At 66.5% G+C, this 56190-nt stretch carries 59 protein-coding genes (2 of these 59 running past the window's edge); 25 read left to right on the forward strand and 34 right to left on the reverse strand.

What is annotated here, in order from left to right; translation table 11 throughout:
* The 5 genes from ACFVUS_RS07100 to ACFVUS_RS07120 all read left to right on the forward strand — a co-directional run.
* A protein-coding gene (locus ACFVUS_RS07100; RefSeq protein ID WP_387762273.1) for a hypothetical protein crosses the window boundary here: on the forward strand, positions 1–194 show its final stretch. Its footprint begins 244 nt before the window's first position; the window shows 194 of its 438 coding nt (coding positions 245–438); its start codon lies off the left edge, out of view; it ends in the stop codon at positions 192–194.
* On the forward strand, positions 191–787 hold the full coding sequence (locus tag ACFVUS_RS07105; protein ID WP_387762274.1) for a DinB family protein: 597 nt from the start codon (positions 191–193) through the stop codon (positions 785–787). The genes ACFVUS_RS07100 and ACFVUS_RS07105 overlap by 4 nt, the downstream gene beginning before the upstream one ends.
* Before the next feature lie 220 nt (positions 788–1007).
* Entirely contained in the window at positions 1008–1412 is a 405-nt protein-coding gene (locus ACFVUS_RS07110) for a hypothetical protein (RefSeq protein WP_387762275.1), read from the forward strand.
* 176 nt (positions 1413–1588) lie between these two features.
* Positions 1589–2431 (forward strand): alpha/beta fold hydrolase, encoded by an 843-nt coding sequence (locus ACFVUS_RS07115; RefSeq protein WP_387762276.1) that lies wholly within the window; start codon positions 1589–1591, stop codon positions 2429–2431.
* A 156-nt stretch (positions 2432–2587) separates the two neighbouring features.
* On the forward strand, positions 2588–3298 hold the full coding sequence (locus ACFVUS_RS07120; RefSeq protein ID WP_387762277.1) for a hypothetical protein: 711 nt from the start codon (positions 2588–2590) through the stop codon (positions 3296–3298).
* 444 nt (positions 3299–3742) lie between these two features.
* Here the strand turns inward: ACFVUS_RS07120 and ACFVUS_RS07125 are convergent, their stop codons facing one another.
* Complete coding sequence (locus ACFVUS_RS07125; RefSeq protein WP_387762278.1) at positions 3743–4192, reverse strand: DUF4279 domain-containing protein; 450 nt, start codon at positions 4190–4192, stop codon at positions 3743–3745.
* Positions 4193–4433: 241 nt separating this feature from the next.
* Positions 4434–5021: a hypothetical protein gene (locus ACFVUS_RS07130; RefSeq protein WP_387762279.1), complete on the reverse strand. Its 588-nt coding sequence runs from the start codon at positions 5019–5021 to the stop codon at positions 4434–4436.
* 276 nt (positions 5022–5297) lie between these two features.
* Between ACFVUS_RS07130 and ACFVUS_RS07135 the strand changes: the two genes are divergently transcribed.
* Together ACFVUS_RS07135 and ACFVUS_RS07140 are read left to right on the forward strand one after the other, a co-directional pair.
* Positions 5298–5645, forward strand: coding sequence for a GntR family transcriptional regulator (locus ACFVUS_RS07135; protein WP_387762280.1), 348 nt, complete (start codon positions 5298–5300; stop codon positions 5643–5645).
* Positions 5645–6106 (forward strand): hypothetical protein, encoded by a 462-nt coding sequence (locus ACFVUS_RS07140; RefSeq protein ID WP_387762281.1) that lies wholly within the window; start codon positions 5645–5647, stop codon positions 6104–6106. The genes ACFVUS_RS07135 and ACFVUS_RS07140 overlap by 1 nt, the downstream gene beginning before the upstream one ends.
* Positions 6107–6221: 115 nt before the next feature.
* Here the strand turns inward: ACFVUS_RS07140 and ACFVUS_RS07145 are convergent, their stop codons facing one another.
* Both ACFVUS_RS07145 and ACFVUS_RS07150 read right to left on the reverse strand, forming a co-directional pair.
* Positions 6222–6389, reverse strand: coding sequence for a hypothetical protein (locus tag ACFVUS_RS07145; RefSeq protein ID WP_387762282.1), 168 nt, complete (start codon positions 6387–6389; stop codon positions 6222–6224).
* Between the two features lie 108 nt (positions 6390–6497).
* On the reverse strand, positions 6498–6854 hold the full coding sequence (locus ACFVUS_RS07150; protein ID WP_387762283.1) for a hypothetical protein: 357 nt from the start codon (positions 6852–6854) through the stop codon (positions 6498–6500).
* A gap of 103 nt (positions 6855–6957) precedes the next feature.
* On the opposite strand from ACFVUS_RS07150, the gene ACFVUS_RS07155 reads away from it, so the two are divergent.
* On the forward strand, positions 6958–7356 hold the full coding sequence (locus ACFVUS_RS07155; protein ID WP_387762284.1) for a hypothetical protein: 399 nt from the start codon (positions 6958–6960) through the stop codon (positions 7354–7356).
* 458 nt (positions 7357–7814) lie between these two features.
* On the opposite strand, the gene ACFVUS_RS07160 is transcribed toward ACFVUS_RS07155, so the two are convergent.
* The 7 genes from ACFVUS_RS07160 to ACFVUS_RS07190 form a co-directional block, all read right to left on the reverse strand.
* Entirely contained in the window at positions 7815–8648 is an 834-nt protein-coding gene (locus ACFVUS_RS07160) for an alpha/beta fold hydrolase (RefSeq protein WP_387762285.1), read from the reverse strand.
* Positions 8629–10119: an AMP-binding protein gene (locus ACFVUS_RS07165; protein ID WP_387762286.1), complete on the reverse strand. Its 1491-nt coding sequence runs from the start codon at positions 10117–10119 to the stop codon at positions 8629–8631. The genes ACFVUS_RS07160 and ACFVUS_RS07165 overlap by 20 nt, the downstream gene beginning before the upstream one ends.
* Entirely contained in the window at positions 10116–10793 is a 678-nt protein-coding gene (locus tag ACFVUS_RS07170; protein WP_387762287.1) for a TetR/AcrR family transcriptional regulator, read from the reverse strand. The genes ACFVUS_RS07165 and ACFVUS_RS07170 overlap by 4 nt, the downstream gene beginning before the upstream one ends.
* Complete coding sequence (locus tag ACFVUS_RS07175) at positions 10790–11827, reverse strand: alpha/beta hydrolase family esterase (RefSeq protein ID WP_387762288.1); 1038 nt, start codon at positions 11825–11827, stop codon at positions 10790–10792. Before ACFVUS_RS07175 ends, ACFVUS_RS07170 begins: the two co-directional genes overlap by 4 nt.
* On the reverse strand, positions 11824–13191 hold the full coding sequence (locus ACFVUS_RS07180) for a spinster family MFS transporter (protein ID WP_387762289.1): 1368 nt from the start codon (positions 13189–13191) through the stop codon (positions 11824–11826). Before ACFVUS_RS07180 ends, ACFVUS_RS07175 begins: the two co-directional genes overlap by 4 nt.
* Positions 13192–13316: 125 nt before the next feature.
* Entirely contained in the window at positions 13317–14219 is a 903-nt protein-coding gene (locus ACFVUS_RS07185) for an aldo/keto reductase (protein WP_387762290.1), read from the reverse strand.
* 64 nt (positions 14220–14283) lie between these two features.
* Positions 14284–15300 (reverse strand): GlxA family transcriptional regulator, encoded by a 1017-nt coding sequence (locus ACFVUS_RS07190; RefSeq protein WP_387762291.1) that lies wholly within the window; start codon positions 15298–15300, stop codon positions 14284–14286.
* Positions 15301–15486: 186 nt separating this feature from the next.
* Here ACFVUS_RS07190 and ACFVUS_RS07195 point away from each other — a divergent pair, with 186 nt between their 5' ends.
* Together ACFVUS_RS07195 and ACFVUS_RS07200 are read left to right on the forward strand one after the other, a co-directional pair.
* Positions 15487–16251 carry an SDR family oxidoreductase gene (locus tag ACFVUS_RS07195; protein WP_387762292.1) on the forward strand — a complete coding sequence of 255 codons (765 nt, stop codon included), beginning with the start codon at positions 15487–15489 and terminating at the stop codon, positions 16249–16251.
* Positions 16252–16412: 161 nt separating this feature from the next.
* Positions 16413–16634 carry a hypothetical protein gene (locus tag ACFVUS_RS07200; protein ID WP_387762293.1) on the forward strand — a complete coding sequence of 74 codons (222 nt, stop codon included), beginning with the start codon at positions 16413–16415 and terminating at the stop codon, positions 16632–16634.
* A gap of 1 nt (position 16635) precedes the next feature.
* Here the strand turns inward: ACFVUS_RS07200 and ACFVUS_RS07205 are convergent, their stop codons facing one another.
* On the reverse strand, positions 16636–17634 hold the full coding sequence (locus tag ACFVUS_RS07205) for a hypothetical protein (RefSeq protein ID WP_387762294.1): 999 nt from the start codon (positions 17632–17634) through the stop codon (positions 16636–16638).
* A gap of 93 nt (positions 17635–17727) precedes the next feature.
* Here ACFVUS_RS07205 and ACFVUS_RS07210 point away from each other — a divergent pair, with 93 nt between their 5' ends.
* Both ACFVUS_RS07210 and ACFVUS_RS07215 read left to right on the forward strand, forming a co-directional pair.
* Positions 17728–18828 carry a lycopene cyclase family protein gene (locus tag ACFVUS_RS07210; protein WP_387762295.1) on the forward strand — a complete coding sequence of 367 codons (1101 nt, stop codon included), beginning with the start codon at positions 17728–17730 and terminating at the stop codon, positions 18826–18828.
* A gap of 93 nt (positions 18829–18921) precedes the next feature.
* Positions 18922–19776: a glycosyltransferase gene (locus ACFVUS_RS07215; RefSeq protein WP_387762296.1), complete on the forward strand. Its 855-nt coding sequence runs from the start codon at positions 18922–18924 to the stop codon at positions 19774–19776.
* A 34-nt stretch (positions 19777–19810) separates the two neighbouring features.
* Here the strand turns inward: ACFVUS_RS07215 and alc are convergent, their stop codons facing one another.
* From alc to uraD, 16 genes are all read right to left on the reverse strand, one after another.
* Positions 19811–20833: an allantoicase gene (alc, locus tag ACFVUS_RS07220; RefSeq protein WP_387762297.1), complete on the reverse strand. Its 1023-nt coding sequence runs from the start codon at positions 20831–20833 to the stop codon at positions 19811–19813.
* A 38-nt stretch (positions 20834–20871) separates the two neighbouring features.
* Positions 20872–22047 (reverse strand): glycerate kinase, encoded by a 1176-nt coding sequence (locus ACFVUS_RS07225; RefSeq protein ID WP_387762298.1) that lies wholly within the window; start codon positions 22045–22047, stop codon positions 20872–20874.
* Complete coding sequence (gene gcl / locus ACFVUS_RS07230; RefSeq protein ID WP_387762299.1) at positions 22044–23846, reverse strand: glyoxylate carboligase; 1803 nt, start codon at positions 23844–23846, stop codon at positions 22044–22046. Before gcl ends, ACFVUS_RS07225 begins: the two co-directional genes overlap by 4 nt.
* A 1-nt stretch (position 23847) precedes the next feature.
* A complete protein-coding gene (locus tag ACFVUS_RS07235) occupies positions 23848–24048 on the reverse strand; it encodes a hypothetical protein (RefSeq protein WP_387762300.1) in 201 nt (66 codons plus the stop codon).
* Complete coding sequence (locus tag ACFVUS_RS07240) at positions 24045–24920, reverse strand: NAD(P)-dependent oxidoreductase (protein ID WP_387762301.1); 876 nt, start codon at positions 24918–24920, stop codon at positions 24045–24047. Before ACFVUS_RS07240 ends, ACFVUS_RS07235 begins: the two co-directional genes overlap by 4 nt.
* Positions 24917–25714, reverse strand: a complete 798-nt coding sequence (locus tag ACFVUS_RS07245; RefSeq protein ID WP_387762302.1) for a hydroxypyruvate isomerase family protein — start codon at positions 25712–25714, stop codon at positions 24917–24919. Before ACFVUS_RS07245 ends, ACFVUS_RS07240 begins: the two co-directional genes overlap by 4 nt.
* Positions 25711–26061, reverse strand: a complete 351-nt coding sequence (locus tag ACFVUS_RS07250; protein WP_376062385.1) for a gamma-glutamylcyclotransferase — start codon at positions 26059–26061, stop codon at positions 25711–25713. Before ACFVUS_RS07250 ends, ACFVUS_RS07245 begins: the two co-directional genes overlap by 4 nt.
* Positions 26009–27217 (reverse strand): XdhC family protein, encoded by a 1209-nt coding sequence (locus ACFVUS_RS07255; protein ID WP_387762303.1) that lies wholly within the window; start codon positions 27215–27217, stop codon positions 26009–26011. The genes ACFVUS_RS07250 and ACFVUS_RS07255 overlap by 53 nt, the downstream gene beginning before the upstream one ends.
* Before the next feature lies 1 nt (position 27218).
* Positions 27219–28664, reverse strand: coding sequence for an NCS2 family permease (locus ACFVUS_RS07260; protein ID WP_387762304.1), 1446 nt, complete (start codon positions 28662–28664; stop codon positions 27219–27221).
* Positions 28665–28783: 119 nt separating this feature from the next.
* The gene (locus ACFVUS_RS07265; RefSeq protein ID WP_387762305.1) at positions 28784–31117 is read right to left on the reverse strand and encodes a xanthine dehydrogenase family protein molybdopterin-binding subunit; all 2334 of its coding nucleotides are present in this window, start codon (positions 31115–31117) and stop codon (positions 28784–28786) included.
* Positions 31114–32496 (reverse strand): 8-oxoguanine deaminase, encoded by a 1383-nt coding sequence (locus ACFVUS_RS07270; RefSeq protein ID WP_387762306.1) that lies wholly within the window; start codon positions 32494–32496, stop codon positions 31114–31116. Before ACFVUS_RS07270 ends, ACFVUS_RS07265 begins: the two co-directional genes overlap by 4 nt.
* A complete protein-coding gene (locus ACFVUS_RS07275) occupies positions 32493–32966 on the reverse strand; it encodes a (2Fe-2S)-binding protein (RefSeq protein WP_387762307.1) in 474 nt (157 codons plus the stop codon). The genes ACFVUS_RS07270 and ACFVUS_RS07275 overlap by 4 nt, the downstream gene beginning before the upstream one ends.
* Complete coding sequence (locus ACFVUS_RS07280; protein WP_387762308.1) at positions 32966–33838, reverse strand: FAD binding domain-containing protein; 873 nt, start codon at positions 33836–33838, stop codon at positions 32966–32968. The genes ACFVUS_RS07275 and ACFVUS_RS07280 overlap by 1 nt, the downstream gene beginning before the upstream one ends.
* A 16-nt stretch (positions 33839–33854) precedes the next feature.
* Positions 33855–34727 (reverse strand): factor-independent urate hydroxylase, encoded by an 873-nt coding sequence (gene pucL, locus ACFVUS_RS07285; RefSeq protein ID WP_387762309.1) that lies wholly within the window; start codon positions 34725–34727, stop codon positions 33855–33857.
* 2 nt (positions 34728–34729) lie between these two features.
* The gene (gene uraH, locus ACFVUS_RS07290) at positions 34730–35029 is read right to left on the reverse strand and encodes a hydroxyisourate hydrolase (RefSeq protein WP_387762310.1); all 300 of its coding nucleotides are present in this window, start codon (positions 35027–35029) and stop codon (positions 34730–34732) included.
* The gene (gene uraD / locus ACFVUS_RS07295; protein ID WP_387762312.1) at positions 35026–35562 is read right to left on the reverse strand and encodes a 2-oxo-4-hydroxy-4-carboxy-5-ureidoimidazoline decarboxylase; all 537 of its coding nucleotides are present in this window, start codon (positions 35560–35562) and stop codon (positions 35026–35028) included. The genes uraH and uraD overlap by 4 nt, the downstream gene beginning before the upstream one ends.
* Positions 35563–35724: 162 nt before the next feature.
* On the opposite strand from uraD, the gene ACFVUS_RS07300 reads away from it, so the two are divergent.
* Entirely contained in the window at positions 35725–37233 is a 1509-nt protein-coding gene (locus ACFVUS_RS07300) for a PucR family transcriptional regulator (protein ID WP_387762313.1), read from the forward strand.
* A 66-nt stretch (positions 37234–37299) separates the two neighbouring features.
* Positions 37300–38979, forward strand: coding sequence for a bifunctional metallophosphatase/5'-nucleotidase (locus ACFVUS_RS07305; RefSeq protein ID WP_387762314.1), 1680 nt, complete (start codon positions 37300–37302; stop codon positions 38977–38979).
* A 3-nt stretch (positions 38980–38982) separates the two neighbouring features.
* Here ACFVUS_RS07305 and ACFVUS_RS07310 read toward each other — a convergent pair whose 3' ends face one another.
* Positions 38983–39525 carry a helix-turn-helix domain-containing protein gene (locus ACFVUS_RS07310; protein WP_387762315.1) on the reverse strand — a complete coding sequence of 181 codons (543 nt, stop codon included), beginning with the start codon at positions 39523–39525 and terminating at the stop codon, positions 38983–38985.
* A gap of 65 nt (positions 39526–39590) precedes the next feature.
* Here ACFVUS_RS07310 and ACFVUS_RS07315 point away from each other — a divergent pair, with 65 nt between their 5' ends.
* From ACFVUS_RS07315 to ACFVUS_RS07330, 4 genes are all read left to right on the forward strand, one after another.
* Entirely contained in the window at positions 39591–40889 is a 1299-nt protein-coding gene (locus tag ACFVUS_RS07315) for a serine aminopeptidase domain-containing protein (protein ID WP_387762316.1), read from the forward strand.
* 60 nt (positions 40890–40949) lie between these two features.
* Positions 40950–41987: a cupin domain-containing protein gene (locus ACFVUS_RS07320; protein WP_387762317.1), complete on the forward strand. Its 1038-nt coding sequence runs from the start codon at positions 40950–40952 to the stop codon at positions 41985–41987.
* Between the two features lie 56 nt (positions 41988–42043).
* Positions 42044–42712 carry a hypothetical protein gene (locus ACFVUS_RS07325; protein ID WP_387762318.1) on the forward strand — a complete coding sequence of 223 codons (669 nt, stop codon included), beginning with the start codon at positions 42044–42046 and terminating at the stop codon, positions 42710–42712.
* A 159-nt stretch (positions 42713–42871) separates the two neighbouring features.
* Positions 42872–43861 carry an EamA family transporter gene (locus ACFVUS_RS07330; protein WP_387762319.1) on the forward strand — a complete coding sequence of 330 codons (990 nt, stop codon included), beginning with the start codon at positions 42872–42874 and terminating at the stop codon, positions 43859–43861.
* On the opposite strand, the gene ACFVUS_RS07335 is transcribed toward ACFVUS_RS07330, so the two are convergent.
* On the reverse strand, positions 43770–45197 hold the full coding sequence (locus tag ACFVUS_RS07335) for an amino acid permease (protein ID WP_387762320.1): 1428 nt from the start codon (positions 45195–45197) through the stop codon (positions 43770–43772). The genes ACFVUS_RS07330 and ACFVUS_RS07335 overlap by 92 nt on opposite strands.
* 250 nt (positions 45198–45447) lie before the next feature.
* Here ACFVUS_RS07335 and ACFVUS_RS07340 point away from each other — a divergent pair, with 250 nt between their 5' ends.
* Genes ACFVUS_RS07340 through ACFVUS_RS07350 form a run of 3 tightly spaced genes read left to right on the forward strand, consistent with a single transcriptional unit; the run spans position 45448 to position 48010 of the window.
* The gene (locus tag ACFVUS_RS07340; RefSeq protein ID WP_387762321.1) at positions 45448–46785 is read left to right on the forward strand and encodes a PepSY-associated TM helix domain-containing protein; all 1338 of its coding nucleotides are present in this window, start codon (positions 45448–45450) and stop codon (positions 46783–46785) included.
* Between the two features lie 2 nt (positions 46786–46787).
* Positions 46788–47387: an MspA family porin gene (locus tag ACFVUS_RS07345; RefSeq protein WP_387762322.1), complete on the forward strand. Its 600-nt coding sequence runs from the start codon at positions 46788–46790 to the stop codon at positions 47385–47387.
* Positions 47388–47407: 20 nt separating this feature from the next.
* On the forward strand, positions 47408–48010 hold the full coding sequence (locus tag ACFVUS_RS07350) for an MspA family porin (RefSeq protein ID WP_387762323.1): 603 nt from the start codon (positions 47408–47410) through the stop codon (positions 48008–48010).
* Between the two features lie 41 nt (positions 48011–48051).
* Here ACFVUS_RS07350 and ACFVUS_RS07355 read toward each other — a convergent pair whose 3' ends face one another.
* Together ACFVUS_RS07355 and ACFVUS_RS07360 are read right to left on the reverse strand one after the other, a co-directional pair.
* A complete protein-coding gene (locus ACFVUS_RS07355; RefSeq protein ID WP_387762324.1) occupies positions 48052–50706 on the reverse strand; it encodes an AAA family ATPase in 2655 nt (884 codons plus the stop codon).
* Positions 50707–50715: 9 nt separating this feature from the next.
* Positions 50716–51333 (reverse strand): pentapeptide repeat-containing protein, encoded by a 618-nt coding sequence (locus tag ACFVUS_RS07360; RefSeq protein ID WP_387762325.1) that lies wholly within the window; start codon positions 51331–51333, stop codon positions 50716–50718.
* Between the two features lie 195 nt (positions 51334–51528).
* Between ACFVUS_RS07360 and ACFVUS_RS07365 the strand changes: the two genes are divergently transcribed.
* Complete coding sequence (locus ACFVUS_RS07365) at positions 51529–52488, forward strand: acyl-ACP desaturase (protein ID WP_387762326.1); 960 nt, start codon at positions 51529–51531, stop codon at positions 52486–52488.
* A 68-nt stretch (positions 52489–52556) separates the two neighbouring features.
* On the forward strand, positions 52557–52964 hold the full coding sequence (locus ACFVUS_RS07370) for a nitroreductase family deazaflavin-dependent oxidoreductase (protein ID WP_387762327.1): 408 nt from the start codon (positions 52557–52559) through the stop codon (positions 52962–52964).
* A 23-nt stretch (positions 52965–52987) separates the two neighbouring features.
* Here ACFVUS_RS07370 and ACFVUS_RS07375 read toward each other — a convergent pair whose 3' ends face one another.
* Complete coding sequence (locus ACFVUS_RS07375; RefSeq protein WP_387762328.1) at positions 52988–53635, reverse strand: TetR/AcrR family transcriptional regulator; 648 nt, start codon at positions 53633–53635, stop codon at positions 52988–52990.
* Positions 53636–53788: 153 nt separating this feature from the next.
* Between ACFVUS_RS07375 and ACFVUS_RS07380 the strand changes: the two genes are divergently transcribed.
* Together ACFVUS_RS07380 and ACFVUS_RS07385 are read left to right on the forward strand one after the other, a co-directional pair.
* Positions 53789–54427 (forward strand): SRPBCC family protein, encoded by a 639-nt coding sequence (locus ACFVUS_RS07380; protein ID WP_387762329.1) that lies wholly within the window; start codon positions 53789–53791, stop codon positions 54425–54427.
* 78 nt (positions 54428–54505) lie between these two features.
* Entirely contained in the window at positions 54506–55765 is a 1260-nt protein-coding gene (locus ACFVUS_RS07385; protein WP_387762331.1) for a hypothetical protein, read from the forward strand.
* Between the two features lie 6 nt (positions 55766–55771).
* Here the strand turns inward: ACFVUS_RS07385 and ACFVUS_RS07390 are convergent, their stop codons facing one another.
* A protein-coding gene (locus ACFVUS_RS07390; RefSeq protein ID WP_387762332.1) for a lipase family protein crosses the window boundary here: on the reverse strand, positions 55772–56190 show its end. Its footprint extends 739 nt past the window's final position; only the last 419 of its 1158 coding nucleotides appear in the window; its start codon lies off the right edge, out of view; the stop codon is at positions 55772–55774.

Raw genomic sequence — 56190 nt, forward strand, 5'->3', positions numbered from 1 at the left:
CCGCCGTGGCGCGCGTAGGTCGGATGTCCAAACCGGTGGGCTGTCAGCATTTCCAGAAGCACTCTTCTGCCGATGCGCGCGGAGTCGCTGCCCGCGCCGGGCTGGACAGCCAACTGTTCATGTCGAAGGAATTCCGTTGGCTACGAACGAAATCGCTCGCTAGATTCGGAGGGCTGGCAGGGTGTTGTGCGTGACTGTCTCCGACCCTAAAGCGGATGTGCATCGATACCTGCGCTCGGCCCGCGAAGCCGTGCTGTGGAAGCTGGATGGTTTGTCCGAGTACGACATTCGTCGTCCGATGACTCCGACCGGCACAAATCTACTCGGTTTGGTCAAGCATCTGGGCGGGGTCGAGTTCGGCTACTTCGGCGACACGTTCGCTCGCCCCTACGACGAACCCCTCTCCCAGTACGATTTCGACGCTGATCCGACGGCCGACATGTGGGCCACCGCGGAGCAGTCACGTGGGGAAATCATCGGGTTCTATCGTCGGTCCTGGGCGCATTCGGACGCCACGATCGAGGCCCTGGATCTGACCGCACAGGGCTTGGTCCCGTGGTGGAGCGAGGAGCACCGGGCAGTCACGCTGCACGGGATCCTGGTGCATGTGATCGCCGAAACCCACCGGCACGCCGGGCACGCCGACATCATCCGCGAACTCATCGACGGCGTCGCAGGATTGGTCAACGGCAACGACAACATGCCCAGTGCCGACTGTGCCTGGTGGCTGCGCCATCGGGCCAAGGTAGAGAAGGCAGCAGAACTTGCCGCTGGCCCCACTGCTTGACGGGCCGTCTGGCTTACGAAGGACCGGCCGCGGCATTTCCAACCGGCACAGCTCGCTGACCACCTCCGAACGTAAGGAAATGCCGCGTTGCGCGCGGACGGATCGATTCGGAGGAAAGGGCCGTGGTGCAGCCGCGATGGACAACGGGCTACTGCCCGAATCGAATTGGGGCATCTGCCCGATAGCGCCCTATCCAGGACGGCTTGTAGCTTCTAGCCGTATGCCGCACCGATTGACAGCCCTGTTGAGCGCCACCAGCTCGTTGTTCGCCATTGCCGTCAGTGTCGCCGCACCGCAGGCCGTCGCGGGTAATCCGGTGGTGCTGGCTCCCTGGGTCTCGTGCACTGATCGCTGGTGCCGCAACGAAACTGACGACACCTACCGCATGGACGTGATCTTCGACTGCGGTCACGGAAAACAGCAAATAGCCCGTGCCTACCTTCCCCCACATCTGACCACGGCCGTCGGTGGCAACTGTGGTTCGCACAAGGAGCGCTGCTCGTATGACCGTGAGCGCTGGTGCAGCACGGACAATCCGATCCTGGGAATGCGGTACGAGAACGTGGTGGTCGACAACGGTCCGATTCCGCCCTGGCCCTTCAACAGCTCGGGCTCATCGCATTGAACGCGGGCACCTCGGGGCGACTGGGGTGTCCGGACAAGCGAACACACAGGACTGCCGCGTGCCGCGCTGAGTGAATCGGCCAGCCCGGCACCCCGAAAGATCAACGGACTGAATATAGCTCGGCCTTCGGCAGTGCACCGTACTGCCGAATATCGTGGACCTGGGAGGTGTGCGATGTGTGGACTGAGCATCGAACGCTAGGCGAGGTCGACCTGTACACCGCCTGCGCTGGGAGCGTTGCCCACTCACCATTGCTGGTGATCCACGGCGGGCCTGATTGGGATCACAGCTATCTGCGCCAGCCACTAGAGAGTCTTGCAGACTCGAAATGGCTTCTGCTGCCTGACCTTCGAGGCTGTGGCCGCTCCACCGGTGGACTGCCGCTCGACCGCTACCGTCCTGACGCGGTCGTTGCTGACCTGCTGAGCATCCTGGACAGCCTGGCAATCACCACGACAGACGTGCTCGGCTTCTCCTACGGTGGCCTACTGGCACAGCGCCTGGCCGCCGCTGTCCCGCAACGGATCCGGCGAATGATCATCGCGTCCAGCAGCATCGTCCCGGTGCCCGCCAACGCCTACGACGGCTGGGCGGACAGGGACGCACTGCTCGCTTCGGAGGCGGCAGTATGGTCCGATCCGGCGCTGAGTGGACCGGGGCGGGTACGTACTGCGGCGTTCGCTGGTGCCCGCGCCACCGTGTGGCGGGTCGAGGCGGTGCCCGAACTCCTCGAACGCCTACGCGGCATAAGGTTTTCGTGCGAGTGGGATCGAGCGCGCCACGCAGGAGTTCTGCCCTCGGCGCGCCTCGAGGACGCGGTCGCGGTGTTGATCCGGACGGAAATCCCAATTCTTCTCTTGCACGGCCAGCACGACATGGTCTTCCCCGCAACGCTGGCCCAGCAGGCCGCAGCCCAGATGCCCAACGCCCTGGCGGTAGTCCTCGACGATGCCGGCCATATGACCCAATTCGACCAACCCGACGCGTGGCTGGCGGCAATCGCGAACTTCCTCGAATGACACCGGCGAACTTCTGAATCTGTCGCGCTGACCGACCCTGCCGGCCAGTCATCCCGAAGATCAACGGGCTGAAGGCCGTTCGACCTACAGCAAATGCACGGTAACTAGCCGAGTTGAGGATTGGAGCCGCAGCCTCGGCTAGCAAAAGAAGACCGATTGGTCGACTATGCAACAGTGATTCAAGATCGATTCAGGACCCGAGCCAGCGAGCTGGCAGTGCAACTCGGCTTACGGGCGCCGAAGGTGGAGTTCCTTCGGCTTCCGCCGAAATGCTGGCTGCCCGAAGGTGTCCTGGCCTACACGGTGTTCCTGCGGGAGGTTATCGTCATCACCCCGACCTTCGAGGAATTCTCACCGGCCGAGCAGGATGCTCAACTCGCACATTGGACCGTGCGGTCACATCTCATCCGTACCGCCTTGTTCAAGTACCTCGGCGCCACAGTACTGTTCACGCTCCTGACCTTCGTACCTCTCAACGTCACCGGGCATTTCCACGGTCATCCGTTCGCTTTCACCTACACCGGTTTTCTCGTCAACCTCGTGATGATGCCCCGCGAGATGTACTGGCTCGCCGAAACGCTCTGGCTGGCAAGCCTCTGCGTCATAGGGATCGCCTGGAAGCGGCGCATCATCTACAGAACCGACCGCCGCGTCGCGGAGATGCTGGGCTTATCGGCCATGAACGATGTGCTGCGAGTAGCTCGGCGTGTTCGATACCAGCGCAGAGGCATCGTCGGCATGTACGTGAACCTCGGCATCCCCAGCGAAGCCAACCGCGCCGACGCCATCTCCTGCTTCCCGCTCACCATCGCTGAAGCACCCGCCCGTCCCGGCGAGGAAGCTCTGAGCCCGGCGGCAGTGCCATAGCCCCGATTGAATGCGTCCAGCTCGGAGCGCCTGTGAATCAATTGGTAAACCAGTCAGGATGTTTCTCGACCTCGGCCTGGAGCTTGTCGACTCGCTGGGCGAAGAGTTTGGTGTACCCGCACTGCAGGCAAACGACCGCCGTCAGAGGCGATAGCGGCGAGCCGTAATAGGTGCGGCGTGCAGGATGCAATCCGATGCTGTGGTCGGACTTCAAACTGAGGTTGCCGACCTGGCGACCTCCGCACAATTCGCACGGGGGAAAGTTCGGTCCAGGCGCGGGGTCTGTCATGTCCGGCATCATCGCTGATGATTTCCGCACGCGCTGACCGAGCGGCCAGCGCGACGCATCCGACCACAGGTCCGCATAACCTTTCGATCGACATCGGTACTGCCGCGGAGAGGTGCCGGATGATGATCGGGATGGCAGCCGCCGGAACATCGTTCTCATCCGAATTCCGGTGCCCGGGGCGGATAAAGGTCGAGCGCGAGGTCGAGTCCCAACGCAGCGACGTCGGCGAGAAGATCCGCAGGCAGCACGCAGCCACCCTGTCCGTTCTCGCTGCCGAAGCCCAGAGACAACGTCAGTTCGCAGTTGGCGGACAGTCTCGCCAACTCGTCACGACACCCGTCAACCAGACCGATCAGTGCCTGGACATGGTCGGTGAGATCGTTGTCGTTGGCGAGGCCACTCGTCAGCGCCCACACGCTGTTCTTACGTCGGGCGCTCGCCGGATTTCGTGGACTCATCAGGCTGCCTCGCTCGAACTGTCTGTCCGGCGTGATCCCCAGCCGAGCCGAGATTTCGCTCGCGCTCACCGTTCGACTCTTCAGCAGAATCGTTCCCGCCGTCCATTTCCGATCCTCGGGCCATTCCGTCTGCATGTCCTCTGACATGACGACATGATCGCAGGCGGGCCCGGCCAAGGCGACATCCTTTAGAAGCTCACAAGAGGGAGCCGACCCGCACCGGTTCGCACCGACACACCGAGTGATTGGCGTTTGATGACTGGTAGCCCAACGCACTGAAATGCCGCGTGGCGCGCGGTTCGAAGTGGCCACCCGGCTCGTCGAAAGATCAACGGGCAGCGATCAACTCGGTTCCGATGACGCACCATATGCCGAATTCGGTGAATTCTCACTGATCCGCGCCAAGGCGCTTAGCTCGTCGAGCCTTGTCGGGCATTCCACACTTCATGAGAACCCCGAGCACGCCCCGTGCCCGGGCTCGGCTGCGATCATCGAGGTCGAACATCACGTCGACCACGTCACGTCCGAACGCCTCAATCATCCTGCGATCGAGAGCATAGATGATGTGTCGAGCCCACACGACCCGCGTCAGGACCAGGCCCACTATGTATGCCGTCAGGCCCAGCAGTCCCCACTGCCAGGACGCCATGCGAGACATAATCGCTTCGGCCGCAAACACGCTCAGCGCCAGGTAAGGCACCAACACCAAAAGCACGACGGCAATCAAGGGCTTGTATCGGCCAGCCCATTGGAGATCCACGCTGAGCATCGCCTCCGCGAGCACGCCTTGTTGTTCCATTGGCGAGAGGGACTCGAATGCAGGCCCGATGACGAGAACCGGCCGCCTCTTCCTGATGCGGGGAAGCACACCATCAACACACCAGTCTGGCGTCCTGCCCGGCTCGACCTGCGGAGTCAGCACTCCGAATCGCGACGCCAACTGCTCGGCCTGCGTGCTGATTTGATCTAGATCCACCTGCACATGATGTGTCACGGAGACGTGAACTGCGAGCTGAGCAGAACCGGTACATTCACAGGGCTAGCACCAGGATAGGTCTCCTCGAACGCACCCTCCTTACTAGCCGCACACCATGCTGACCGAATCGGCCAGCGCGATACGGTGGAAGATCAACTGGCCGTAGCGATCTGAGGCTGCGGAACACATGCGCCTGCTGATGACCGAGCACCCCCAAATCTGAAATGCCGTTCGCTGCGCGGGGTTTGCAGTTATGGTGCTAGTTTCATTGGCACCATGTTTTGGCATATCGATCAGTCTTCCCGGGTGTCGCTGCAAGAGCAGATCGCCGCGTGCGTCCGGCGTGCTGTCTCCACCGGAGAGTTGACGGTCAACGAACAGTTGCCGCCCGCAAAGGAATTGGCAGAGGCATTGGGCGTGGACCGTAATACGGTCCTGGCCGCGTATCGGCGCCTCCGGGAGGAGTTGGTGGTGGATTTCCGCCGCGGGCGTGGGGTTCGGGTCACCGCGACCGCGCGTACCTCGGCGCCGGTGGAGCAAGCGGTGCGGCAGTTGATCGATGTGGCACGGGTGAATGGTTACAGCAAGGCCGAGATACACGGCCTGATCGAGGAGTTGATGTAATGCCCACCGCGACGGTGTACACCTGCCGCGTCACCAACTGGAAGATGTTCTGGTTCAACGCCCTGATTCTCGCTGCCACGGTCTGGCCCCTTCTTGTGCCACCCCATCCCAGTATCGGAACCACTCTGCTGGCTGTCACCGTGGTCATCAATTTTGCCCTGTCGGTGGCCACCATAAGTCAGCGCGTCGCTGCGGGTCCGGCGGGTCTGATGGTGAGCCTGGGCCCCCTTGGCCTCCCCCGTGTCAGGGTCGCCCGCGCGAACATCAACCACGCCGAGGCTGTGCACCTGCCATCGACGGCGTGGTTGAGCGACGCCGTTCTCTGGAGAGGGAAGCAAGGGTGGTTCCTCACTCCGAAACGCGGTCCGTCACTGCGTATGAGCCTGGCCAGCGGTCGCACCCTCACCGTCGCGATGCCCGAACCCGGAGCGGCGCTGTGGGCGATGGGCATAGCGCCCTAACGACGCGACGGTTGAGTGATCGCACTCCTAGTCCTGTACCGTTCCAGCCGATCTGAGGCTGGCGGACGCCACACGACAGGACCGAAACACCAACGGGCTGCCGTTGCCAACTGACCTACAGGCCATCGATCGCGGCACCGAGGTCCGCGCCGTAGCTGGCCCAACACAGGAGCGGGCTTCCCGGCACGGGGCGATGGCCCATGAACCAGTCTCCGGGGTGGTTGTCGCTGTCGACCGAGCGAGCAAGGCACAGACTGGAAAAACCGATGATCAGATCGACCACCAGGGAGTGCGTCTATGTCGGCCACCGAATGATTCTCTCCCAGAAATTGTGGGCACCCGACCGTGCCCAGGCCAGCCGCGCTCAGCTCGATCGTCGGTCGGCATACGGCTACGGGCGCAGGCGACCCTGCTGCGGGTCGTAGCAATTGAGCCCATGCACTTTTGCCAGCCCGGCAACGAACGCCGAAACCTCAGCCGCGGTGTCCCACTGGGTTCTGACATTCAGCGACCGACCGTCAATGTGCCCTGTCCCGCTGCAAGACCAGACGCTGCCCTCCTCTCCACAATCGGGCCAGCGCCGCAGCAGCGCCTGCACGAAATCCGCGATCTTCGCGGTGGGCGGCTCATCCGCCTCCCCACGGAGACAGCGCTGTTCGGAAGCATCGCTCATCGCATTGAGCGTCTTGAAGAGACTGACCTCGCAGCATGGCGGCTCGTCTTCCCAGATGACCAGGTCGTAGCTCATGCCCGGATTCTGCACTGCGCCACCGACACTCAAACAGTGTGATGCTGATACCTGTGCGCTCCCGAGTGGTGGCAGACAAGGTCGTCTGTGATGGAGTAGGTCTGTGATCAGACAGGATTCTCCGCAATTGGTGTATGGCCCAGACCGGTCCGCGATGAACTCTTCGGTCAAGCATGTGGCCGATTGCCGCGATGTGTACGAACTTATCGATCACAACATTCGACCCAGGCCAGGCATGTGGGCGCGTGGTGAATCGCTGCAGGAACTAATGGTGCTTCTGAGCGGCTACGGAGTCGCGCTCGAACTGCATTCTGTGCCAGAAGAGTTCGCACTGGGCCCGGTCGGGCCGTTCTCTCGTTGGCTGCACACCGAATTCGGGTGGGGTATGGCGCTGGGATGGGCCTCGGCCATCGAGCACAATCTCAACGACACCGAGACCGCGATGGATGCGTTCTTCCGTCTACTCGACCAATATCGGACGACCCTCAAGCCATCGGACTAGGGTCTGTCCAGGTCGGAATGTCGTCGATCGCGACGTGGCGCACCGACCACCACCGAGGCAGTGACTGCTGGCTTCAGGTGACTGCAGCGCACACTCATGCCGCTTACGGGTCGGCTCGCTGGCCGTCGTTCTCGTCGTCGGGCAGAGCCCCCAGATCTATGACTTCCGCGGTCCACCAGTCAGGTTTATCGGCGGTCACCCAGCGCACGTGGAACTTTCGTCCATGCGCTGGTGGGGTCGCGGAGGTAGATGGCGTGCCGCCAGGCTTCGGGCGTTCGGTATAGCACGAAGGAAATCGGTGTGCCCCAGCGTGTTCGGCCGGAGGATCGGTCTTCGGTCATGATCGGGACCCTTCGTTTGGGCTGAATCGCACTGCGGCGTCGATGATGTCGGGCACGAAGGGTCCACGTCGATCGAAGCCGCAACCTACCCGCCGTAGTGGTTGCACACGATCATTGTCATCGCCCAGGTTCGATGTCCTTCATCTGCTGTGTCTGATCGGCCAGGAACTTCAGGACGTCGGCGTTGGCGCGCTCGCCGACATCGACGGGGTAGTTGTGGCCGGCTCCTTCGTAGGTGATGAGGCGAGCGTTGGGCAGGGTCTCGGTCAGTCGTACCCCGGCTGCGTATGGCACCGCCTCGTCCGCGGTGCCGTGCAGGACGAGTGCGGGTGCGGTCAAGTCGGCGACCTTGTCGGGGGTCATGTCGTAGGCGGCGATGGCGAGGTCTTGGGCGTAGACGCCGCGCGCGGAGAAGCGCATTCGGCAGAGGACGTCGAGGTCGCGCTCGATCGCTTCGGGGGAGGCCAGCGGGCCGTAGAGTCGCTTGCGCAGCAAGGGTTTCAGGAGGCGGGGCGGTATACGATATTTCAGCTGCCGGGCCAGGAAGCCGGGAGGCGGTGGCAGGGGGTGTTCGGGGCTGCGCATCGCCGTGCAGCCCAACACCATTGAGCGCACTCGTGACGGCGAATCGTGCGCGAGTTGCAGGACGATCCCGCCGCCCATGCTCACGCCGTAGAGGTGCGCGCTGTCGACTCCGGCGGCGTCCATTACCGCGCGCACGTCCGCGGCGAGGTCGGCGACGGTCGCGGTGTCGGTGGCATCGCTCGCGCCGGTGCCTCGGTTGTCGAAGTAGATGACGCGGTAGTGCTCGGCCAGCGCCGGAAGCACCGGATACCACATGTCACTGGAGAACAGGTGGCCCATGACGAGCACGACCGGTTCGCCCGAACCCTGTTCTTCCCAGTGCAGGCGCACTCGCCCGGTGGGGGTGTCACTGATCGTGTACGGCATCGTCCGCCCTTTCGAGTCGCTGGGCACGCAGCGCCGAGCGGCGCACTTTTCCGGCATCGTCACGCAGCGGGTGGTCGACGATCTCGAGGCTACGCGGCAGTTTGTAGGGCGAGAGCCGCTCGCGCAGAAACGTTAGGACGGAATCGAATTCGAGCTCCGCGGACGACTGCACGATGGCATGCGGCACCGCCCCTAGGTCCTCGTGCGGCAGCCCGATCACACATGCGTCGCCGATGCCGGGATGCTCGGCCAGAGCGGCCTCGACCTCGGCGGGGTAGACGTTCGATCCGCCGACGAGGATCACATCGGTATCGCGATCGGTGAGGTAGAGGTAGCCCTGCTCGTCGAGACTGCCGAGGTCACCGAGCGACTCCCAGCCACCCGCGCGGGCGCGGGCCTCGCCACCGAGATATGCGTACGCGGCCGGGGCGTTCGCGCCGCGGCGCACCCACACTTCGCCCACCTCACCGGGCCGGAGTGCGGCGCCATCGGGGCCGAGCACCGTCACCTCCCCGACCACCGCCCGCCCCACCGACCCGGGATGCTCGAGCCAGTCGCCACCGGTGATCACGGTGGCGGCCTGCGCCTCCGTACCGGCGTAGACCTCGAGGATCCGCTCACCGCCGAGCCAGTCGATCCAGGCGCGCTTGAGCCAGGGCGGACATGGTGCGGCCATATGCACGACCAGGTCCAGCGACGAGAGATCATGCGCAGCAAGCACTTCGGGGCCGAGACGCCAAATGCGCTGCATCATGGTGGGAACGGCGTAGAGCCATTGCACCCGATGCGAGGCGATATCGGCCAGCAGCGTCCGGGCATCGAAGCGCCCCTGCAGCACGACATGCGAGCCGCGCAGCATCGCCAGCACCGCGAACATGAAGGGCGCGTTGTGATGTAGCGGCCCGGGTACGGCCACGGTGCCCCCGGCCGGTATGCCGAGCACGTCGGCGAACCCGATGACCTCGTCGAGCAGCGCCGCATTCCCGGCCACGACCACCTTGGGCCGACCGGTACTGCCTCCCGAGGCGGGCGCCTTCCACGCGGGAGAGATGCGCCGCGGCAACGGATCCGCGGATTCGGCCGACTCGGGCACCGAAGGCAATCGCACCCGATTGAAAGCGTCCGGCCCCTCCCCCTCGGGCAGCCCGACCACCCCGGCCGGATCCACCACCTCGAGAATGGCATGCAGCTCCGTCGAAGTCAGCCGTGAGGACAACGGCTGCGGCACCGCACCGAGCTTCCACGCCGCGAACGCCGCCGTCATGAACGCCGGGGAGTTGTCGAGCATGATGGAGACGTACGAGCCGGGAGTCACGCCCAGCCGAATCCACATGCGGGCCAGTCGATTACTGTCCCGATCCACCTCGGCCCAGGTGCGGGTGTCCACACCGCAGGTCACCGCGGGAGCGTCCGGGCGCGCGGCCGCGTGGGCGGCGAGCACCTCACCGAATGTTCTTGTGGCGGTGATCATTTCCCGCTCCTTTCGGTACCCAGCCGGGTAGCCAGACCGCCGGTGATGAAATCGCGGTAGAGCGCGACGACCCGATCCTTGGGAATATCGGGATTGGCCAGCCACCAACGCCCGAGCTGTTCACCCACGCCGCTGATGGCATAGGCGAACGGGGTATCGATCGCGTCGCCACCCGAGAAGTGCGCGACCATCTCGGCGATGCGCTCGATGGTGTGCTTGCGCAGATCGGCCAATTGCTCGGTGAATTCGGGTGCGAGTGCGGTACTGGGATTGAACAGCACCATCCAGCGGCGCGGGTCGCGCTCGAGCAGGTCGAAGAAGATCTCGCCCGCGCGTTGCATCACGACCTCGATACTGGCTCCGGCCTCGATGAGCACCTCTGGCTCGCGGACCCGGTGTTCGAGCTCCCCGCGAGCTCGGCGCGCACACTCGAGAAAGATCGCGTCCTTGCTCTGGTAGTGCGAGTAGACGATCGGCCGGGTCACCCCTGCCTCGCGGGCGATATCCTCGATCGAGGTGGCCTCGAAGCCGCGGGTCGCGAAGAGGCGCTCGGCGATATCGAGTATCTGGGCGGCGCGGGCTTCACGAGACATGCGGGTGCGTCGCTGGGGTGCCGGAGTGTCCACGTCGGCCAGTCTGCCCGACAGCGGTGCGTGGTCGAGCCGGGTGATCACGGCATGCTCCGGCTTTTCGCCCAGTCCCACCACATGGTGGCGAGATCGGGGCCCTGATTGTCGACGAGCGGTCCGGAGCCGGTGCCGGGCCAGCGATGCACCATGCCGTTCACCAGCACGTAGTCGATCAGTGAGGTGTCGCCGCCGCGCGCGTAGTACTTCGAATACGTGTAGGAATGCCGGTTCGGGTCGCTCACCTGCACCACCGACTCCGGAACATCGTCGACCGGGCCGTCGACTTCGCCGGTCATCGCGAGGTCGTCGATCGCGGCCCAGTGCGTGACCAGACGCGTCGCGAAATACGGTGGCACAGTGGTGTCTTGGTCGCCCTGGACCACCATGACCGGCACCGCGCGGGCCCGCGGGCCCATTTCAGCGAAGGCTCGTTCGGCGGTGTCCACGGGGCTGAGATTCACCGGGTCGAGCCTGCCCGCCGCGTCCCGGCCCGCCTCGTTGATCTTGTACTCGCCACCGGCCATCGACATCACCGTGGCGTAGACATCCGGGTAGGTGACACCCATGATCACGGCGATGCCCGCACCGGATGACGCGCCGAGCACATGCACCCGTGAGCGATCGGCCCCGAACTCGGTGATCACCTGTTCGGTGAGACCGGCGATCAGCGCGGGCTCACCTTCACCACGCCGTTGATGGGCGGCATCGTCACCGTTCCAGCAGTTCAGGCGCAGGCCGCGAAGCGGATCCTGGGAGGGGTAGACCACCAGGAATCCTTCGCGGTCGGCCAGCGCATTGAGGTCGGTCATATCCTTCATCGAGTTCAGGGTGTAGCCGGTCATCCCGCAGCCGTGCACCGCGACCACCAAAGGCAAAGCGCGGCCGGAAGATTGGGCGGGCGGAACATGCACCTGGTAGCTCACCGCGCCCGCGGTCCCGAGGAAAACCGCGGTCCGGTCGTAACTCTGCGCGTCAGGTTCCGCGTGCGCGGCGGCCACGCCGGTGAACATCGCGGCGGCGAGTGCTTTTGTCAGACTTGTCCGAGCCAGCACGGCTCGAACGGAGTGATGGTTCCTCATCGAGATACCTCCGGTTGCGCGGCCTTGCGGCGATCGCGCTCGATAGTGGTCATCGCGCCGGCTACACCGAGCGCACATGTCAAGCAGGACAGGGGAAGTAGCCACGCCATGCTGGTATGGAGGCCGAGCGCCGACGCGGTGATGTCGGCCGTGGCGGTGGCGTTGTCGGCGAAGAACTCCGATAGCGCGCCGGTGAGTACCGGCCCGAACGCACCGCCGAGTAGATAGAAAGCCGCGAAATAGATCGCGACAGCGGAGGCGCGCCGTCGCGCCTCGACGATTTCCGAAACAGCGGGCAGTGCGACCGGCTGCACCATGTTGATCAGGACGGAGGCGAGCGACAGCAGCACGATGAAGGCGACCGCGCTGCCGGGCGACAGCTCGAATGCCGCCCAGGCGAGCGGGGCCGCGGCGGTCATTCCGATGGCGGCCACCGCGAGGCGCGCGACCGATGAGCGGCGTCGTGCCCGGTCGGCGATCGGACCGGCGATGAGCACACCGACCAGACCCGCGACACCCAGCACGAGGCCCGCGCCTGTCCCGGCCGCGGACAGGCTCAGTCCGAAATAGCGCTGCAACAGCGGAACCAGGAACGTCGCCACCGAATAACTGCTGATCTGCAAGCCGATTCCGGCCAGGATCAGCCACCACATGGTCGGGATGCGCAGCAGCGCCCAGAGCGCTCGACCACCGCGCTCGCTGTCGAGCTCCTGGGCGGTCACGCTGGGCCGCTCCGGCATCGGCACGATAAGCAGCAGTCCGGCGATCACGAGACCGGGGATCGCGGCCAGATAGAACGGGGTCCGCCAGGAGCCGAACGCTTCGACCAGTGGACCGGTGGTGAAGAACGCCAGCAACAGCCCGAGCGGCAGGCCCAGTTGCAGCATTGCCGTTGCCCGGGAACGCTTCTCGACCGGGAACATGTCAAAGACGGTGGCATTGGCGGCGGGGGCGTAGGACGCCTCCCCGACGCCGACGCCGAGCCGGAATATCAGGAGCGCCGCGAAACTCCACGCCCCACCGCCGGCCGCGGTGAGGAAGCTCCACAGCACCAGGCCACCGGCCATTATCACCCGGCGCGAGCGGCGATCCGCCATGCGCCCCAACACGATTCCCGCCAGGGCGTAGACCACGGTGAAGCCGCTCATCAGCACACCGAGTTGGGTATCGCTGAGCGCGAACTCGGTCTTGATGTCCTCGGCCACGATCGTCGGGAGGGCGCGGTCGTAGAAGTTCAATACGTTGGCCACCGCGAGCAGGGCCACGAGACGCCAGGCATAGGGCGGGATGACGGGTGAGGTGGTCTCATCGGCAGCCGAGCCGCCGGTCGGGTCGTGCGGGGGAAACGTCCTGCTGATCGGCATGGCGTCCTTCGAGCTGCGTGACTGCCGTCACTTTAACTTTACAGCGCGTAACTATAAATAGACGCGATGTAACCGTCAATAGTGGCGGTTGCTCGAACCGGGCGGCCGAGGAGCGGCCTAGCCGATCAGGCGTAGACGAAGGGTCCGGTGAAGTCGCCGTCCGATCCGCCCGCCGCGGTGAGGGCGGCGAGTTGCTCGTCCGTCAGGCGTAGCGCGGATGCCGCGATGTTCTCCTCGAGATGCGCGATCGAGGAAGTGCCCGGAATCGGACAGAGCGTGTCGGAGCGGGCCAGCAACCAGGCCAGCGCGACCTGCGTCGGCGATGACCCGGTCGCCGCCGCGATCTCGGCGACGACGCCGCCGGGCCGCACCAGCGCACCACTCATGACCGGCCACCACGCCACGAACGGAATACGTTCGCGGGCACAGTAATCGACGACGGCGTCCCAGCCGCGAACGGTCAGGTTGTAGATGTTCTGCACGGCGGCGACGTCGATGATCGACCGCGCGATCTCGATCTGCCCGACCGTGACCTCGGAGAGTCCGAAGTGCGCGATCTTGCACTCCTGCTGCAACTCTCGCATCACGCCCACCTGATCGGCGAACGGCACGTTCGGGTCCGCGCGGTGCAGATAGAGCAGGTCGATGCGGTCCACGCCGAGTCGGCGCAGGCTCATTTCGCACTGGTGCCGCAGGAAGGCCGGGTGGCCGATCGGCACCCATTCGAGGGGTCGCGGCTGCACCTGTCCGACCTTCGTGGCGATGAGCAGGTGCTCCGGATACGGGTGCAGCGCCTCGCGCAGGATGTCCTCGACGGTTCCGAGGCCGTAGCTGTCGGCGGTGTCGACGTGGTTGACGCCGAGTTCGATTGCACGCCTGGCCAATTGGATCGAATGGTGCCGGTCCGCCGGTGGACCCCAGATCATCGGATCGCCGAGACGCATTGCGCCGAAGGCCATCCGGAACACCTTCTTGCCACCGAGTTCGACTTCGCCCGCGGCTCCGATCGTGGTGAGTGCGTCAGTCATGATCGAATTCTCGAGCACCGCGCCACGGCCGCGCTGCCCCGTAATCGGCCACAGATCTTCAACATCAGGCCACCACATGCTCGGTCGCGGGCCGCCTACCCCGTGCCGCGCCGAAGCGGGCGCGGTACTCCCCCGGGGTCAACTCGGCGATTCTCGTGAAATGGTAGCGCAGAGTGGATTCGGAGCCGAAACCGCTGGCTTCGGCGATGCGCTGAACGGTCCAGGTGGTGCGTTGCAGTAGCTCTTGGGCGCGCCGCACCCGGGCTCGTTGCAGCCATTCCATCGGCGGGATGCCCAATGCGTCTCGGCACTGGCGTGCGAAGGTGCGCACGCTCATCCCGGCGTGCTGGGCGAGCATGGCGACGGTCAGATTCTCGGCCAGGCGGTCTTCGGCCCAGTACAGGGTGTCGGTCAGGGAGGTGGGCGGTTCGGGGATGTCCCAGCCCGCGCGCTGGGCTTGATCGCCGTCGCGGCGGATCGGCGCGACCAGGAACCTGGCGACTTCGGTCGCGAGCGCCGAACCATGGTCGCATTCGATCAGATGCAGCAGCAGATCCATTGCCGCGGTGCCGCCGCCGGAGGTGAAGAAGTCATCGTCCGCCACGAAAAGGCGTTCGGGGTGGACATGGATCTTCGGATGAGCGGTGGCGAGTTGCTCGGCCCAGTGCCAATGGGTGGTCGCTTCGTGGCCGTCGAGTAGCCCGGTCGCGGCAACGAGAAACGTGCCCAGGCACAGCGCGACGATGCGGGCACCGTTGGCGCGCGCACGCAGTATGGCCGCCGCGATATCCGGTGGCGGATCGTAGATCGTCGGTGCGGCGGACACGACGACGGTATGCGCGGACTCGGCCCATGCCAGCGTCCGATCCGGAAGCAGCGCATAGCTGGTGGCGCGTCCGGTCCGGGTGACCGTCGGCCCCGCCGGTCCGGCCACCGCGACCTCGTAGAGTTCGGCGCCCGCGTGATCGTTGGCCGCGGCGAAGACCTGTACCGCAAGCGCCACCTCGAACGCGCCGATACCGTCGAAGCTCAGCACCGCGACGCGATGCGAATCCCGCTGCGGCACAAACTCTTCCCTCATGAATTCACATCTTTCGGAGCAGAGCGTGGATGGTGTCCGATTCGAAGCTTTTGCGGCCAGGCTTCTCATCATGCCAGCGGCGGGGTGAGCATCGATCGCGCCCAAGTCGTCCACTTGGCGCTGCGACCGCTGCGCGAGGACGGGCGGTCACACTCGAACGACCGGACTGAAGTAGCGTGCCTTCACATGAGCGATGATCTGGTTGGGAAGAGTGCGCTGGTTACCGGAGCGAGCCGGGGAATTGGGTTCGCGGTGGCTTCGGAGCTTTTGCGGCGGGGGGCCAATGTTGTTGTGACGGCTCGGAAGCAGGGTCCGTTGGAGGAGGCGGCCGAGCAGCTGCGGGGGTTGGGGTACTCCGGAAAGGTTGTCGCCGTGGCCGGGAATTCGGGGGAGGCCGAGGCTCGGGCGGAGCAGGTCGCCGCGACGGTGGGGCAGTTCGGGTCGCTGGATGTGCTGATCAATAACACCGGGATCAATCCGGTGTACGGGTCGCTCATGGAGGCCGATCTCGACGGGGTGCGCAAGATCTTCGATGTGAATGTTGTCGCGGCGCTGGGGTATGTGCAGGAGGCGTACAAGGCCTGGATGGGTGAGAACGGTGGGGCGGTGGTCAATGTGGCCAGCGTCGCCGGGTTGCGGTCGACCGGCGTCATCGCCGCGTACGGCGCTTCCAAGGCCGCGCTCATTCGGCTCACCGAGGAGCTGGCGTGGCAGCTCGGGCCGAAGATTCGGGTCAACGCGGTCGCGCCGGGCGTGATCAAGACGAAGTTCGCCGATGCGCTCTACTCGGCGGATGAGGAGGCCGCGGCGGCGGTGTATCCGATGAAGCGACTCGGATCGCCCGAGGATGTCGCGGGACTCATCGGGTTCCTGGCGTCGAACGAGTCGGCGTGGATCACCGGAACTACCATTCGGGTGGACGGCGGACTACTCGCTACCGGCGGCATCTGATCGCTGCTGCGGGCGGGCAAATGAGCACTGTCCGAACGTGATGTTCGATCACGTTCGGACGGGGTCGCCGATGGGTACTCCCCCCTCGGATCACACCCGGTACCAGCGATATGGCAAGCGAGCCACCGGGGGTGACCGGAGTCGAGTAGGAGCTGAGTCCCATGGCGTTGGACATCGTGGCTTTCTCTTTGGCCGCACTACTTCTCACCGTGGTGGTCGCGATCCTGGCGGTCGGTTTCACCGACTTCACCGATCCGCCGCCCTCCACCTGGTGCCATCAGTGCGCACGCTGGATGGTGAACAAGCACCATCAGGCCGAACCGCTGTGCCTGCGCTGCCGTCTCACCGCCGGATTCGACAGTGCGGTGCACGGGCGCAGGTAGATCAGCGGAAGGTCAGCGCGCCGATGGTGTCGGTGTGGCGGTAGCGCAGGTATTTCTCGACGGTGTCCGAGTCGACGGTGGTGTCGGCGGTGGCAAGAGTGATCACCAGGAATTCCGCTTCGCTGCCGTCGCGCCATTTGCCGGTCTCGAAATGCGAGATGTAACTCCCGCTGGGGAGGTTGATGTCGTTGTCGTCGAAATGGTCTTCGGCGGCAGCGGCTTTGGCCGCATCGCTCATGGTGAGCACGAACTGGGTCAGCATGAGGCCGCCGTTCTCGGACTTCCACACCAGTTCCGAGGCGTACTGACAGCCGAGGCCGGTGAGCTTGCCGTTCTCCTCGACGGGACCGCAGTTGTCGTAGTCGCGGCCCTGCACCCAGTCGGCCTGCAACGCGACATCGCCGAACTTGAAATTCCAGGTCTCACCGAATTCGGTGTAGGTGAAGCGGTTACCGGCGGGTGCGGCCTGGGTGGTCGTACTCGGGCGCGCGGAGGTGGTTTCGATCGCCGGTTCGAGGCTGGTGGTCGTCACCGTCGCCTGATCGGAACTGTCGCGGCCCGTGAGCACCACGACCGCGCCGACTCCGACGGCCAACACCGCCACCGCCGCCAGGGCGATGCCGACGATCAGACCGGTATTGGAACGCGGCGGTTGCGGCGGCGGCGCGCCATAGCTCGGCTGCTGCGAATATCCTTGCTGCCCCGGCCATCCCGGCTGAGCGACGGGCTGCTGCCAGGTCGGCTCACTCTGCTGCGCCTGATATCCGCTCTGCTGCGCCTGATATCCGCTCTGCTGTGCCTGATTTCCGTCCGGCTGTGCCGCGAACCCCGGCTGTTGCCAGGTGTCGCCCTGCTGCCCCGGCCAGGCCGGTTGCGCGGGCTGCGCGGGCTGGGTCGGCGCGGCCGGTTGATCCCACCAGGCCGCGGCGGCGTCCTCGGCGGGCTGTTCGCCCCGGCCGTGTGGATCGCCACCGACTCCGGGTCCGGGGGGATAGCTCATGTAGTCAACCTTTCACGGCGCACCGGGGACCTCCCGACCCGGCGAAATGTCACCGAAGCGTATGACGGCGGCCGATCATGATCCAATCTCGGTGTGACTTCCGATCTCGTGGTGTGCGGCGCCGGTCCGGCAGGGCGAGCGCTGGCGCACCGCGCGCTGGTGCGGGGGCAGTCGGTCACGCTCATCGATCCGCGACCCGAACGCCGGTGGTCCGCCACCTACGCGGCCTGGGCCGATGAGCTGCCGGAGTGGCTGGATCCCAGGGTGTTCGCGGCGACCGCGGACCGTCCGGCCGTATGGACCACCCGCCGCATCGAACTGGATCGCCGCTATAGCGTTTTCGATACCGCGGCTCTACAGGATTCGCTCGATCTGACCGGAGCGCGGATCATCACCGACCGCGTCATCGATATCGTGACGCCGCCGCGCTTCGGCACGCGCGCGGGTGAGCTGCCGACGGCTCGGCTGGCGTCCGGAACCGATGTGCGGGGCGGTCGCGTAATCGACGCCAGGGGCGTACCCCGCTTCCCCGGACTCGCCGAGCAGACCGCCTTCGGCGTGATCGTCGATCGCGGCCGCTGGCCCGATCCGGACACCCTATTCATGGACTGGCGCAACGACAATGGCGCACGACCCGACGAGCCGCGCACCTTCCTGTACGCGGTTCCCCTGGGCGACAACGCGATTCTGCTCGAGGAGACCTGTCTGGCGGGCCGCCCGGCCTTGCGCACCGAGGTGCTGCGCGATCGCCTGGCAACCCGATTGCGTTCTCGCGGAGTGACTCTCGATGGCTCCGAGCGCATCGAACGCGTCCGATTCCCCGTCGAAGGCGGGCGGGCGCACCCCGCTGCCTTCGGTGCGGCGGGCGCGCTCATCCATCCGGCGACCGGATACAGCGTCGCGGCGGCACTGCGCACCGCGGATGATTTCGCCGCCGGGGATTCGATCTGGAATATTTCATCCCGCATGGTCAATAGCCTGCGCCACACCGGATTACGCGCCCTACTGGCGCTCCCACCACAGGATTTACCGCTTTTCTTCGACGCTTTCTTCGACCTGACTCCCGAGCGTCAGCGCGCCTATCTCTCCGGTCGTGATGATCTGTCCGGTACCGCGACCGCCATGATGACGATTTTCGCCGCGCTTCCATGGCGTATGCGTCGTACACTCGCTCGCGCCGCCACCGGTTCGTAGCCCCCGTTATTGCGGGCTGGGGCGGCCCGCACAGGAGTGCGAGACTTCCTCCGCCGCAATAACAGAACTCGTTAACCGGAGCACCGAATCACCATGCTAGACGGTAACCAAAGTCCCATTGTCCTGTCCGTCGTCATTCCAGCTCTGAACGAGGAGAAATCGATACTCGCGACCCTCGACCGCCTGGTCGGGCAGGACGCGGTGGACGAGATCATCGTGGTGGACAACGGGTCCAGTGACGAGACCCGGGATCTAGTCGAGAAATACATCGTGACCAGCCCGAAGGTGCGGCTGATCGATGAGCCCCGGCGCGGCCTGCCGTTCGCGCGCAATACCGGTTTCGATGCGGCACAGGGAGAATTCATCGGCCGTACCGATGCCGATACCCTGGTGTTTCCCGACTGGGGCGAAACCATCAGAAGCTATCTCGCCGATAATCCGGAGGTCGGCGCGGTCACCGGAATCACGACCTATCACGATTCCCCGGTGGGATTCCTGCTGCGCCTGGGTTATTGGATTCAGGATCGCCGTGGCGCACTCGGCAATCGGGTCGGAAATCTACACGGCCCGAATATGGGAATCCGGCGCACGGCCTGGCTCGAGGTGCGCGATCAGACCATTACCGGGGTACCGGTCGCCGAGGATCTCGATCTGGCGCTCTGCCTGATCAAGAAACAATTACCGATCCAGCAGCTGAAGGATTTGCGGGCCGATACCTCGGCCCGACGGCGGCGCGCCACCCCGCGCGAATGGTGGCGATTCCAGCAGACCGGCCTCAATACGTTGCGCGGCCAGGGATTCTGGGTAATGCCGCTGCACCGCAGGGTGATCGTGGGCGCGTGGCTCGCGCATACCGTGCAGTGGCCGATCTACCTGTTCTGGGACTTCGACGCGCGGCGATTCACGCTGCGCCGCACCAAGACCCGGATCTCGTCGATCGGCCACTGACGGTGTCATCCGCCGGGGCGCGTGGGTGTACCGGTCAGGCCGCGCCCCAGCGGGTGACGAGCGCCTCGAGACCCGCCGGGGTGAGAGCACCCAGCAGCCGCAGGCGGGCGATGCCGCCGTCGGGATAGATATCGAGACGCACGTGGGTGACCGGCCGCGCGCCCTGCACGCGGAAGCGATGCGGGGTGTCGGGCTGAATCGGCACGGTCGGCAGCAGGTCGAACCAGTCCGGCGCGTCCGGACCGGGAAGTGGTGTCCCAGCGGGCAGATCGATGCCCAGCAGCCGTACCTCGGCCGGGGAGTTGAACACCAGGTTGGTGGTGTCGATCTCGATGAGCTCCGGAACGCCTTGGGCGGCAAGGCGAATCACGGCCCAGTCATTGCCGTCATCGCGGCGGCGGGCGGTCTCCCAACCCTCGGCCTGATTGCGGGCCAACCCGGGAGCGAGCATATTGTCCGCGCCCGAATAGAACAGATTCGAGCAATCGATGGCCCGGCCACCGTGTTCGAGCGCGGCCAGATCCACGGTCAGCCCGGTCAGCAGCGCCGGATCGGGCGTCACGTCGCCGTGCACCCGGAAGCGGGCCACACCGCCGTCCGGATGGATGTTCAGCCGCACATGGGTGAAGATCCGCTCATCGTCCACCGGCAGCTCGTGCCGGGCGTCGCCCTGAAGTGCGGTGCGCGGCACGATCTCCACCCAGTCGGCCGAATCGAGCTGCGCCACAGCGGGGTACCCGCTTACGCGGCACGCCTCCACCGAGGCGAACGGCGGATAATTGCCCTTGAACCAGGCGGTGTCGATCACCACCCCACGCACGATGCCGGGCATGCCGAGCCGCACGATCGCCCAGTCGTGTCCGGGCGCGCCGCGCCGCCGCCGGGTCTCCCAGCCGTCGTATTCCTGCCCCTTGGTGCCGAAGGTCTCGGCGGAGAAGCGCGGTTCCCACGGCTGGATGAGGTTCTCGCGCTCCTCGAAGGATTCGTCGCTGGCGGCGATCACGCTCGCACGGTAGGTGCGCAGCGCCAGATTCGGCAGGCTGGTGAAGTCCGACATCAGTTCCCTTTCGGTCGATGTTCAGGTCGGTGGAGAGTTCAGGCGTTGCGGGAGAGCAATTCACCCAGGCGGGTTTCGGCGATGCGCACGGCCAGCTGTTCCAGCAGCGGCCCGGCATTGTCGATACAGCGCTGCGGATCGGGCTCGATATCGGTGAGCGCGTAGGCGTCCTCGAATCCGAAGCGGCGCAGCATATCCCGGGTGAGCAGCCGCTGACCCGCGACCGCTAGCACCGGAATGCCCGCCGCCGCGGCGGCTTTGGCCACCCCCATCGGGGCCTTGCCGTGCAGGGTCTGCCTATCCAGGCAGCCCTCCCCGGTGATCACCAGCCGCGCGCCTTGCAGGCGGTCCGCAAAATCCAGCTGCCGCAGGATCAATTCGATACCGGGTTCGCTGCGCGCGCCCAGGAAGGCGATGGCGGCGAATCCGACACCGCCCGCCGCACCGGCCCCGGGCCGATCCGACAGATCCACGCCCAGATCCCGGCGCGCGACCTCGGCGAAGCGCGCCAGACCGCGCTCCAGCTGCACGACATCGTCCGCGCCCGCGCCCTTCTGCGGCGCGTACACCTGGGCGGCCCCGCGCTCACCGAGCAGTGGGTTGTCCACATCCGAGGCGACGGTGACCGGTACCCGCAGCAGATCCGCGAGATCGATGCGCTCGAGTCGTTGCAGCGCAACGCCTCCCGGTGGCAGCGGTTGTCCGTCCGCGTCCAGCAAGCGCGCCCCGAGCGCGGTGAGCATGCCCGCGCCGCCGTCGGTGCAGGCGCTGCCGCCCAGGCCGAGCACCACGCGCCGGGCACCGCGCGATACCGCGGTGCGCATGAGCTCGCCGGTGCCCGCACTGGTGGCGGTGCGCGCGGTGACCGGGGTGGGCCGGTCGGGTAAACGCCGGAGCCCGGAGGCTTCGGCGAGTTCGATAATGGCCGTCTCGCCCCTCATTGCCAACGAGGCGACCACTCGATTCCCGACCGGCCCGGTGACGGCGGTCTGCAGGCCGGCGAAGCCCGCTGCCACCATCGCGTCCACGGTGCCGTCCCCGCCGTCGGCGACGGGCACGCTCACCACCGGCAGTTCCGGACGCACCTGCCGCAGTCCGGTCGCGAGGTGCGCGGCGACCTGGGCGGCGGTCAGCGACCCCTTGAACTTGTCGGGGGCGATGATCACCTGCCCGTCCCGCCAGCCCCGGCCCGAACCACCGCGCGCGTGAATCACGAAGGGCTCCCGGCCGATTCGTACTCCGCCCGCGCGGCGATGGCGGTCGGGGCGTCGGAGAAGGACTCCGCGAGTTCCTCGAACTCGTTGACGCTGTCGATCTCGAGTCCCATGGACACATTGGTGACGCGTTCGAGAATGACCTCGACCAGTACCGGCACCCGATGTTCGGCCATCAGCCGCTTGGCCTCGGTGAACGCCGATCCCAGCTGTTCGGGTTCGGTGACGCGAACCGCCTTGCAGCCCAGCCCTTCCGCGACCTTCACGTGGTCGACGCCGTAGCCGCCGACCTCGGGACTGTTGATGTTGTCGAAGGACAGCTGCACGTAGTAGTCCATATCGAACGCGCGCTGCGCCTGGCGGATCAGGCCCAGGTACGAATTGTTCACCACCACATGCACATACGGGATCTTGAACTGCGCGCCGACCGCCAATTCCTCGATGAGGAACTGGAAGTCGTAATCGCCCGAGAGCGCGACCACGGTCTCCTCCGGCAGCGCGGTCGCGACACCGATGGCGGCGGGCAGGGTCCAGCCCAACGGTCCGGCCTGTCCGGCGTTGATCCAGTGCCGGGGCTTGTAGACATGCAGCAGCTGCGCGGCCTGGATCTGCGAGAGCCCGATGGTGGTGACGTAGCGGACGTCCTGCCCGAAGGCCGCGTTCATCTCCTCGTACACCCGCTGCGGTTTGATCGGCACGGTGTCGAAGTGCGTCTTGCGCAGCAGGGTTCGCTTGCGGTCCCGGCATTTCCCGGCCCATTCGGAGCGGTCGCGCAGCTGCCCGGTGAGCTTCAGTTCGTGCGCCACATCCAGGAATACGGCCAGCGCCGCGCCCGCGTCGGAGACGATGCCGTAGTCGGCCGCGAACACCCGTCCGATCTGGGTCGGCTCGATGTCCACGTGCACGAAAGTGCGGTCCTTGGTATAGGTTTCGACGCCGCCGGTATGCCGGTTGGCCCATCGATTGCCGATGCCCAGCACGAAGTCCGATTCCAGCAGCGTGGCATTGCCGTAGCGGTGCGAGGTCTGCAATCCGACCATGCCCGCGTGCAGCGGATGATCATCGGCGATGGTGCCCCAGCCCATCAGCGTCGGCACCACGGGAATTCCGGTGAGCTCGGCGAATTCGAGCAGCAGATCCGCGGCGTCGGCGTTCACGATGCCGCCGCCCGCCACGATCAGCGGTCGCTCGGCCGCGTTCAGCATCAGGATGGCCTTCTCGGCCTGTGCCCGGGTGGCGGCGGGCTGGTGCACGTCCAGGGGCGTGTAGGTCTCGATATCGAATTCGATCTCGGCCAGCTGCACATCGATCGGCAGATCGATCAGCACCGGACCGGGACGCCCGGATCGCATGAGCTGGAACGCCTTCTGGAAGGTGCCCGGCACCTGCGCGGGCTCGAGCACGGTGACGGCCCACTTGCTGACCGGGGCGGCGATCGAGGCGATATCGACGGCCTGGAAATCCTCCTTGTGCAGTTTGGCCACCGGGGCCTGCCCGGTAATGCACAGGATCGGAATGGAATCCGCACTCGCGGAATACAATCCGGTGATCATATCGGTTCCGGCCGGGCCGGAGGTGCCGATGCAGATGCCGATATTGCCGGGTGCGGCGCGGGTGAAGCCCTCGGCCATATGCGAAGCGGCTTCCACGTGCCGGGCCAGGATGTGCCCGATTCCGCCGTGTGCGCGCATGGCGCTGTAGAACGGGTTGATGGCCGCACCGGGTAGCCCGAATGCCTGTGTCGCGCCTTCTTTTTCGAGAATGAGGACGGCCGCGTCCACGGTCCGCATGCGTGTCATATCAGATCCCCATTCGGATCAGCGTCAGCGGCCGATCGGTCGATATCGCGGTCGTGACGAAGGTCCGGCCGCAGGCCGCGCGCGGTTCGACGGTGCAGCGCTCCACGACCCAGCCCGCCGGTACGTCGATGGCGCAAATGCCGTGCCCGTGCGCCATATTCGGCCCGTAGCCGGAGTCCAGCTCGTACACGGCCGCCGTCACGCGGCCCCCTTACCGGACAGCGCCTCGGCGACCAGCAGCAGGGCGGAGTGGTCCAGCGAGCCGTGACCCATGGCGCGGGCGGCGGCGATGAGCTGGGCGGTGAGCGCGCCCATCGGAATGGCGACCTCGGCCTGGCGAGCGGCGGCCAGGATGATGCCCATATCCTTGTGGTGCAGATCGATGCGGAAGCCGGGCGCGAAACTGCGCTCCAGCATGGACTTTCGCTTGAGCTCCAGGATCTTGCTGCCCGCCAGGCCACCGGCGAGCACGTCCAGGCCCGCTTCGGCGTTCGCGCCCAGGTTCTCCATGAGCAGGATGGCCTCGGCGACCAGGGCGTAGGTGCCGCCGACCACCAGCTGGTTCGCGGCCTTCACGACCTGGCCCGCGCCATTGGGTCCGACCAGGGCGATGGTCTTGCCTACCGCCTCGAAAACCTCTCGGGCAGATTCGAAGTCATCGCGGGAGCCGCCGACCATGATCGACAGGGCGGCGTTCTTGGCACCGGGCTCACCACCGCTCACGGGGGCGTCCAGTACGCGCAGCCCCTTCTTGGTGCCCTCGGTGGCGGTCCACTCCGAGGTGCGCGGGGTGATGGTGGAGAAGTCGATGTAGAGCGTGCCGGGGGCGGCGTGCTCGAGCACCTCGGCGAACACCGATTCCACATGCTCGTCCTGCGGCAGCATGGTGATGACGATGTCCTTGTCGCGCACCGTGTCCGCGGCGTCCGCGCCCGCCTTGCCACCGGCGGCGGTGAGCCGTTCGACGGCGGCGGCGCTGTGGTCGTATCCGGTGACATCGTGACCGGCCTTGACCAGGTGTCCGGCCATGGGGCCGCCCATGATGCCGAGGCCGACGAATCCGATGGTGCTCACTTGATCCACTCCCAGTTCAGTTCGGGGTCTTTGTATTCCAGGCCGATGTAGCCGTCGTATCCGCTCGCGTCCAAGGCCGCGAACAGCTCCGCGAAATCGAGCGCGCCGGTGCCGGGGCGTCCGCGCCCGGGTGAATCGGCGATCTGGACATGACCGATGTAGCCGCCGTAGGTGTCGATGACGGCGGGCAGGTTCTCGCCCATGCGGGCCAGGTGGTAGAGGTCGCAGAGGAATCGCACCCCGGGCTCGCCGACCGCCTCGATGATCCGCACCGCGTGTGCGGCCGAAACGATCGGATAGTCCTGCGACTCATAGGAATTGAGCGCCTCCAACAGAACGGTCGCGCCGATGCGCCGCGCCGCCGTGGCGGCCAGGCGCAGGTTCTCCAGCGCGAGCTCGTCCTGCTTCTCCGGGTTCTCGGCGGCAATCCTGTTGCCGTACAGCGCGTTCAGCGCCTTGCATCCGGTGCGCTCGGCAATGCCGATCGCGACATCGATATTGTCCCGGAACCTGGTCTCCTGCCCGGGGATGGAGACCAGGCCCCGGCCCGCCGGAATCAGATCGATGAAATTCAGGCCGACGAGCTGTACCCCGGCATCGGAGATGGAGGTGACGAAGGCGTCGATATCGGCGTCGGCGGGCGTGGGATCCGCGCCGAACGGCCACCAGAATTCCACCGCGTCGAAACCGGCCGCCTTGGCCGCCGCCGGGCGCTCGAGCAGCGGCAGGTCGGTGAACAGAATGGAGCAGTTGACGTCGTATTTCCGGAGCGCGCCCCCGGCGGTGTATTTCATCGGGTTCCTTCGCGATAGGTCGACCAGCTGCCGAATTCGGTGATGTCGATCAGCTGCGGGTACGAGACGGGCGGGCGGCGCAGCAGCATGGCCAGCACCGAGCGATGGTCGTCGAGTTCGATCACGCCGAGCTCGAGCTCCGGCGGTTCGGCCGGGAGCAGGCTCTTGCGCAATACCTCCATCGAGACCTCGAAGAGTTCGCCCGCGATGGGCGCACCGCCGTCGGGGACGGGGTGCAGGCCCGGGAAGCGGTCACCGATGGAGTAGAAGCGGTACTGCGCCGAGGTGGTCACCTCACCGGCGAACGGTGCGCCGTCGAGCAGGTGATTCAGGGGTCCGCCGCGCATGGCTCCCCCGTTCAAGAAGATCAAAGGCATTGGGGTCTATCCTTTTTCGGTCATTTCGAGGGGGTTCCGGCGCATCCGGGATGTGGATGTCGGGGACGGGGACGGTGTCGCGGTGTATGGGTCCACCGCTCACACCGAGGGGGATGCCGGAGCCGCCGCGGCGCACGGCCACGATTTCGGCGGCAATGGAGACCGCGGTCTCCTCGGGGGTGCGCCCGCCCAGATCGAGTCCGATCGGGGAGCGCAACCGGGCCAGTTCGGCCTCGGTCATACCGTTCGCCCGCAGCCGGGCGAGCCGGTCGTCATGGGTGCGCCGCGAGCCCATGGCTCCGACGAAGGCCACCGGCAGGCGCAGGGCCACTTCCAGCAGCGGCACATCGAATTTGGCGTCATGGGTGAGCACGCACAGCACGGTGCGGGCATCGACGCAGGTGTTCGCGAGGTAGGTGTTCGGCCATTCGACCACGACCTCGTCGGCTTCGGGAAACCTTGCGGGCGTGGCGAATACGGGCCGGGCGTCGCAGACGGTGACGTGGTAGCCGAGGAATTTGCCGATGCGGGCGACCGCGGCGGCGAAATCGATGGCCCCGAACACGATCATGCGCGGCGGCGGCACCTCGGATTCCACGAAGACGGTGGATTCGGCGGTGTCACAGCCGATGACGCGGATTCCGGTCGCGCCGGTATCGAGCATGGCGCGTGCCTCGGCGACGATGGTCTCGTCGAAGGCCGCGCCGACGGTCCACCACGATCCCAGGGCCATGGCGGCCCCGGTGGTCAAGTCGCGGACCAGGGCGACGGGTTCCTCGGAACGCAGCAGGGCTTCGAAGGCGGTGCGATTGGCCGCGGTGACCGGCTGTACGAACACCTCGATGGTGCCGCCGCAGGTCAATCCGACCGCGAAGGCGTCGGAATCGCTGTACCCGAACGTTTCCCGTACGGGTGCTCCGGTGCGCAACGACTCGCGGCACAGCTCGTAGACCGCGCCCTCGACGCAGCCGCCGGAAATGCTCCCGACGACAACGCCTTCGGTGTTCACCGCGAGGGCCGCGCCCACCGGCCGGGGCGCGCTGCCGCCGATGCCGATGATCGAGGCGACGGCGTAATCCTGTTGCGCCGCATGCCAGGTCAAGAGTTGTGCCGCGATGTCGCGCATATCAGCCTCCCAGGGCCAGTTCGATGGCGTTGATGCCGAAGTACGCGGCGAAGACCACGCTGACAACGGCCACCAGCCAATGGATTTCACTGAACTTGCCGCGCGCGGCCTTGATCACCACGTACGAGATCAGGCCCGCGCCGACGCCATTGGTGATCGAGTAGGTGAAGGGCATGAGCGCGATGGTCACGAACGCCGGGACCGCGATCTCCAGATCGGTCCAGTCGATCTTGCGCGCCTGGGTCATCATCAGCGCGCCCACCAGCACCAGGGCCGGAGCCGCGGCCTGGATCGGCACCACCGCCGCGAGCGGGGTGAAAAACACCGCCGCGGCGAACAATCCGCCGGTCACCACGCTGGTGAGTCCGGTACGAGCGCCCTCACCGACGCCCGTCGCGGATTCCACGTACACCGTGCTGCCCGCACCGCCGCTGACGCCGCCGATCACCTGGGCGATACCGTCGACGGTCAGGATCTTGCCGATACCGGGCATGGTGCCCTTCTCGTCCAGCAGTTTGGCCTCGTCGCAGACCCCGAAAACCGTTCCCATGGCATCGAAGAAGCCGGTCAGCACGAGCGTGAACAGCACCACGCTCGCCACCAGACCGCCGGCCCGGGCGAATCCGCCGAACAGGTCGACATTGAGCATGAGTCCGAAATCCGGTGCGGCGAAGAAGGATTCGGGCCGCTTGGGCACGACGGTGCCCCACGCCTTGGGATCGACGGTGGCGAAGGCGTTGATCACGATGGCCAGCAGCGTCGAGACCGCGATGCTGATCAGGATCGCGCCGGGCACCTTGCGGACGTACAGCGCCAGCATGAGCAGCAGTCCGACCGCGAAAACCACCACGGGCCAACCCTGGAGGTGTCCGTCGACCCCGAGCGTGACCGGCGGTCCGCCGGGCGCACCGTGCCCGACCACCCCGGAGGAGACCAGACCGATCATGGCGATGAACATGCCGATGCCGACACCGATGGCGTTCTTGAGCGCCGTCGGAATGGCATTGATGATCATGGTTCGCAGGCCGGTGGCGGCCATGATCACGATGATCACGCCCATCAGCACGACCAGGCCCATGGTCTGCGGCCAGGTCATATGCGGGGCCGCCTGGAAGGCGACCACCGGGACCACCCCGAGACCCGCGGCCAGGGCCAGTGGTACGTTGCCGACCAATCCCATCAGGACCGTGGAGAGTCCGGCGGAGAATGCGGTGGCCGTGGTGAGCTGTGCGATGCTCAGATGGTTGCCGTCGATATCGGTGACCCCGCCGAGAATCAGCGGGACGAGCAGGATAACGTAGGCCATGGCGACGAATGTGGTGATTCCGCCACGGATTTCGCGTGAGACAGTGGTATGTCGTTCACTCAACTTGAAGAACCGGTCGAGTGCCGAACCCCGGGCGATTGTGGTGGTCGCCGTGGGCTTCGGATCTTGGATTTGGGTCATGGCATGCCCTCCTGTGGGCGTAGCCGACCTACGGTCCGGGATTCATCGCCTCCGGACCGCGGATTCGGTTGCTGCGTTGTGGAGTCCCTACCGGGTGAGATCCGGTCTGCCCCTGTTGATCAACTGCCCCGGATGATGTCTTCCGGTCGTACCGGTACGCGGGTGATATGCCCCGTACCGCCCTGCTTGCGGCAGGCGTCGCGAATGGCTGCGGCAATCGCCGGTGTCGAGGAGAGGGTGGGCGGTTCGCCCGCACCGCGTAACCCGTAGGGGGCGTGCGGATCCGGATTCTCCAGAATTTCCAGCCGCTGCGGGGGTGTGTCGAGAATGGTGGGGATCAGATAGTCCGTGAAGGACGGGTTCCGCACCTTGCCATTGCTTACCTGGATTTCCTCCATCACTGCCAGACCCAATCCTTGAATCGATCCGCCGTGGATCTGGCCCTCGAGGGACAGGCGGTTCATGATCTTGCCCACGTCCTGGACCGCGTCCAGGGCAACGACTTTCACCAATCCGAGCTCGACATCGACATCGACCACGGCCCGGTGCACGCAGACCGCGAGCTGGGTGTGGCTATTGCCCTGTCCGGTCACCGGATCCATGCCCGTGGTGGGCTTGTGGTGGTATTCCCTTGTCTCCTCGACGATTTCGTCGCCGAGCACATCGGCGATGGCGGCCAGCACCTCACCGGTGCCCGCCACGACCTTGCCGCCGATGAGTTGCAGACCGCGATGCGCGCCGTGTTTGCCCTGTGCCAGGGCCAGTACGCGGTGGCGCACGGCCTCGCACGCGGCCTTCACCGCACCGCCGGTCATATAGGTCTGCCGGGACGCCGAGGACGAGCCCGAATCACCGACACCGTTATCGGCCGGGTGGATCACCACCCGTTCGATGCCGAGTTCGGTGCGCGCGATCTGCGCCTCGACGGTCACCAGGCCCTGGCCGACCTCGGCCGCGGCGGTGTGCACCATCGCCACCGGCTCACCGCCGATGACCTCCAGACGCACCCGCGCGGTGGACAGATCGTCGAAGCCCTCGGAGAAGCAGATGTTCTTGATGCCGACGCCGTAGCCGACCCCGCGCACCACGCCCTCACCGTGGGTGGTCTGCGACGCACCGCCGGGGAGATTGCGAATATCGCTGGCGTCCATGGCATCCGGGAGCGGCATCTCGCTCAGGGTGGTGAGCATTTCCTTCAGCGGCGTCGGCGCGTGCACGATCTGGCCGGTGGCCAGTTTCGAACCCTGCTGCACCACATTGAGCTGACGCACCCGCACCGGATCCATATCCAGGGCCTCGGCGAGCTTGTCCATCATCGACTCGTGCGCGAAGCAGGCCTGCACCGCGCCGAAGCCGCGCATGGCCCCGCAGGGCGGGTTGTTGGTGTACACCCCGTAGGCGTCGATCTCGATGTGCGGGATTTCGTATGGTCCTACAGCCAGGGAGGAGGCATTGCCGGTCACGTTCAGCGTCGCGGAGGTGTACGCGCCGCCGTCCAGGACGATGAGAACCTTGGCGTAGGTGAGCTTTCCGGTGGCGGTGGCCCCGAATTCGTACAGCATTTTCGCCGGATGCCGGTGCACATGCCCGAAGAAGGATTCCTCGCGGTTGTACATCATCTTGATCGGCTTACCGGTGCGCATGGCCAGCATGCCCGCGTGGATCTGCATGGACAGGTCCTCGCGGCCGCCGAACGCGCCGCCGATGCCGGCCATGGTCATGCGGATCTGATCATCGGCCAGGCCCAGGCACGGGCCGATCTGCGAGAGATCGTTATGCATCCACTGGGTGGCGACGTAGAAGTCGAGTCCGCCGTCCTCGGCCGGAATCACCATGCCGGATTCGGGGCCCAGGAAGGCCTGGTCCTGAATGCCGACCTCGAATTCCTCCTCGACCACGACGGCGGCCATCTCCCGGCCCACGGTGATATCGCCGACGCGCACCGGCTGATGCCGGGCGATGCCGCCGCGTTCCTGCACCTTGAGCTTGTTCGGGGCCGAGAGCACCGCCATCGGATCGGTGATGGGTTCGAGTACGTCCCATTCGATATCGATGAGAGCCAGTGCGCGCCGGGCGATCTCGGGATGATCGGCCGCGACGAGGGCGATGGGTTCGCCGTGATGGCGCACCTCGCCGATGGCCAGCACCGGCTGATCCCAGGTGTGGTCCAGGCCGTACATCTTGCGGCCGGGCACATCCTCGTGGGTGAGCACCGCGTGCACACCGGTAAGAGCCAGTGCCGCAGCGATATTGATGCTCTTGATGATGGCGCGCGGATGCGGGCTGCGCAGGGTCGCGCCCCACAGCATGCCATCGATCCACAGATCCGAGGCATAGGCGAACTCGCCCTTGACCTTCAGCGCGCCGTCCGGTCGCAGCGGGCTGTCGCCGACGCCGCCGCGACCTGGGGCCGCCACCTCGCCCGGGAACCGGGTGGTGCGTGCGGTGGTCATCGCCCACCCTCCTGACGCAGCAGGCGCTTGCGGGCGAGTACGCCCGCGCGGCCGACCTGATCGTGCGGGAGCGTGCGCAGTTCATCGTCCTGCACCACGGTGCGACCACCGACGAGCAGGCGGGCCAGCGGCGGGGTGGGGCCGAAGACCAAGGCGCACACCGGATCCGCGACCGCGGCGCGGAAGCCGTCGACGCGCCACATGGCGATATCGGCGAGCTTGCCGGGTTCGAGGCTGCCGATCTCGTTCTGGCGGCCCAGGTTTCGAGCACCGCCCAGGGTGCCCATTTCCAGGGCCTGGCGGGCGGTGAGGGCCTTGGGGCCGTGCACGGCACGCTGGAACAGCATGGCCTGGCGCATCTCACCCGCCATGGAGGTCAATTCGCTCGAGGCCGCGCCATCGACGCCCAGGCCGACCGGGGCACCGGCGGCGAGCAGATCCGAGACGCGGGCGATACCCGCGCCGAGCCGGGCATTGGAGCTCGGGCAGTGCGCCGAACCGGTGCCGGTTTCGGCGAAGCGGCGGATATCGGAATCGTGCAGGTGCACGGCGTGCGCGAACCACACGTCATCGCCGAGCCAGCCCAGCTTCTCCATGTATTCGACCGGGGTGCAACCCATCTGCTCGACGCAGTGCTCTTCCTCGTCGAGGGTTTCGGCCAGGTGAGTGTGCAGGCGCACGCCCTTGGCGCGGGCCAGTTCGGCCGCGTCGATCATCAGGCCCTCGCTCACCGAGAACGGCGAACACGGCGCGACGGCCACGCGCAGCATGGAATCGAAGGAGGCGTCGTGATAGCGATCGATGATCTCCGCGGTGTTCAGCAGGATCTCTTCGCGGTTCTCGACCACCTCGTCCGGCGGCAGCCCGCCCTGGGACTGACCGCGATCCATGGAACCGCGGCACGGGTGGAAGCGCAGGCCGATCTCGCGGGCCGCCATCACCTCGGCCTCGAACAGATCGCCGCGACCCTTGGGGAACACGTAGTGGTGATCGCTCGAGGTGGTGCAGCCGGTCAGCGCCAGCCAGCCCAAACCGGCTGTGGCGGCGCCGTATACGACATCGGCGTCCATGCCCGCCCAGGTGCGGTACAGCCCGGTCAGCCATTCGAACAGCGTCGAATCCTGGAACAGGCCCTGGGTGGCCCACTGGTAGAGGTGGTGGTGGGTGTTCACCAGGCCCGGGGTTACCAGGCAGCCGGTGCCGGAGACGCGTTCGGCGCCCACCACCGTCGGCGCCGGTCCGGCGCCGAGGGCTTCGATGCGACCGTTGTCGATGATGAGATAGCCGGATTCGATCTCGGCGCCGACAACCGGTGCGATGTAGGCATTCTCGATGACGATCTTGCCCGCATTGGGTAGGGAAAAGTTGGTAGTGGTCACTGGGCGACCGCCTTTCGCTGTGCCGCCAGTCGCACGGCGTCCAGGATCTTCTCGTATCCGGTGCAGCGGCACAGGTTTCCGGCCAGCGCTTCGCGGATCTCCACATCGGAGGGATCCGGATTGCGCTCGATCAGATCGTGCGCCTGCACGATGAGACCCGGTGTGCAGAAACCGCATTGCACCGCGCCCGCCTCGACGAACGCCTGCTGCATGGGGTCCAGGCGATCGCCCTCGGCCAGGCCCTCCACGGTGCGCACCGAGCGCCCGTGCACCTGACCGGCGGCCACCAGACAGGAACAGACCGGCGTGCCATCCAAATAGACCGTGCAGGAACCGCATTCGCCCTGTTCGCAGGCATTCTTGGAACCGGGGAGCCCGGCGCGCTCGCGCAGTAGGTACAGCAGGCTCTCCCCCTCCCAGACGTCGTCGACGTGCTCCGGGGTGCCATTGACGGTGAAACTCACGCGCATCAGGCGGCCCTCCTCTCCGCTGTGTAGTCGTTCCAGGCCCAACCGAGGCTGCGGCGGGCCATCACCGAGAGCGCGTGCTTGCGGTAATCCGCGGTGCCGCGCACATCGTCGATGGGTTTGGCGGCGGCGGCCACCAGGGTGCCGAAATCGCGCAGCACGCTGTCGCTCAGCGGTCGCGGGTTCTCCCAAGGCAGTTGTGCCGCAAGGAAATCCTGGGCGTCGAGCGCCCGCAGCGGGGTCGGCCCGGCCGAGCCGATACCGGTGCCCACGGTCCGGGTGTCCGGATGCAGGGCGATGCCGAAGGAGCAGACCGCGATGACCATGGCATTGCGGGTGCCGACCTTGGTGAAGTACTGCGGTCCGGTGGCCGGGCGCAGCCAGACCGCGCGAATCAGCTCATCGGGCTCGAGCGCGTTCTTCTTGACCCAGACGTAGAAATCGTCGATCGGGATCATGCGGGTGCCGCGTGCGGCGGATTCCACCTCTACGGTCGCGTTCGCGGCCAGCAGCGCCGGATGCGCGTCACCGGCGGGTGAGGCGCCACCCAGATTGCCGCCCACGGTGCCGCGATTGCGGATCTGCGGGGAGCCGACGGTGCGCGAGGCCTGCGCCAAACCGGGCAGGCGGTCGCCGAGGCGGCGGATGATGCGGTCGTACGGCACACCGGAACCGATGCGCACCCGGGCATCCGCGGTGTCCTCGTAATCGAAGAGTTCGCGGCACGGGTTGAGATCGAGCAGTGCGCCCGGGCGATGGCGGTCGAAGTTCAATTCGACCATCACATCGGTGCCGCCCTGAATCGGCACGGCGTCGGGACGCTCGGCGCGGAGCGCGAGTGCGTCCGCCCAGCTCTCGGGTCGTAGGAAATCCATTGCGTTACTCCGGGATTCAGGACCAGGCCGGTCCGGCGGGAGGCACTTCGCGCACCACGGTGCCCTCGATGAGCCCGTACGGGCGATCGGCGGCCCAATACACCTCGTTGTCATTGACCAGGCCGAACGGCGACAGGTCCACCTCGAAGTGATGCTTATTGGGCAGCACCAGCTTGACCTCGGCGATATCGGGGCAGGTCTCGAGTACCCGCTCCCCCATCTCGAACAGGGTCTGCTGTAGCGACAGGCTGTGGGTGTCGGCGAAAGCCTGTAGCAGGCAACGCTTCACGATCTCGTAGGACTTATCCCATTCGGTGTTCTCACCGCTGTGCCGCCACTGCGCGTTCACCTCGGTGGCCAGCACGCGCTCGCGGGTCTCGCGCAGCGTGGTGTAGCGATCCTTGATGAAGCCGTGGAATTCGGATTTGGTGGTGTTCAGCACGGTCAGATCCTTCAGACCGCTCACCACCCAGGCCCGGCTGCCGTCGTAATGCACCAGCGCGGTGCGGGTTTCGCGACCCGAGCGGATGAACGAATGCGGGTGGCTGTTGAGCCCCACCACATTTCGCTCCCACTCGTATTCCTCGAGCTCCACCCGGGAGTGCTCGATGGAGGGCTGCGAATCGACGAAGTGCCGGGCCAGCTTCAGGCCGAAATCCTCCGGGGAGGCGATGCCGTGCTGTTTGGCGAATGCGAAGACCGTGTTCTTCTGCGTATCGGTGGGCAGCACGGTGGCGTTGTCGCCGGTCAGGTGCACCTGCTCCATATCGCCCGACAGCGCGACGCTGACATTGAGATCGCGGATCTGGTGTTTGGTCCCGTTCTTCTGGACCCGGACGACGCGGGTCTCCGCCTTGCCATAGCGGTTGGGACCGAGCTTGATCGACATTGTCAGCTACCTCGATACGTGGAGAAGGAAAAAGGACTGAGCAGCAGCGGCACGTGATAGTGCTGCGCCGGATCGGTGACGGTGAAGGCGATGGTCACCTCGGGATAGAACGGACTCAGGTCGCCGGTGTCGAAGATGAGCCGGTGCACCCCCGGTTCGGGGGCGGGCAGATCCTTGATGCGACCGTCGGCATCGGTTGTCCCCTGAGCGAGCAGCGTGCCGTCGGCGGCTTCCAGCCGAACCGACACGCCGTCCGCGGGGCGACCGGTGGCCGCATTCAGCACATGGGTGGACAGGCTCATATCAACCCCAGCAGCTTGCGCAACCGCAGTCGGGTGATGGCGGCCAGTTCCGCCCGTACCACCGCGCGTTCGGCCTCGACCGAATTGCCCAGCCGGCGCTCCAGCTCGGCGAGCATCTCCTCGGCGGTGCGGCCGGTGGCGCGAATCAGGAAGACATGACCGAAGTGGTTCTCGTAGGCCACATTCCGATCCGCGAGCAAAGCGCGCACCTGCTCCGAGGCGACGGCCGCACCGGACTGTTCGTCCTGCGACCAGCGCGCCTCGCGCTGCGCGACTTCCCCTGAAACACCTTCGGCGCGTGGGGTTTCCGCGCGCTCACCGATGCGGGGATGTGCTTCGAGGGCTTCCTCGATATCCGTCCAGTCGAGGGCGTCCAGGCCCCAGAGCGCGGCCTGCCTGAGGCTGGACTCATCGATGTACGGCCGTCCGACCACCATCTTCCGAGCCCATTCCCGCGAGGCGCAGCAGCTGAGCAGCTGGGCCTCGGCCTCTTCCAGGGGCAGCGACCCGAGCCATTCCAGGCGACCCGACATCCGACCTCCATCCATTGGCGACTTGCCCGGTAAGTACAACCCTCGGGCGGCGTCGGCGGCAGGGACGAGACCTCCGAACCTGTGGTCCAGTTCACAACACGGGTTTTGTAGATACATCCAAGCCGGTAACCCGGAGGTCATTGGCTGTTAGCGTTGGCAATCATGCGGTTGCGTTCTCTGCTCGCCCTCACCGAAGCCGGTCTGGAACTCGTCACCGGGGAAGACGAACTCGAAAGGTTCGTTCGCTGGGTGGTTACTACAGACATGCTCGACCCTAGCCGGTACCTCTCCGGCGGGGAACTGGTCCTGACCGGACTGCAATTCCGGCGCGATGCCGGCGATACCGAGGCGTTCATCGCCGCACTGGCCCGGGCCAAGGTCGCGGCGGTGGCCGCCGGTGACGCCAAATACGGCGAACCACCGGCCGATCTGGTGGAAGCGTGCCGCCGCCATCGGGTTCCGCTGTTCCGGGTGCCCGAGCACATTGCCTTCGCGACCGTCACCGAACAGGTCAATCGCAATCTCTCGACCGGGCGTGCGGCCGATCTCGCCGCGATTCTGGACCGGCATCGCCAGCTCGTGTCCGGGGGCGGGCTCGATTCGGTGCTCGAACTCATCCACCGCAATCTGGGCACGCCGTGCTGGGTGGTGTCCTCCACCGGGCGGGTGGTGGCCGGACCGCAGCAGCCGCTGTCGGCGCAGGTCCAGGCCGCGTGCCTGTCGGCTCAGCGGTTACCGGCGACCAGTTCGCTGGACGGTAGCCTGTTCTCGCTTTTCGCGGTGGACGCGGACGGCACCTCCCGGGTCGCGGACTGGTTCATGGTGTTCGAGAGCGACTACAAGGACTGGCCCGAGGAGCACCGCGCCATCATCGGCGAACTCGCCGCAGTCGTGGCCTTAGAGCGTGTCCGACAAGACGACCGGCAGAACGCCGAGGGACGGCTGGCCCAGGAGCTCATCGAACTGGTGGTCTCGGACGCGAAACCGGCCGAAATCGTGTCGCGGCTCGAACTCACCGGGCTGGCGCTGTCCGAGCGCTATCTCGCGGTGGCCGCCACCGCCGACTCGGGAGCGGTGCGGCCCAGGGAATTACGGTCGCTGCTGCGCGAAATCCTTTACGGCAGAAGCCCGGCCGCGGGAGTCATCGACGGTGAGGCCATCGCGCTGGTGCCGATCGGCGATGACGACAATCTCGACGATCGCATTCAGCGGGCGGTGGAGGCGCTCGAACCCGGCCTGCAGGGCAGCCGTCTCGCGGTCGGCATCAGCGGTGGCGTGGACGGTGAAAGTCTGCGCGGCGCAGTGGAAGAGGCGCGCTACGCCCGGCGCATGGCCGCCGAGCGCAATCAGCCCACCAGCGTGGTGCGCCATGACGAACTCGCCACCCATATGCTGCTGCTGGCCAGCGTGCCCGATGAGGTGCGGCGCATGTTCCGGGTGCGGCTGCTGGATCCGCTCGCCGTGTACGACCGGGACAATCGGGCCGATCTGGTGCATACGCTGGAGACCTTCCTCCAGGTCTCGGGGTCCTGGTCCAAATGCGCCGAACTGCTGCACGTGCACGTGAATACGCTGCGCTATCGCGTCCAGCGCATCGAGGAGCTCACCGATCGCGATCTGTCCCGGCTCGAGGATCGGGTGGACTTCTTCCTGGCCCTGGCCCTGCGATAACCGGCGCACCGGCGAATTCACCCGGCCGTAGTGCGGGTGCCAACCGCATCTGACACAGTCGGGTCCATGACTCGACGCACCCGTGGACTCTGCGCGGCCCTGTTCAGCGTGCTGCTGGTGGCCGGATGCGGCAGCGGCGGAGATACCCCCGCGCCCACCACCTCCGGTGTGGCGCAGGTGGTTTCGACCGCGGACCTGCCCGCCGCACAACCCGGTGAGGTGCATCTGTTCGGGTTCAACGACCTGCACGGGAATCTGCAACCGCCGGCGGGCAGCAATGGGCAGGTCGGCAGCGTGCAGGCGGGTGGCGCGACCTATCTGGCGGCGCATCTGGCCAAGCTGAAGGCGGCCTATCCGGCCAGCGCCATCCTCGCCTCCGGGGACAATGTCGGGGCCAGTCCGCTCATCTCCGCACTGTTCCACGATGAGCCCACCATCGACTTCATGAACTCCATCGGGGTGGCCGCGTCCTCGGTCGGCAATCACGAATTCGACCACGGCGTAGTGGAATTGGCGCGCCTGCAACAGGGCGGCTGCGCCCTCGACGGCTGCGTGCCCGGCAATCCGTTCACCGGGGCCAAGTTCGCCTATCTGGCCGCGAACGTCACCGATGCGACCGGCAAGCTGCCGAACGGGTTGCGGCCCTGGACCATGCTGGAACTGGGCGGGCACAAGATCGGCGTGGTCGGCACCGTCACCGCCGACACCGCGAATATCGTTATGCCCGAAGGCATTCGCGGCTACACCTTCGGCAATGAGGCCGACGCCATCAACAGGTACGTGCCCGAGATGAAGGCCGCGGGCGCGGAGACCATCGTGGCGCTGCTGCACGACGGCGGCGCACAGCGCACCAAGGGCGCACCGCTGGATTACAACGGTTGCGCCGATATCACCCCGGCGGTCACCGATCTGGCCACCCGCACCGACGCCGCGGTCAAGGTGCTGATGACCGCGCACACCCATCAGCCGTACAACTGCACCATCAACGGCAAGGTGGTCACCCAGGCGTACTCCTACGGCCGCCTGATCACCGATGTGACCCTGCGCTTCCACGACGGCACGGTCGACGCGAAGGCCGTCAATCGTGTTGTCACCCGCGACATCACGCCCGATCCGGCCGCCACCCAGCTCGTCGACTTCTTCGCGGCACAGGCCAAACCCCTCGCCGAACGCGTCATCGGCACCGCCACCGCCGCCCTGCCCGCCGACCCGGCCCCGGCGGGCGATTCCCCCCTGGGCAACCTGCTGGCCGACACCATGCTCGAAGGCGCGGCCCCCGCCGGAGCCGTAGCCGCGGTCATGAATCCCGGCGGCGTGCGCGCGGGCCTGGCCGCCGGCCCGATCACCTACGAACGCGCCTACACGGTCCAGCCCTTCGGCAACCAGGTCGTCACAGTCAGCCTGACCGGCCGGCAGATCATCGAACTCCTCGAACAACAGTGGGACAACGTCAGCAAGCCCGCCGTCCTCTCGATAGCGGGCCTGACCTACGCCTACTCCGACACCGCCGCCAAGGGCCACAAGGTAATCACCGACTCCGTTCGAATCGCCGGGCAACCCCTGAACCCCGTTGCCACCTACCGGATCTCGACCAATAACTTCCTGGCCTCCGGCGGCGACGGCTTCACCACTTTCACCCGGAGTACCGGCCTACAGGTCGGCCCCATCGACCTCGACGCCTTGGAGTCCTACCTTCGCGCACACGGCGCGGTAACCCCGGCGCCCTCCCGAATCGAACGCCGCTGACCGTCACTCCGGATCGGACCCGGGCCGTTCCTCGATCGGGAAAAGGATTGGGCTGAGCAGATATTGGCCGCGCTCCGGCGTGGGCTCGTAGCCCAATCGCGGCGCGATGACGCGCCGCAGGTCGGAGATCAGCTCGGCCAGCTCGGCGGGATCGAGCCAGAGCGCGTGCTGCCGGAAGCCTACGAGATCGGTGGCCGGATCCGCGTTCTCGCGGTCCAGATAGGTATTGAACTCGGCCATGAGGACCGCCATGGCCGTGGCGAAGATACCGCGCTGATCATCCGTCGTGAGCTCGGCGGCCGTATCGATGACGGCCCGCTCGGGCCGCAGCCGATAGCGCCGCTCGACCGCGCCCCGCACCCGCCGTTCCTCGGCGACCTCCAGCACACCCGCGTTCGCGAGCAGCTCGACATGGCGGTACGCGGTCGCCTTCGAGACATCGGGCAGCCGGGCGCACAGTTCGGCGGTGGTGAGGACGCGGCCCCCGCGCATGGCGTGCACCATGCGCAACCGCACCGGATGGGCCAGCAGCTCGAAGGATTCCACTACGCAACGTTCTCACATACTGCTATTGTTCTCAAAACATGAGAATGGTTGATTGGGCGGGAACAATGGCAGAGATAGATCCGGTCGCGGTCGCCACCACGGTGGCCGAACTCGCACGGGCCGAACACTTCACCGCGATCGAGGAACTCTTCGCACCGCGACTGCGAGCGGTCGTCTCCGGCGGAACGGTCCGGGTGGGCTGGAATACCGAGATCGCCCGGATCGGCGCGGTTGAACGGATCGGCGAACCGGAGACCGAATCCATTGACGCCGAACTGGTTCGGGTGAGCGTGCCCGTCGACTGCGAACGCGGCGGACTGACACTGATCGTCTCGGTAGACGGCGCGGGGCAGTTGCATGGGATTCGACTCGCGCCACCGGCCGGAGCGTGGACGCCGCCCGACTACGCCAGGCCGAAACGCTTTGTCGAGCAAGATATTACGGTCGGCGACGGGTCGACAGCGGTTCCCGGCACACTGACACTGCCGCGCGGGAAGGGGCCGTTTCCGGGCGCGGTGCTGTTGGCCTCGGGGCCGACCAATCGGGATCAGACGGTCGGGCCGAATAAGCCGTTCAAGGATTTGGCGTGGGGGTTGGCTGGTCGCGGGATTGCGGTGCTGCGGTTCGACAAGGTGAATCACGTGCATGGCGCGTTCGCGGGCGAGCCCGATTTCACCATGGTGCGGGAGTATTTGCCCACGACCATCGCGGCTGTTCATGCGCTGCAACGGCATTCGAGGGTGAATGCGGATCGGGTGTTCGTGATCGGGCACAGCGGGGGTGGTAAGGCCGCGCCCCGGGTCGCGGCGGCGGAGCCGTCCATTGCCGGGGTGGTGGTCATGGCGGGAGATACGGTTCCGCTGCCTCGCGCCGCCGTCCGGGTGGCGAATTATCTTGCGGGACTGGATCCCGGGCCGCATACCGCCGCCACCGTCGAATCGATCACCAGGCAGGCCGCGGCGGTCGAGAGTCCGCGGCTGTCCTCCGCTACGGCGACCTCGGAGCTGCTGTTCGGGTGGCCCGCCTCGTACTGGCTCGATCTGCGGGCCTATGACCCCGTGGAAACCGCTGCGGCACTGGGCAAACCGATACTCGTCGTGCAGGGTCGGCGTGATTATCAAGTCACGGTCGAGGATGATCTGCCTGGCTGGGTGTCCGGTCTGGCCGCATGCGCGGACGCCCGGATCCAGATCTATGACGCCGTCGATCACATGTTCTTCCCCGGCACCGGGGCTTCCACTCCAGCGGGCTATCAGGTCCCGAATCACCTCGACGCCGCAGTCGTCTCCGATATCGCCGACTGGCTCACCGCCGGCCGGCGGGAGAGTCTCCTGGCGCGGCTGGCACGGAAATTCGGGCGCTGAACGACAGCGTGCGAAGGGGGCGGAGCATGATCGGAGTGGAGTGTCGATCTAGGAGGAGCTTTGGCGAAACCATCGATCCATACCGCTTCGCTGCTGCATGGCGAAGAGATTCATCGCAGTGACCTCGGGTCCATCACCAGGCTCACCGCCGATAATTTCCCGATTCTGAGTGGGCTGTCGATCAAGCGGCTCACGCTCGCGCCGGGGGCGATTCGTGAACCGCACTGGCATGCCAATGCCACCGAGTTGACCTACTGCACCGCCGGGCGGGCGCTGGTGTCCGTGCTCGACAATGGGAGTGCGTTCTCGTCGTTCCTGGTCGGGGCGGGCGAGATGTTCCATATCGATTCCGGGGCGCTGCACCATGTGGAGAACATCGGTGAGACCGAGGCCGAGTTCATCGTGGCGTTCCGGCATGAACGGCCCGAGGACTTCGGGTTCAGCGCGGCGCTGGGGGCCATGACCGATTCGGTGCTGGGCAATACCTATGACCTGCCCGCATCGGACTTCGCCCGCATTCGCCGCGACACCACCGCGAAATTGCTGGTCGCACGGGAAGGTGATCCGGAGATTCCGGCTCGGGCGCATTTCGGCGATCCACACCATTTCGCCGTCGAGGCCATGGCCGCGCCGGTGGATTCGCCGGTCGGATCCGCGCGCACCGCCCGGCAGCAGTTCTGGCCCGCGCTGCACGATATCTCCATGTATTCGCTGCGCATCCGCGAAGACGGGATGCGCGAACCGCATTGGCATCCGACGACCGCCGAAATGGGCTATGTGCACCGGGGTTCGGCGCGCATGACGATCATGGATCCGGACGGCGGGCTCGACACCTATGTCGTCGGCCCGGGCGAGGTGTACTTCGTGCCGCGCGCCTACCCGCATCACATCGAGGTGATGGAATCACCGGATATCCAACTGCTCATCTTCTTCGACCAGCCCACGCCCGGCGATATCGGATACCGCGCGTCCATGAGCGCCTACTCCCGCAAGGTGCTGGCCGCCACCTTCGGTGTGGCACTGGCCGAACTGCCGGATTTCCCGCTCACCCCGTCCGATCCGCTCATCGTCACCAGGAACAATCCGCTCGCACCGTAGGAATGCCGATACGGCGACCGGCGCGCCGCACCGCGCACGCTGCTACCGTCTGCGGCGTGAGCACAAGCCAGGGCCCGCCGGATCCGAAATATGTTCGTTCTCAGCGCCTTTGGCGACTCGTGCGCCGGGCGGCCTTCGCGGGTCTGGTGGTCGCCCTGTTCGCGGTGGTCGGCTATTTCCTCCAGGGAGCACCGCAGACGGCCTGCTCCTGCGCGATCGTCGATCCCAAGGTCGCGGTCACCGCCGCGCCCGGGGTGTTCATCGGCACCCCGACCCGGGTACTGCACGGGCGGGATTCGGATCTGTACGAATTCCAGGTCACCGAGGTCTTCCACGGTGAGGTGGGTTCCACCACCACCGTCGCGACCAGTTCCACCAGCGACTGCGGAACATCCTTCACCATCGGCCGCCCGAGCCTATTGCTCGCCGCCGCACCGTATTCGGTGGGCGCGGACTGGCAGGCGCACGGCTGCGGCCCCGATGTGAGCGCCACGGAACTGCGCGCGGTCGCCCAGGCCGCGTACGGTCCCGCGCACGCCCCGACCGCAGGCGGCGATGAGATCACCACCTGGACGCGCTTCAACTACAAGGTGCCGCACGTACTCCAACTGCTGATCCTGGCCGCGCTCGGCTGCGTCGCCGTGGCCGCCTACGCCACCCGCGCACTGCACCGGCACGCACCGCTCGCCGCCGCGCCCGACGATGGCGATACCATCGCCCGGTGAGCACCTACTGGCTTTGCGTCACCCCGCCGCCGCTGCGCTGAGCGGGCGCACCGGCTGACATTCGCCGCACGCACCGGCTGACCACCTCGGGCAGCCCGGTTTCTCGTGCGCCCGTTTTCGAATTATTGCTCACCGCATTCGATGACGGAGTACACGACCATGTCGGAAGGCCTGTCCACCCGCCTGTCCGGACCGCGGCCGACGCCGCGACCCACCGGTTCCGGAACCATTTCCATCCTGTTCGCATCGGTGCTGTGGGGCAGCACCGGAACGGTCGCGTCGTTCGCGCCCGACGGCATACCCGCGAGTGCGGTGGGAGCCGCGGGGCTGATGTTCGGCGGGTTACTGCTGTTTCTCACCGCACGAGATAATCGATTACCGCACAACAGGTTCGAATGGATCGTGTTGGCGGTCGGTGCGATCGCGGTCGCGATATATCCGGTCACCTTCTACCCCGCGGTGGCGCGCACCGGGGTGGCGGTGGCCACCGTGACCGCGCTGGGCAGCGCACCGATGTTCGCCGGGCTGCTGGCCTGGGCCACCGGCCGGGGCAGGCCCGCCCGGCGCTGGGTCATCGCCACCGCGATATCCGTAATCGGTTGTGCCGCACTCGTGCTGGGGCCGGAGTTGACCGGCACGGGCACACCGCTGGATCCGATCGGCATCGCACTGGCGGCCTGCGGTGGACTCACCTACGCCGTCTACTCGCTGGCGGGCGCGACACTCATCGCACGCGGACACACTTCGAACGCGGTCATGGGCGTGATGTTCGGCCTGGCCGCGCTCCTGGTCACCCCGGTGGTGCTGCGGTCCGGAATCGATTGGCTGACAACACCGCGCGGTGCGCTGGTCACCACGCACCTCGCGGTGTTCACCTGCTTCCTGGCCTATCGACTGTTCGGGTACGGCCTGCGGCACACCGGCGTCGAGACCGCCACCACCCTCACCCTGGCCGAACCGGCCGTGGCGGCGGTGCTGGGCATCACCGTGATCGGCGAGCGACTGCCGCTGCCGTCCTGGTGCGGAATGGCCGTGCTGGCAGTGGGTTTGGCGGTGCTCACGCTGCCGTCACCGGTCCGGGCCGCTCCAATTTGGAGTGCTTTCGCGAATAGGCGAAGTACACGATCAGGCCGACGACGAGCCAGATAGCGAAGCGCAGCCAGGTTTCCCAGGGCAGCGACCAGATCAGGTAGATCGAGAAGCCGATGCCCACGACCGGGACCACCGGCATGAGCGGCAGCCGGAATTCGCGCGGCTCCTGCGGGCGGGTGTAGCGCAGCACGATCACCGCGATGCTCACCACGATGAAGGCCATCAGAATGCCGATATTCGTCAGTTCCGCAACGGTATTGATCGGCAGCACACCCGCCAGGATCGCCGACCCGACACCCACGATCCAGGTGACCCGGGTCGGCACCTTGCGGGTGGGATGGGTTTTGGCGAACCAGCCGGGCAGCAGGCCGTCCCGGCTCATGGCGTACCAGACGCGGGTGACGGCCAGCATGAACGCGAGCACCACGGTCGCGATGCCGACGATCGCGCCGACCGCGATGATATTCGCGATGCCCGGCAGGCCAACGGCTTTGAAGGCGCTGGAGAAACCACTGGTGGGGTTGATCTCGGTGTACTTCTGCATACCGGTGAGCACCAGCGTCGCCGCCACGTACAGCACCATCGCGATGGCCAGCGAATACAGAATCGCCTTGGGCAGATGCTTTTTCGCCTCGTGCGACTCCTCGGCGGCGGTACTCATGGCGTCATAGCCGAACACCGCGAAGAACACCGTCGCCGCACCGGTCCACACCGCGGCATGCCCGTACGGGAAGTACGGCGTGTAATTCGAACTGTCGATATGGAATACGCCCAGCGCGATGATCAACAGCACCACCGCGACCTTGACCCCGACGAAGAAGGTCTCGAAGCGTCCGACGCTCTTGATACCGCGCGTCAGCATCCACGCGGTGCCCAGGCAGAACAGCACCGCGAACACATCGATCACATGCCCGTCACCGGTTCCGGACGCGCCGAGCATCCAATCCGGCAGCGTTATCCCGATCTGATCGAGCAGGAAATTGAAATATCCGGAAACGCCGATCGCGACGACCGCCGCCACCGCCGTGTACTCCAGCAATAGATCCCAGCCGATGAACCAGCCGCCCAACTCCCCCAGCGCCACATAACCGTAGGTGTACGCCGATCCGGCCTTGGGCACCATACCCGCGAATTCGGCATAGCAGAGCGCCGCGCACGCACTCGCCACGCCCGCGATGAGGAAGGAGATGAGCACCGCGGGCCCGGCCGTCTTATTCGCCACCGATCCGGCGAGCGAGAAGATTCCGGCCCCGATGATTCCACCCACCCCGATGGCGGTCAGCTGCCACAAACCCAGATGCCGGGCCAACTGCTGATCATCGGCGGTTTCGCCCTCGACCTCACCAATCGGTTTGCGCCGCACGATCTGACTACGCAATTCCGCAATGGACATACCGCGTCCTTCCGTCCCGCCGCGCCGCGTGCGCGGCGCAGGCCCGACTCGTCCGAGATCAATCCATCCGATCACGGACACCGGCCATTTGTCCGGATATCCGGCCCCTGTTATCCCCCGGTAACTGCCCGCGCGGCACGACCTGCCGATAGCGGCACCGATTCAGGGCCGATGTACAGCGATCCGCCCATGCCTAACGTCGCTCTCGCTTTGTCGGAACCGAGCACATGCTCCGTTGTGAAGGATGGTCGTGACGACCCAGGTGAGGGAACGGGCGGGACAGTGGGGGCGGTATCGCGCACCACTGGTGCGAATGCACTTCTACGCGGGATTGCTGGTGGGGCCGTTTCTGTTGATCGCCACGGTCACGGGGCTGCTGTACGCGGTGATACCGCAGATCGACGGGGCGGTGTACCGGCACGAATTGACCGTGGACCACGTCGGATCGCTCCGACTACCCCTCAGCGCGCAGATCGCGGCGGCGCGGATCGCGCATCCGGAGGGGACGATCAGCAGTATCAGCCCCGCCGCGGACCCGGCGGATACGACCCGGGTCGTGCTGAGCACCACCGCTGTGCCGCAGGACTATTCGCGCACGGTATTCGTCGACCCCTACACCGGGAAGGTGCGTGGCGCGTTGACCACCTACGGCGAATGGCTCCCGGTGCGGGCCTGGTTCGACGAACTGCACCGCACGCTGCACCTGGGTGCGTTCGGGCGCAACTACAGTGAACTCGCGGCCAGTTGGCTGTGGGTGATATCCCTTGCGGGACTGTGCCTGTGGGTCGGGCAGCGCCGCCGCCAGGGCCAGCTGCGGCGGATCGCGATACCGGATCCGGCCGCACCCCGGCGGGCGCGGATGTCTTCCTGGCACAGCGCCGTCGGGGTCTGGATCCTGATCGGGCTGCTCGGACTCTCGGTGACCGGATTGACCTGGTCACGCTATGCGGGCGGGCATATCGCGGACCTGCGCGGCAGCCTGGGCTGGACCTCGCCCAGCGTACCGGCCGCACTGCCCGCCGATAGTTTCTCCGGCCCAGTCGATTTCGGCACCGCCGCGGATCGAGTGCTGGCGGCGGCGACCGGCGCGGGCATCGACGGGCCGACCTGGATGACACCGGGCGCGGCGGGTTCGGCGTGGACGGTCGCCGAACGCAAACGCGACTGGCCGACCCGGTATGACGCCATCGCCGTCGATCCGGGCTCCGGCACGATCATTCATCGGCTCGACTTCGCGCAGTGGCCGTGGATCGCCCGAATCACCAACTGGGCCATCGACGCTCATATGGGTGTGCTGTTCGGGATCGCCAATCAGATCGCGCTGGCGGCCATCGCGGTCGGGTTGATCTTCGTGATCGTGCGCGGCTATCAGATGTGGTGGCGGCACGGACCACTGCGCTCGGTACTGGCACGCGGGCGGCCCACGCGCAACGCGATAGCGGGTCTCGACGTTCGCGACCGGGCCGCCATCATCGCCGCCGCCATCGTAATCGGCTGGTTCGCACCGCTTTTCGGGCTGAGCCTGGCCGCATTCGTCATCGCCGACTGCGCCATCGGGGCGTGGCGGCGCACCACCTCGAAAGGATGAGGGTGACAGGGAGAGAATTGCGACTGGCCGCACTGTCGGCCGGCGCGGCATGCGCGGTACTGCTGAGCAGCGGCAGCGCAGGCGCGGATTCGTTCATACCGCTGCCGGACGGCGGCAAATCGTTCACCACCGCCACCGGAATCGCCGTCGATATCACCCGCAGCGGTGAAGGGGCGACCATTTCCCCCGCGCTGGCGGCGAATTCGATGTCGCGCACGGTATGGGTGTCCGGTCGTTCACTCGCCACCGTCGACGGGGCGAGCGCGGGGACCCTCGAGACCGGATATCTGCTCGGCTGCCAGGTCGATCTGTCCGGCGGCATGTCCGCGGGCGGGGATCTGGCGGTCGGGATCGAATCGTTCGTACCGGAGATCGTCAGCAGTATCGAGCTCAAACCCGGTGCGGTGGCGGCGGTTTCACTCAGCAAGAAGGAACTCGCGCCCGAAGCGGGGGCGGTCGGATACGGGTATCACAATCGCGGGTTACAGATCGACGGCTGCGGCGGGTACGCGCAGGCGCGCGGGTTCACCAATCTGACCGTCCGCAATGGCGGCGGCTCCACCGTGGTGACTCTGTACGGAGCACCGTTCACCCTCGGATGACAGTGAGAACGACGGCAATCATGCGAAATATCAAGTCGGGCAATCCTTTTCTTCTAATACTCGGTCTCGCGGGTGCGGCGGCACTGACCGCCGGGACCGCCGCGGCCGATACCTTCGTGCCGCTACCGGACGGGCACGATCACTTCACCATGGCCGATGGGGCGACGGTCACCCTCGATCGCACGGGTGAGCACGCCACCGTCTGCGCGTCCATGGCGGCGAGTCCGCTCTCCCGCAATGTCTGGGTGTCCGGGGTCGCCACCGCCCGGATCGAGGGACCTGCACGGATCGGAATCCAGGGCGGCACCATCGAAACCGGTTATCTGCTCGGCTGTCAGGTCGATCTCGGCAATGGCCTGGCGGTGGGACAGGGCGATGGCGACGGCACCAAACCCGACCCCTCCACCACCCTGCGACTGGCCCCCGGCAAGGTCGTCACGGTGCCGCTGAACAGCTTCGACTTCACCGGAAACAGCGGCACCACCGAATATGTCGACAAAACCCTCGCCATCGAGGGCTGCGCCGGATATGCCCAGGCCCGCGCCTACACCACGGTGACGGTGCACGATGTGGTCATGGACGATTCCCAAACCCTGTGGGGCGCACCGTTCAGCATCGGCTGACCGGGTCAGGGCGTGCTGAATCGTCAGGGAGTGCTGAATCGTCAAGGAGTGAAGCGCAGGCCGCCGTCGAAATCGATCTTGGCGAGTTCGTCGCGGCCACTCAACCCCAGTTTGGCGAAGACGTGCGAGACATGATGGCCGACCGTCCGGGGGCTGATGAACAATTGGGCGGCGATCTCCCGATTGGTCGCGCCCTCCGCGGCCAGCCGCGCCACCCGCAACTCCTGCGGGGTGAGCACCGCGTCGTTCGCCGAACGCATCGCGTCGGCATCGCGATATCCGGCGAGTTCGAGTTCGCGGCGCGCTCGCACACTCCACGGCGCGGCCCCCAGACGGTCGAAAACCACACGGGCAGAGGTCAATTGCACCCGGGCGTCGGCACGACGGCGAAGGCGGCGCAACCACTTGCCGTACAGCAGCCGGGTGCGCGCCTGCCCGAACGGGCCGAGTCCCCGATCCGCCAGGTCGATCGCCGCGAGGAAGGCCGTCTCGGCCTCCGGGCCCTCCGTGAGCAAGGCTCGCGCACGGGCCAGGCTCGCGCCCGCCCAGACCGCTCCGGTGCGTTCGGCCCACTCGGTCAGCGCGTCGAGGAACGGCCGGGCGGCCTCGGGCCGGCCACCGCGCACCGCCGCCTCCACCGCGTCGGCGGCCGCCAGCACCGCCACGGTCGGATGCCGGTACTCACCACCGGGGGCGAGCAGACCGGCAAGATGTTCGAGCGCGGTATCGGGCCTGCCCGCGCCCAATGCGTTGACACCCAGATGCCATTGCGTCGCGGCGGAAATCGCCCGGAATCGTCGCGGCAGCGAAATTCGTTGTGCCCGAGCGCTGTACGCCTCCGCATCCGCACCGTCCCCGCGCATGGCGGCGAGCCAGGCCAGCACATTCAACGATTGCGCCTGCGTGGTCTCGGCCCCGAACTCCTCGGCCAATTGCAGCGCCTCGGTCGCATCGACCAGTGCCTCATCCCACTGCCCCGCCGAGAGCCGCAGCATCGCCAACTGCGACAGCGATAACGCCAGCAGCGCCACCTCACCGCTCCCCCGCAATTCCAGCGCCGCATCGCGATACAGCTCCAGCGCCCGAGCGCCCGCCCCCACCGCGATGGCCAGCAGCGCGGGCGGCAACCGCCAGGCGCTGGGAGCCGGTTCGCCCGGGCTCGGCAGCGAAGCCAACACCGCGATATCGGCCGCACCGGCCGAGAACAGATCGGCCGCACCGGAACCGACCGCGTTACCGAGTCCGGCGGCCCATCGCGCGCGGGCGGCGATATAGCGCAGTTCGTCCGCGACGGGGTCGCCGACCAGGGCGGCATCGCGTTCGAGGAGTTGGCAGGCGCGCACGACGTCGCCGTAGCTGATTTCGAGCAGGCCCGCGAGGCCGCCGCTCGCGCGCGCGGCGTCCGCCGCGCCGATGCGGGATTCGGCCTCCCGCAACGCTTCCCGGGCCGCGTCGAACGCGCCGCCGGTGAACATGGCGCGGGCGGCGCGGGCCAGGCGCACCGCCGCGGCCTCCGGATCGGGTGAGAGTTCGGCGGAGCGGCGCAGGGCGGCCGCGGCCGAGAGGCGGCCACCGCGGGCGGCGGCCCGCTCGGCGCTGCGTTCCAGCAGTTCGGCGACGGCCTCGTCGGGCCCGTCCGAGGCGGCGGCGAGATGCCATGCGCGCCGGTCGATTTCGTCCGGATGGTGCAGCGCCTGCGCGAGGGCGGCGTGCACCGCGCGGCGGGGTTCGACCTCCGCGCCGTCGTAGACGACCTTGAGGATCAGGGGGTGGCGCACGCGGATCCGTTCGCCAAGCGATTCCAGCAGACCGGCGTCATCGGCCTGTGCGAGCGCACCGGGGTCCAGACCCAACAGCGCTGCCGCGGCCCGGATGACCCGGATATTCCCGCCGTCCTCGGCGGCGGCGATGAGCAGCAGGGTGCGCACCTCATCGGGGAGCGCGCCGATCTTGGCTTCGAAGGCCTGCCGGAGTCTGGGGCCGAGCGTGATCGCCCCGGCGGCGGAATCTGGCTGTCCCGCATCGTCTTCCGCGAGCTCGCGCAACGCCAGCGGATTACCGCGGGTGATATCGAGCAGTTGCGCGACGCGACCGGGACTCAATTCCGGATTCGCCGCGCCGACCAGTTCCCGCGCGCTGTCCGCGTCCAGTCCGCCGATGGGCAGGCGCGCGATATCGGCGTCGATCAGCTCCGGATCCTCGAGCGCGGCGATCAACATGAGCATCGCCTCATCGCCGACCCGGCGAGCCAGGAAGGCCAGGCATTCCGCGCTCGGCGGATCCAGCCACTGCACATCGTCGGCGACGATCAGCAGCGGCCGTTCCTGCGCCAATTCCGACAGCAGGGTCAGCGCGCCGACGCCGACCAGGAATGGATCGGACGGACTGTCACTCATGCCGAACGCCGCGTGCAGTGCTTTCGCTTGCGGCGCGGGCAGATTCGCGATCCGGTCGATCACGGGCCAGAGCAATTGATGCAGTGCGGCATAGGCGAGCACCGATTCATTGCGGGTGCCGCGACAGGACAGCACCCGAAAATCCGGGGCCGCCAGGATGGTGTGCGCGAGCAACGCGGTCTTGCCGACGCCCGGATCCCCGTACAGCACCAGCGCCGAACCCGTGCCCGCGCGCGCCGCGTCCAGGGCGCGCCGCAGTGCCGACTGCTCGACCTGCCTGCCGTAGAGCGACTCAGCCATCGAGGCCACTCAATCCAGCACCAATTCGGCCAGCCCGGTCACCTCGCGCAAATGGGTGCCGCGCAATTCCGCGCCGTGCAATACCGCGTCGGTGAGTTGCGCACCCGTCAGATCGGCATTGCACAGGTCGGCCCCGGTGAGATCCGCACCGGTCAGATTCGCATCGCACAGATTGGTATAGCTCAGATTCGCGCCGACCAGGTTCGCGCCGCGCAGATCCGCGCCGGACAGATCGGTATCGATGAGATCCGCGCCCGCCAGACAGACATCGGGCAGCCGGATCTCCCGCAAATCCGCGCGGGCGAGCCGAATACCGGTCAGATCGAGGGGTTCCTCCCGGAAGTAGCGCAGTCGGCGGCGGCCGCGCAGCGCGTTCAACACCGCGGCGACATCGCACGGCATCCGACCGGCACTATCGGGACCGACGCCCTCCCGGGTGCGATAGCGCAGAAAATCCGCGTAGGTCTGCAATACCCGATTCTGATCACGCGGTGAGGCGTGCATTATCCGGTCCAACTCCCGAATGGATCCGGACCGCAACAGCGGATTGGCCGAGCCCAGATGATCGATCGCCGCGCTGAAACGCTCGGCGAACTGCTTATCGCGATTGACGAAAAACTTCAGCACTTTTCCAAATTACGGACCGCGCGGCGCGGCGGCATCGGTCATCGCATAGGTCACCGGCGACCGGCCGGTCACGGCCGGATCCGCCACCCATGTCGTGACCGATGCGGGCCGGAATCGCACCGCCCTACCGTGCGAAGCACTGCCGCACCACCCTGCACCGGCAGCCACCCCGAGACGAAAAGGCGGACTACTACAGTGGCGCGTGATCTGACTCAGCTCGAAATGCTCACCGAACTCGAGCCGACCGCGGCGAACTGCGTGAATCTGCATCTTTCCCGATCCAAGGAATGGCATCCGCACGATTACATTCCGTGGGACGCCGGGCGCAATTTCGCCATGCTGGGCGGAACCGATTGGGAGCCCGAACAATCCGCGCTCAGCCCGGTCGCCAAGGCCGCCATGATCACCAATCTGCTCACCGAGGACAACCTGCCCTCCTACCATCGCGAAATCGCCGAGAATTTCTCGCGGGACGGCGCGTGGGGCACCTGGGTCGGACGCTGGACCGCCGAGGAGATGCGGCACAGCGTGGTGATCCGCGACTATCTGGTGGTGACCCGCGGTGTCGATCCGGTCGCGCTCGAACGCGCCCGCATGGCGCATATGACCCAGGGCTTCGCCCCCGAACTGCCCGTCGAGGATCCGGACAGCGCCGCCGGATTCCTGCATTCGGTGGCCTATGTCAGCTTCCAGGAACTGGCCACCCGGGTCACGCACCGCAATACCAGCCGCGTCTGCCAGGATCCGATCGCCGACCGCATGCTGCAACGCATCGCGGCCGACGAGAACCTGCACATGATCTTCTACCGCACCGTTTGCGGCGCGGCCCTGGAGCTGGCCCCCGATCAGGCGATCGAGGCCATCGCCAATGTGGTGTGCAACTTCCAGATGCCCGGCGCTGGCATGCCCGATTTCCGGCGCAACGGGGTGCTGATGGCCAAGCACGGCGTCTACGATCTGCGCCAGCATCTGGAGCAGGTGCTGCAACCGGTGCTACAGCAGTGGAATCTGTTCCACCGCAATGACTTCGGCCCCCGCGGCGACGAGATCCGGCAGCGGCTGGCCGATTTCATCGACGACCTCCGCGAGAACCGGATCCCCCGCTTCGAGGAACAGCGCGATCGCGCCCTGGCCCGCGAGGCCGCACGGGCCTAGCTGTTGACACCCCCGTCCGGCGCGAGCAGAGTCATTCGAGCACAAGCGCTTTGGATGGGGGACAACACATGCCGAGCAAGTTCGCGAGCGCGCTGGTCACGGCGGCCATGCGGATATCGGCCCTGCTCGGGCCGAACAACATGCGCAGAATCGCCCGCTTCAACAAGTATGTGACGAATCCGGTGCAGCGGCTGTGGGCCCCGCACCTGCCCAATTACGCGATCGTCGAGCACACCGGTCGCAGCTCCGGCAAGACCTACCGCACCCCGGTCGTGGCGCTCATCGAGCACGGCGCGCTCGCGATAACCCTGAACTACGGCGCGAATTCGGACTGGGTGCGCAACCTCCAGGCAGCGGGCTCGGCCGACGTCATCCACCGGGGTCGGCGCTACCGGCTGACCGACCCCCGCATCACCCCCGCCGACGCACCGCAATTGCCACCGACGCTGCACGGGGCGCTGTCCCTCATCGGCTGACATCGGGCCGTACGCGCCGATCGTCAGTGAGCCAGCAGGGTGCGCAGTTCATCGTCGAAGAGCAGGGCCGGATCGAAGCCCATTCCGGTGAAGTGACCGGCCAATTCCAGTGACAGCACCCCGTGCATGCGGGTCCAGAACGACAGCGCGCGATGCAGGGTCGCGACCGGCACCTCATGTCCGGCGGCCCACTCGCGATGGTTCTCGAGGTGGGCGTCGAAAGGACCGGCCGGGGCGGCGGCGGAGGGCTGCGCGGCGAACGCTTCGATCAGCACCGCCATGATCTCGGAGGAGATGGCGGTGGTGTCGTCGGGCGCGTGATAGCCGGGGACGGGCGTGCCGTAGATCAGGAAGTAGCGCTGCGGATCCGCCAGCGCCCAGGCCCGGGTGGCGTGTGCGATCGCGGAAATGTCCGCGCCGGAATCGAATTCGGCGCGCAGCGTGTCGGCGAGGCTACGGTAGGCGTCCCGGATGAGTTCGGTGATGAGGTCGTCGCGGCTGGCGAAGTACCAGTACAGGGCCGGGCCGCTCATGCCCACGCGCTTGGCGATCGCGTTCAGCGATAGCGCCGAGACGCCCGCGGTCGCGATCTGCTCGCGGGCGTGCTCCTTGATCTCCTCGCGTACCTGCGCGCGATAGCGCTCGCGTGAACCCGTTCGACTCGGCGCCACGATCAGCCCTTTCTCCCGGACCTCGCGATGCCGAGATCCGGTTAGAGCCTATCAGCATATTTACCTGTGCTCAGATTCCCGATTGACACTCGACTCGTTCACTTATAGCCTCTAAATAAATCAAGTAGCAGTAGACAACGAGGGAGAACGACCATGTCGCACCGGAACCTGACCCTGATCCCCCTGGCAGCAGCCGTCGTCCTGGCCACCGTCACCGCATGCGGCACCGACGACAAGGCCGCGAGCAGCACGTCGAGCCCGGTCCCGACCACCGCGGCCCCGGCCGGATTGACCTGCGGCGGCGCGGGCATCGATGACGGGGCCCAGATCAAGTACCGCACCGAAGCCCTGATCAAAGCGCCGCTGAGCACCATCTGGAAGCTGCAGACCGATGTCGAGAACTGGCCCGCGTGGCAGCAGCCGGTCGAGAGCAATAAGCGCCTCGATCAGGGCCAGCTCCGCGACGGCTCGCAATTCCAGTGGCGCACACCGGTTCCCGCCTCGGCGACCACACCGGCCACCACCCTGGTCATCACCTCGACCGTGCATCAGATCCAGCCCGACAGTTGCATTCGCTGGAGCGGTCCGGCCGTCGGCGACGGCCTGCGCATCGACAATGGCGTGCACGTCTGGAATTTCACCGAGGTCGACGGCGGTGTGCTGGTGCGCACCGAGGAGAACTGGAGCGGCCCCCAGGTCGAGGCCGATGTCGCCACCTCCACCGCCTTCCTCGGCGCGGGCCTGGAAGCCTGGATGAAGGACCTGAAAGCCGCCGCCGAGGCGCACTCCTGAAACACGCCCGGGCGCAGTTCGGCAGCTTCGGCGTGTCGATGCGAAGCGAATCTGATTTGTCCGATTTCATTGCGATTCATGACGCGAAGCGGCGGCGGGACCTGGCGGGCGGTCTTCATCGCCGCGACGGCGCTGACCACGGTGATCGCCTGGCCCGGCACCGTGAGCGCGGCGCGTGAACCGGTCTGTCTGACCGGGACGCTCAGCTACACCAGGCCCGACGCCGAAGCCGGAGCCGAGCTACCCGAAGTGACTTCCCCTGCGCGCAATGCCAATTGGGCGCTGTACGACACACCCCGGCCCGGATTGTTCGACCGGCCGCTGGCCGCCGATATGACCGACGGAAGCGGCGCTTTCCACGCCTGCGCCGAGCATGCGGCCGGCGCGGATCTGTATCTGATGTTCATCGCCGAGAGTTCGGGCCTGTGGCAGGTACTTCCGCAGGCCGGGGATACCGAAACGCCGTACACCTTCACGGTCGCGGCCCCCGCCGTCACCGGTTCCCGTGATCTGGGGGCGGTCGCCGTTCCGGACGATATGGCCGGAGCCTGGAAGGTGCTCGACTCCGTCAATCTGCTCTGGTGGAAGCGGCCCGCCGCCGCCGGAGACTGCTGGCTCCCCCACTCCGACTGCACCCCGATGTCCTTCGTCTGGCCCGCGCGGTCCGGCAGTTCGTACTTCACCACGGCCGGATTCGTCTACCTCACCGAGGACGACGCGAACACCCGGCACGTGACCCTGCACGAGGCGGGCCACAATCTGCAATGGCTGTGGCAGCACCGCAAATGGGCCGATGTCAGCAATTGCAGTCCGCACTACATCAACCTCGCCTCCTCACCCTCGTGCGCGTTCACCGAGGGCTTCGCCGACGCGGTCGCCATGCACGCCGTCGGGGATTACCGATTCGTCTGGGGCTCAGGCTTTTCCGCCGACCTCACCAATGACGCGAACACCCGCGGCTGGGATAGCGGCGATTCCGTCGAGGGCCGGGTGGCGACCTCCCTGGTCGACCTCTGGAATGGTCCCGATCACGGCTGGGACGCCACCCTGCGCATCCTCGACCGGACCATTCCCGCCGATTTCCACGACTACTTCTACAACGACCGGCCCACCGAAAACCTCTCCACCACAGGCGAAGCCGCCGCCATCATCCACACCCACACCGCCGATCAGGCCAGCCCGAACGCCTCCGCCGCACCGCAACCGATCGACGGGTACCGCAGGCCGCTCGGACCGCCGGACAATGATCCGGGCGTCAAACAGGAACCCGAGCACCGCTGGAAGACCACCCACACCCGCTGGACCCTGCGCCCGCCCAATCCCCGCCCGACCGACTGATTCCGATCAGCGCTGACAGGTCGCGGTGAATGGCGCACCGGCGAACAGATCCCCGATCCATCCCAGCCAGCGCTCCGAAATCTGGTCCGGCGCTTCATGTCCGCCGGGAACCACCTCATCGTGGACCGGTGTCCCCAGCGCGCACATCTTGGCGACGGCCGCGTTCGACCAGGCGGTACTGACCAACTTGTCCGCATCGCCGCGCGCGATATACGTGGGAAGCGCGCTGGCCACCTTCGGCAGATTGGTGCGCCCTTCCAGATCCACCACGGCCTGTGCCGCGGCTTCATCCACGAACCGAGCCTCGTCAGGCGTGGCGGCCGCGGCCAGTGCGAGATCGGCCGGTTGCATATCGCCGGTGCACTGCGCCGCCAAACGCGGTGCGGCACCGAGCAGATCACCGTGGATCACTCGGTCATAGTCGT

The sequence above is a fragment of the Nocardia sp. NPDC058058 genome (assembly GCF_042885355.1).
Taxonomy (GTDB): domain Bacteria; phylum Actinomycetota; class Actinomycetes; order Mycobacteriales; family Mycobacteriaceae; genus Nocardia.

Excerpts from the sequence above, each read along its gene's own strand:
- ACFVUS_RS07110 (WP_387762275.1), top strand. The coding sequence starts at position 1,008 with ATGCCGCACCGATTGACAGCCCTGTTGAGCGCCACCAGCTCGTTGTTC.
- ACFVUS_RS07125 (WP_387762278.1), bottom strand. The coding sequence starts at position 4,192 with ATGTCAGAGGACATGCAGACGGAATGGCCCGAGGATCGGAAATGGACG.
- ACFVUS_RS07135 (WP_387762280.1), top strand. The coding sequence starts at position 5,298 with ATGTTTTGGCATATCGATCAGTCTTCCCGGGTGTCGCTGCAAGAGCAG.
- ACFVUS_RS07140 (WP_387762281.1), top strand. The coding sequence starts at position 5,645 with ATGCCCACCGCGACGGTGTACACCTGCCGCGTCACCAACTGGAAGATG.
- ACFVUS_RS07150 (WP_387762283.1), bottom strand. The coding sequence starts at position 6,854 with ATGAGCTACGACCTGGTCATCTGGGAAGACGAGCCGCCATGCTGCGAG.
- ACFVUS_RS07160 (WP_387762285.1), bottom strand. The coding sequence starts at position 8,648 with ATGCCGTACACGATCAGTGACACCCCCACCGGGCGAGTGCGCCTGCAC.
- ACFVUS_RS07165 (WP_387762286.1), bottom strand. The coding sequence starts at position 10,119 with ATGATCACCGCCACAAGAACATTCGGTGAGGTGCTCGCCGCCCACGCG.
- ACFVUS_RS07175 (WP_387762288.1), bottom strand. The coding sequence starts at position 11,827 with ATGAGGAACCATCACTCCGTTCGAGCCGTGCTGGCTCGGACAAGTCTG.
- ACFVUS_RS07180 (WP_387762289.1), bottom strand. The coding sequence starts at position 13,191 with ATGCCGATCAGCAGGACGTTTCCCCCGCACGACCCGACCGGCGGCTCG.
- ACFVUS_RS07185 (WP_387762290.1), bottom strand. The coding sequence starts at position 14,219 with ATGACTGACGCACTCACCACGATCGGAGCCGCGGGCGAAGTCGAACTC.
- ACFVUS_RS07190 (WP_387762291.1), bottom strand. The coding sequence starts at position 15,300 with ATGAGGGAAGAGTTTGTGCCGCAGCGGGATTCGCATCGCGTCGCGGTG.
- ACFVUS_RS07195 (WP_387762292.1), top strand. The coding sequence starts at position 15,487 with ATGAGCGATGATCTGGTTGGGAAGAGTGCGCTGGTTACCGGAGCGAGC.
- ACFVUS_RS07200 (WP_387762293.1), top strand. The coding sequence starts at position 16,413 with ATGGCGTTGGACATCGTGGCTTTCTCTTTGGCCGCACTACTTCTCACC.
- ACFVUS_RS07205 (WP_387762294.1), bottom strand. The coding sequence starts at position 17,634 with ATGAGCTATCCCCCCGGACCCGGAGTCGGTGGCGATCCACACGGCCGG.
- ACFVUS_RS07215 (WP_387762296.1), top strand. The coding sequence starts at position 18,922 with ATGCTAGACGGTAACCAAAGTCCCATTGTCCTGTCCGTCGTCATTCCA.
- alc (WP_387762297.1), bottom strand. The coding sequence starts at position 20,833 with ATGTCGGACTTCACCAGCCTGCCGAATCTGGCGCTGCGCACCTACCGT.
- gcl (WP_387762299.1), bottom strand. The coding sequence starts at position 23,846 with ATGACACGCATGCGGACCGTGGACGCGGCCGTCCTCATTCTCGAAAAA.
- ACFVUS_RS07245 (WP_387762302.1), bottom strand. The coding sequence starts at position 25,714 with ATGAAATACACCGCCGGGGGCGCGCTCCGGAAATACGACGTCAACTGC.
- ACFVUS_RS07250 (WP_376062385.1), bottom strand. The coding sequence starts at position 26,061 with ATGCGCGGCGGACCCCTGAATCACCTGCTCGACGGCGCACCGTTCGCC.
- ACFVUS_RS07255 (WP_387762303.1), bottom strand. The coding sequence starts at position 27,217 with ATGCGCGACATCGCGGCACAACTCTTGACCTGGCATGCGGCGCAACAG.
- ACFVUS_RS07260 (WP_387762304.1), bottom strand. The coding sequence starts at position 28,664 with ATGACCCAAATCCAAGATCCGAAGCCCACGGCGACCACCACAATCGCC.
- ACFVUS_RS07265 (WP_387762305.1), bottom strand. The coding sequence starts at position 31,117 with ATGACCACCGCACGCACCACCCGGTTCCCGGGCGAGGTGGCGGCCCCA.
- ACFVUS_RS07275 (WP_387762307.1), bottom strand. The coding sequence starts at position 32,966 with ATGCGCGTGAGTTTCACCGTCAATGGCACCCCGGAGCACGTCGACGAC.
- ACFVUS_RS07280 (WP_387762308.1), bottom strand. The coding sequence starts at position 33,838 with ATGGATTTCCTACGACCCGAGAGCTGGGCGGACGCACTCGCGCTCCGC.
- pucL (WP_387762309.1), bottom strand. The coding sequence starts at position 34,727 with ATGTCGATCAAGCTCGGTCCCAACCGCTATGGCAAGGCGGAGACCCGC.
- uraH (WP_387762310.1), bottom strand. The coding sequence starts at position 35,029 with ATGAGCCTGTCCACCCATGTGCTGAATGCGGCCACCGGTCGCCCCGCG.
- uraD (WP_387762312.1), bottom strand. The coding sequence starts at position 35,562 with ATGTCGGGTCGCCTGGAATGGCTCGGGTCGCTGCCCCTGGAAGAGGCC.
- ACFVUS_RS07300 (WP_387762313.1), top strand. The coding sequence starts at position 35,725 with ATGCGGTTGCGTTCTCTGCTCGCCCTCACCGAAGCCGGTCTGGAACTC.
- ACFVUS_RS07305 (WP_387762314.1), top strand. The coding sequence starts at position 37,300 with ATGACTCGACGCACCCGTGGACTCTGCGCGGCCCTGTTCAGCGTGCTG.
- ACFVUS_RS07315 (WP_387762316.1), top strand. The coding sequence starts at position 39,591 with ATGGCAGAGATAGATCCGGTCGCGGTCGCCACCACGGTGGCCGAACTC.
- ACFVUS_RS07330 (WP_387762319.1), top strand. The coding sequence starts at position 42,872 with ATGTCGGAAGGCCTGTCCACCCGCCTGTCCGGACCGCGGCCGACGCCG.
- ACFVUS_RS07335 (WP_387762320.1), bottom strand. The coding sequence starts at position 45,197 with ATGTCCATTGCGGAATTGCGTAGTCAGATCGTGCGGCGCAAACCGATT.
- ACFVUS_RS07350 (WP_387762323.1), top strand. The coding sequence starts at position 47,408 with ATGCGAAATATCAAGTCGGGCAATCCTTTTCTTCTAATACTCGGTCTC.
- ACFVUS_RS07355 (WP_387762324.1), bottom strand. The coding sequence starts at position 50,706 with ATGGCTGAGTCGCTCTACGGCAGGCAGGTCGAGCAGTCGGCACTGCGG.
- ACFVUS_RS07370 (WP_387762327.1), top strand. The coding sequence starts at position 52,557 with ATGCCGAGCAAGTTCGCGAGCGCGCTGGTCACGGCGGCCATGCGGATA.
- ACFVUS_RS07380 (WP_387762329.1), top strand. The coding sequence starts at position 53,789 with ATGTCGCACCGGAACCTGACCCTGATCCCCCTGGCAGCAGCCGTCGTC.
- ACFVUS_RS07385 (WP_387762331.1), top strand. The coding sequence starts at position 54,506 with ATGACGCGAAGCGGCGGCGGGACCTGGCGGGCGGTCTTCATCGCCGCG.